At 41.9% G+C, this 57,671-nt stretch carries 67 protein-coding genes and 1 riboswitch (2 of these 68 only partly in view); of the genes, 61 read left to right on the forward strand and 6 right to left on the reverse strand.

The genetic code is table 11. From position 1 onward, the window contains the following. The 7 genes from pgsA to nrdG all read left to right on the forward strand — a co-directional run. A protein-coding gene (pgsA, locus tag MGG13_RS05320) for a CDP-diacylglycerol--glycerol-3-phosphate 3-phosphatidyltransferase (RefSeq protein WP_239035629.1) crosses the window boundary here: on the forward strand, positions 1–303 show its 3' portion. Its footprint begins 267 nt before the window's first position; the window shows 303 of its 570 coding nt (coding positions 268–570); its start codon lies off the left edge, out of view; it ends in the stop codon at positions 301–303. Positions 304–519: 216 nt separating this feature from the next. Continuing rightward, complete coding sequence (gene recA, locus MGG13_RS05325) at positions 520–1,605, forward strand: recombinase RecA (RefSeq protein WP_133432094.1); 1,086 nt, start codon at positions 520–522, stop codon at positions 1,603–1,605. Positions 1,606–1,777: 172 nt separating this feature from the next. After that, positions 1,778–3,331 (forward strand): ribonuclease Y, encoded by a 1,554-nt coding sequence (rny, locus tag MGG13_RS05330; protein WP_239035630.1) that lies wholly within the window; start codon positions 1,778–1,780, stop codon positions 3,329–3,331. A 145-nt stretch (positions 3,332–3,476) separates the two neighbouring features. After that, on the forward strand, positions 3,477–3,701 hold the full coding sequence (locus MGG13_RS05335) for a hypothetical protein (RefSeq protein WP_133432096.1): 225 nt from the start codon (positions 3,477–3,479) through the stop codon (positions 3,699–3,701). A 42-nt stretch (positions 3,702–3,743) separates the two neighbouring features. Beyond that, entirely contained in the window at positions 3,744–4,163 is a 420-nt protein-coding gene (locus tag MGG13_RS05340) for a hypothetical protein (protein WP_133432452.1), read from the forward strand. 81 nt (positions 4,164–4,244) lie between these two features. Continuing rightward, positions 4,245–6,113: an anaerobic ribonucleoside-triphosphate reductase gene (gene nrdD, locus MGG13_RS05345; RefSeq protein ID WP_420827910.1), complete on the forward strand. Its 1,869-nt coding sequence runs from the start codon at positions 4,245–4,247 to the stop codon at positions 6,111–6,113. Further along, complete coding sequence (gene nrdG, locus MGG13_RS05350; protein ID WP_133432450.1) at positions 6,110–6,592, forward strand: anaerobic ribonucleoside-triphosphate reductase activating protein; 483 nt, start codon at positions 6,110–6,112, stop codon at positions 6,590–6,592. Before nrdD ends, nrdG begins: the two co-directional genes overlap by 4 nt. Before the next feature lie 63 nt (positions 6,593–6,655). On the opposite strand, the gene MGG13_RS05355 is transcribed toward nrdG, so the two are convergent. After that, a complete protein-coding gene (locus MGG13_RS05355) occupies positions 6,656–7,225 on the reverse strand; it encodes a hypothetical protein (protein ID WP_239035632.1) in 570 nt (189 codons plus the stop codon). Between the two features lie 213 nt (positions 7,226–7,438). On the opposite strand from MGG13_RS05355, the gene MGG13_RS05360 reads away from it, so the two are divergent. The 7 genes from MGG13_RS05360 to MGG13_RS05390 all read left to right on the forward strand — a co-directional run bounded on the left by MGG13_RS05360 (position 7,439) and on the right by MGG13_RS05390 (position 13,795). After that, positions 7,439–8,236, forward strand: coding sequence for a TIGR00282 family metallophosphoesterase (locus MGG13_RS05360; protein ID WP_133432448.1), 798 nt, complete (start codon positions 7,439–7,441; stop codon positions 8,234–8,236). A gap of 93 nt (positions 8,237–8,329) precedes the next feature. After that, positions 8,330–10,072: a 2-oxoacid:acceptor oxidoreductase subunit alpha gene (locus MGG13_RS05365; RefSeq protein WP_239035633.1), complete on the forward strand. Its 1,743-nt coding sequence runs from the start codon at positions 8,330–8,332 to the stop codon at positions 10,070–10,072. After that, complete coding sequence (locus tag MGG13_RS05370; protein ID WP_239035634.1) at positions 10,072–10,935, forward strand: 2-oxoacid:ferredoxin oxidoreductase subunit beta; 864 nt, start codon at positions 10,072–10,074, stop codon at positions 10,933–10,935. Before MGG13_RS05365 ends, MGG13_RS05370 begins: the two co-directional genes overlap by 1 nt. Positions 10,936–10,939: 4 nt before the next feature. Then, positions 10,940–11,039: riboswitch (TPP riboswitch) on the forward strand. Positions 11,040–11,075: 36 nt separating this feature from the next. Then, on the forward strand, positions 11,076–12,077 hold the full coding sequence (locus MGG13_RS05375; protein ID WP_239035635.1) for an ABC transporter substrate-binding protein: 1,002 nt from the start codon (positions 11,076–11,078) through the stop codon (positions 12,075–12,077). Continuing rightward, complete coding sequence (locus MGG13_RS05380) at positions 12,077–12,364, forward strand: thiamine-binding protein (protein ID WP_239035636.1); 288 nt, start codon at positions 12,077–12,079, stop codon at positions 12,362–12,364. The genes MGG13_RS05375 and MGG13_RS05380 overlap by 1 nt, the downstream gene beginning before the upstream one ends. Then, on the forward strand, positions 12,361–13,101 hold the full coding sequence (locus MGG13_RS05385) for an ABC transporter permease (RefSeq protein WP_239035637.1): 741 nt from the start codon (positions 12,361–12,363) through the stop codon (positions 13,099–13,101). The genes MGG13_RS05380 and MGG13_RS05385 overlap by 4 nt, the downstream gene beginning before the upstream one ends. Continuing rightward, positions 13,094–13,795 (forward strand): ABC transporter ATP-binding protein, encoded by a 702-nt coding sequence (locus MGG13_RS05390; protein WP_239035638.1) that lies wholly within the window; start codon positions 13,094–13,096, stop codon positions 13,793–13,795. The genes MGG13_RS05385 and MGG13_RS05390 overlap by 8 nt, the downstream gene beginning before the upstream one ends. A gap of 128 nt (positions 13,796–13,923) precedes the next feature. Here the strand turns inward: MGG13_RS05390 and MGG13_RS05395 are convergent, their stop codons facing one another. Both MGG13_RS05395 and MGG13_RS05400 read right to left on the reverse strand, forming a co-directional pair. Then, positions 13,924–14,808 (reverse strand): nuclease-related domain-containing protein, encoded by an 885-nt coding sequence (locus MGG13_RS05395; protein WP_239035639.1) that lies wholly within the window; start codon positions 14,806–14,808, stop codon positions 13,924–13,926. A gap of 67 nt (positions 14,809–14,875) precedes the next feature. Next, entirely contained in the window at positions 14,876–15,529 is a 654-nt protein-coding gene (locus tag MGG13_RS05400; RefSeq protein ID WP_239035640.1) for a VTT domain-containing protein, read from the reverse strand. Between the two features lie 133 nt (positions 15,530–15,662). Between MGG13_RS05400 and MGG13_RS05405 the strand changes: the two genes are divergently transcribed. The 17 genes from MGG13_RS05405 (at position 15,663) to glnA (ending at position 37,170) form a co-directional block, all read left to right on the forward strand. Next, positions 15,663–17,378, forward strand: coding sequence for an ABC transporter ATP-binding protein (locus MGG13_RS05405; protein ID WP_239035641.1), 1,716 nt, complete (start codon positions 15,663–15,665; stop codon positions 17,376–17,378). Beyond that, a complete protein-coding gene (locus tag MGG13_RS05410; RefSeq protein WP_239035642.1) occupies positions 17,371–19,197 on the forward strand; it encodes an ABC transporter ATP-binding protein in 1,827 nt (608 codons plus the stop codon). The genes MGG13_RS05405 and MGG13_RS05410 overlap by 8 nt, the downstream gene beginning before the upstream one ends. Before the next feature lie 72 nt (positions 19,198–19,269). Continuing rightward, entirely contained in the window at positions 19,270–20,802 is a 1,533-nt protein-coding gene (gene miaB / locus MGG13_RS05415; RefSeq protein WP_133432437.1) for a tRNA (N6-isopentenyl adenosine(37)-C2)-methylthiotransferase MiaB, read from the forward strand. After that, positions 20,802–21,227 carry a YlbF/YmcA family competence regulator gene (locus MGG13_RS05420; RefSeq protein ID WP_133432436.1) on the forward strand — a complete coding sequence of 142 codons (426 nt, stop codon included), beginning with the start codon at positions 20,802–20,804 and terminating at the stop codon, positions 21,225–21,227. Before miaB ends, MGG13_RS05420 begins: the two co-directional genes overlap by 1 nt. Before the next feature lie 56 nt (positions 21,228–21,283). After that, on the forward strand, positions 21,284–21,772 hold the full coding sequence (thiW, locus tag MGG13_RS05425; RefSeq protein WP_239035643.1) for an energy coupling factor transporter S component ThiW: 489 nt from the start codon (positions 21,284–21,286) through the stop codon (positions 21,770–21,772). A gap of 12 nt (positions 21,773–21,784) precedes the next feature. Then, entirely contained in the window at positions 21,785–24,274 is a 2,490-nt protein-coding gene (gene mutS, locus MGG13_RS05430; protein WP_133432434.1) for a DNA mismatch repair protein MutS, read from the forward strand. Between the two features lie 8 nt (positions 24,275–24,282). Continuing rightward, the gene (mutL, locus tag MGG13_RS05435) at positions 24,283–26,157 is read left to right on the forward strand and encodes a DNA mismatch repair endonuclease MutL (protein ID WP_239035644.1); all 1,875 of its coding nucleotides are present in this window, start codon (positions 24,283–24,285) and stop codon (positions 26,155–26,157) included. Next, entirely contained in the window at positions 26,158–26,697 is a 540-nt protein-coding gene (locus MGG13_RS05440) for a glycerol-3-phosphate responsive antiterminator (RefSeq protein WP_239034212.1), read from the forward strand. It abuts the gene before it with no gap. A gap of 127 nt (positions 26,698–26,824) precedes the next feature. After that, on the forward strand, positions 26,825–27,643 hold the full coding sequence (locus tag MGG13_RS05445) for an MIP/aquaporin family protein (RefSeq protein ID WP_239034213.1): 819 nt from the start codon (positions 26,825–26,827) through the stop codon (positions 27,641–27,643). A gap of 12 nt (positions 27,644–27,655) precedes the next feature. Further along, entirely contained in the window at positions 27,656–29,164 is a 1,509-nt protein-coding gene (gene glpK, locus MGG13_RS05450) for a glycerol kinase GlpK (RefSeq protein WP_239034214.1), read from the forward strand. 118 nt (positions 29,165–29,282) lie between these two features. Next, complete coding sequence (locus MGG13_RS05455; RefSeq protein ID WP_239034215.1) at positions 29,283–30,953, forward strand: glycerol-3-phosphate dehydrogenase/oxidase; 1,671 nt, start codon at positions 29,283–29,285, stop codon at positions 30,951–30,953. A gap of 78 nt (positions 30,954–31,031) precedes the next feature. Then, positions 31,032–31,931, forward strand: coding sequence for an alpha/beta fold hydrolase (locus tag MGG13_RS05460; protein ID WP_239034216.1), 900 nt, complete (start codon positions 31,032–31,034; stop codon positions 31,929–31,931). Next, complete coding sequence (gene miaA, locus MGG13_RS05465; RefSeq protein WP_239034217.1) at positions 31,924–32,850, forward strand: tRNA (adenosine(37)-N6)-dimethylallyltransferase MiaA; 927 nt, start codon at positions 31,924–31,926, stop codon at positions 32,848–32,850. Before MGG13_RS05460 ends, miaA begins: the two co-directional genes overlap by 8 nt. A gap of 11 nt (positions 32,851–32,861) precedes the next feature. Continuing rightward, positions 32,862–34,136, forward strand: coding sequence for a GTPase HflX (gene hflX, locus MGG13_RS05470; RefSeq protein ID WP_239035678.1), 1,275 nt, complete (start codon positions 32,862–32,864; stop codon positions 34,134–34,136). Further along, entirely contained in the window at positions 34,129–35,364 is a 1,236-nt protein-coding gene (locus MGG13_RS05475) for a methionine gamma-lyase family protein (protein WP_239034218.1), read from the forward strand. The genes hflX and MGG13_RS05475 overlap by 8 nt, the downstream gene beginning before the upstream one ends. Positions 35,365–35,509: 145 nt before the next feature. Next, on the forward strand, positions 35,510–35,815 hold the full coding sequence (locus MGG13_RS05480; protein WP_133432453.1) for a MerR family transcriptional regulator: 306 nt from the start codon (positions 35,510–35,512) through the stop codon (positions 35,813–35,815). A 17-nt stretch (positions 35,816–35,832) separates the two neighbouring features. Beyond that, on the forward strand, positions 35,833–37,170 hold the full coding sequence (gene glnA, locus MGG13_RS05485; RefSeq protein WP_133432425.1) for a type I glutamate--ammonia ligase: 1,338 nt from the start codon (positions 35,833–35,835) through the stop codon (positions 37,168–37,170). 104 nt (positions 37,171–37,274) lie between these two features. Here glnA and MGG13_RS05490 read toward each other — a convergent pair whose 3' ends face one another. The 3 genes from MGG13_RS05490 to MGG13_RS05500 form a co-directional block, all read right to left on the reverse strand. Further along, on the reverse strand, positions 37,275–38,399 hold the full coding sequence (locus tag MGG13_RS05490; protein ID WP_239034219.1) for a tyrosine-type recombinase/integrase: 1,125 nt from the start codon (positions 38,397–38,399) through the stop codon (positions 37,275–37,277). 62 nt (positions 38,400–38,461) lie between these two features. Further along, the gene (locus MGG13_RS05495) at positions 38,462–38,923 is read right to left on the reverse strand and encodes an Ltp family lipoprotein (protein WP_239034220.1); all 462 of its coding nucleotides are present in this window, start codon (positions 38,921–38,923) and stop codon (positions 38,462–38,464) included. A gap of 58 nt (positions 38,924–38,981) precedes the next feature. After that, on the reverse strand, positions 38,982–39,602 hold the full coding sequence (locus MGG13_RS05500; protein ID WP_239034221.1) for a LexA family protein: 621 nt from the start codon (positions 39,600–39,602) through the stop codon (positions 38,982–38,984). A 163-nt stretch (positions 39,603–39,765) separates the two neighbouring features. Between MGG13_RS05500 and MGG13_RS05505 the strand changes: the two genes are divergently transcribed. From MGG13_RS05505 to MGG13_RS05650, 30 genes are all read left to right on the forward strand, one after another. Beyond that, positions 39,766–40,011 (forward strand): helix-turn-helix transcriptional regulator, encoded by a 246-nt coding sequence (locus MGG13_RS05505; RefSeq protein WP_239034222.1) that lies wholly within the window; start codon positions 39,766–39,768, stop codon positions 40,009–40,011. Between the two features lies 1 nt (position 40,012). Next, a complete protein-coding gene (locus MGG13_RS05510) occupies positions 40,013–40,879 on the forward strand; it encodes a DUF3102 domain-containing protein (protein WP_239034223.1) in 867 nt (288 codons plus the stop codon). 11 nt (positions 40,880–40,890) lie between these two features. After that, complete coding sequence (locus MGG13_RS05515; protein ID WP_239034224.1) at positions 40,891–41,424, forward strand: hypothetical protein; 534 nt, start codon at positions 40,891–40,893, stop codon at positions 41,422–41,424. A gap of 12 nt (positions 41,425–41,436) precedes the next feature. Further along, the gene (locus tag MGG13_RS05520) at positions 41,437–41,706 is read left to right on the forward strand and encodes a hypothetical protein (protein WP_239034225.1); all 270 of its coding nucleotides are present in this window, start codon (positions 41,437–41,439) and stop codon (positions 41,704–41,706) included. Between the two features lie 160 nt (positions 41,707–41,866). Continuing rightward, a complete protein-coding gene (locus MGG13_RS05525) occupies positions 41,867–42,406 on the forward strand; it encodes a pentapeptide repeat-containing protein (protein WP_239034226.1) in 540 nt (179 codons plus the stop codon). Next, on the forward strand, positions 42,399–42,617 hold the full coding sequence (locus MGG13_RS05530) for a hypothetical protein (RefSeq protein WP_239034227.1): 219 nt from the start codon (positions 42,399–42,401) through the stop codon (positions 42,615–42,617). The genes MGG13_RS05525 and MGG13_RS05530 overlap by 8 nt, the downstream gene beginning before the upstream one ends. A gap of 114 nt (positions 42,618–42,731) precedes the next feature. Then, a complete protein-coding gene (locus MGG13_RS05535; protein WP_239034228.1) occupies positions 42,732–43,007 on the forward strand; it encodes a hypothetical protein in 276 nt (91 codons plus the stop codon). Continuing rightward, positions 43,004–43,300, forward strand: coding sequence for a VRR-NUC domain-containing protein (locus MGG13_RS05540; RefSeq protein ID WP_239034229.1), 297 nt, complete (start codon positions 43,004–43,006; stop codon positions 43,298–43,300). The genes MGG13_RS05535 and MGG13_RS05540 overlap by 4 nt, the downstream gene beginning before the upstream one ends. Continuing rightward, on the forward strand, positions 43,242–44,528 hold the full coding sequence (locus MGG13_RS05545; RefSeq protein WP_239034230.1) for a helicase-related protein: 1,287 nt from the start codon (positions 43,242–43,244) through the stop codon (positions 44,526–44,528). The genes MGG13_RS05540 and MGG13_RS05545 overlap by 59 nt, the downstream gene beginning before the upstream one ends. Then, on the forward strand, positions 44,525–44,797 hold the full coding sequence (locus MGG13_RS05550; RefSeq protein WP_239034231.1) for a hypothetical protein: 273 nt from the start codon (positions 44,525–44,527) through the stop codon (positions 44,795–44,797). The genes MGG13_RS05545 and MGG13_RS05550 overlap by 4 nt, the downstream gene beginning before the upstream one ends. Beyond that, complete coding sequence (locus MGG13_RS05555) at positions 44,798–45,745, forward strand: AAA family ATPase (protein WP_239034232.1); 948 nt, start codon at positions 44,798–44,800, stop codon at positions 45,743–45,745. It abuts the gene before it with no gap. An 82-nt stretch (positions 45,746–45,827) separates the two neighbouring features. Then, positions 45,828–46,331 (forward strand): DUF669 domain-containing protein, encoded by a 504-nt coding sequence (locus MGG13_RS05560; RefSeq protein WP_239034233.1) that lies wholly within the window; start codon positions 45,828–45,830, stop codon positions 46,329–46,331. A 74-nt stretch (positions 46,332–46,405) separates the two neighbouring features. Next, positions 46,406–47,272, forward strand: a complete 867-nt coding sequence (locus tag MGG13_RS05565; RefSeq protein WP_239034234.1) for a primase alpha helix C-terminal domain-containing protein — start codon at positions 46,406–46,408, stop codon at positions 47,270–47,272. A gap of 49 nt (positions 47,273–47,321) precedes the next feature. After that, positions 47,322–48,695, forward strand: coding sequence for a DNA primase family protein (locus MGG13_RS05570; protein ID WP_239034235.1), 1,374 nt, complete (start codon positions 47,322–47,324; stop codon positions 48,693–48,695). A 500-nt stretch (positions 48,696–49,195) separates the two neighbouring features. Next, entirely contained in the window at positions 49,196–49,366 is a 171-nt protein-coding gene (locus MGG13_RS05575) for a hypothetical protein (RefSeq protein WP_239034236.1), read from the forward strand. Next, on the forward strand, positions 49,366–50,178 hold the full coding sequence (locus tag MGG13_RS05580; protein ID WP_239034237.1) for a DNA-methyltransferase: 813 nt from the start codon (positions 49,366–49,368) through the stop codon (positions 50,176–50,178). The genes MGG13_RS05575 and MGG13_RS05580 overlap by 1 nt, the downstream gene beginning before the upstream one ends. 163 nt (positions 50,179–50,341) lie before the next feature. Further along, a complete protein-coding gene (locus MGG13_RS05585; protein ID WP_239034238.1) occupies positions 50,342–50,707 on the forward strand; it encodes a YopX family protein in 366 nt (121 codons plus the stop codon). Continuing rightward, entirely contained in the window at positions 50,704–51,033 is a 330-nt protein-coding gene (locus MGG13_RS05590; protein WP_239034239.1) for a hypothetical protein, read from the forward strand. Before MGG13_RS05585 ends, MGG13_RS05590 begins: the two co-directional genes overlap by 4 nt. Further along, entirely contained in the window at positions 51,034–51,312 is a 279-nt protein-coding gene (locus MGG13_RS05595; RefSeq protein WP_239034240.1) for a hypothetical protein, read from the forward strand. It abuts the gene before it with no gap. Further along, complete coding sequence (locus tag MGG13_RS05600; RefSeq protein ID WP_239034241.1) at positions 51,313–51,681, forward strand: hypothetical protein; 369 nt, start codon at positions 51,313–51,315, stop codon at positions 51,679–51,681. It begins immediately after the preceding gene. Then, positions 51,682–51,942, forward strand: a complete 261-nt coding sequence (locus MGG13_RS05605) for a hypothetical protein (protein ID WP_239034242.1) — start codon at positions 51,682–51,684, stop codon at positions 51,940–51,942. Continuing rightward, the gene (locus tag MGG13_RS05610; protein WP_239034243.1) at positions 51,943–52,209 is read left to right on the forward strand and encodes a hypothetical protein; all 267 of its coding nucleotides are present in this window, start codon (positions 51,943–51,945) and stop codon (positions 52,207–52,209) included. Then, positions 52,206–52,379 (forward strand): hypothetical protein, encoded by a 174-nt coding sequence (locus MGG13_RS05615; RefSeq protein ID WP_239034244.1) that lies wholly within the window; start codon positions 52,206–52,208, stop codon positions 52,377–52,379. The genes MGG13_RS05610 and MGG13_RS05615 overlap by 4 nt, the downstream gene beginning before the upstream one ends. 205 nt (positions 52,380–52,584) lie before the next feature. Continuing rightward, complete coding sequence (gene dut, locus MGG13_RS05620; RefSeq protein WP_239034245.1) at positions 52,585–53,040, forward strand: dUTP diphosphatase; 456 nt, start codon at positions 52,585–52,587, stop codon at positions 53,038–53,040. A gap of 159 nt (positions 53,041–53,199) precedes the next feature. Next, complete coding sequence (locus tag MGG13_RS05625) at positions 53,200–53,763, forward strand: sigma factor-like helix-turn-helix DNA-binding protein (RefSeq protein WP_239034246.1); 564 nt, start codon at positions 53,200–53,202, stop codon at positions 53,761–53,763. A gap of 109 nt (positions 53,764–53,872) precedes the next feature. Beyond that, positions 53,873–54,106: a terminase small subunit gene (locus tag MGG13_RS05630; RefSeq protein ID WP_239034247.1), complete on the forward strand. Its 234-nt coding sequence runs from the start codon at positions 53,873–53,875 to the stop codon at positions 54,104–54,106. 114 nt (positions 54,107–54,220) lie between these two features. Continuing rightward, entirely contained in the window at positions 54,221–54,382 is a 162-nt protein-coding gene (locus tag MGG13_RS05635; protein WP_239034248.1) for a hypothetical protein, read from the forward strand. Beyond that, positions 54,372–55,583 carry a PBSX family phage terminase large subunit gene (locus tag MGG13_RS05640; protein WP_239034249.1) on the forward strand — a complete coding sequence of 404 codons (1,212 nt, stop codon included), beginning with the start codon at positions 54,372–54,374 and terminating at the stop codon, positions 55,581–55,583. Before MGG13_RS05635 ends, MGG13_RS05640 begins: the two co-directional genes overlap by 11 nt. A gap of 12 nt (positions 55,584–55,595) precedes the next feature. Further along, the gene (locus MGG13_RS05645; RefSeq protein ID WP_239034250.1) at positions 55,596–56,966 is read left to right on the forward strand and encodes a phage portal protein; all 1,371 of its coding nucleotides are present in this window, start codon (positions 55,596–55,598) and stop codon (positions 56,964–56,966) included. Next, a protein-coding gene (locus MGG13_RS05650; protein ID WP_239034251.1) for a phage minor head protein crosses the window boundary here: on the forward strand, positions 56,947–57,671 show its 5' portion. 211 nt of this gene lie beyond the right edge of the window; only the first 725 of its 936 coding nucleotides appear in the window; its start codon is at positions 56,947–56,949; its stop codon lies off the right edge, out of view. Before MGG13_RS05645 ends, MGG13_RS05650 begins: the two co-directional genes overlap by 20 nt.

Raw genomic sequence — 57,671 nt, forward strand, 5'->3', positions numbered from 1 at the left:
CTTATTGCACTTGTGGAGCTGGACGTTATTCCGTCATGGATGGCCATCATTATAGTGGCACGTGAATTCGCAGTAACAGGTCTACGTCTTCTTCAAATAGAACAAGGATTTGTGTCAGCAGCGGGTCAGCTCGGTAAGATTAAAACAGCTGTGACCATGATCGCAATGATATTACTTCTTCTTGCTGAACCATTCGGTATGAACCTGGGCTACTGGCTGATGTATGCAGCCGTATTCTTCACTATTTTATCAGGAATAGAATACTTCTATCACGGTAGAGATGTTTTCCGTGGTTCTAAATAACAGGTTTTAATCACCTGTTATTTTTTTATGAAAAACTGCAAACAGATAGGTCTGTTTTCATCAAAAACTGTCTTCTTTTCATCAAAAGCTGCGCATAAAAATACGAACAGATGTTTGCTTTTTGCTTGCTATTTACTCGGGAAATCAGTATAGTTAGAGATGTAAAACAAATAAAAAACTAACGAATAAACGGCAACGTTTAAGGAGGATATACATTTGAGCGAACGTCAAAAAGCACTCGATACAGTCATTAAAAATATGGAAAAATCATTCGGTAAAGGCGCAGTCATGAAGCTGGGTGAAAGTACATCTCGCAATGTTTCCACTATTTCAAGTGGTTCTATTACACTGGACAACGCACTTGGAGTAGGCGGTTATCCTAAAGGGCGTATCATTGAGATTTATGGACCTGAAAGTTCAGGTAAAACAACAGTCGCACTGCACGCGATTGCTGAAGTGCAGGCTCAGGGCGGAACAGCTGCATTCATCGATGCAGAGCATGCTTTAGATCCAGTGTATGCAAAGAATTTAGGTGTAGATACTGAGAATCTTTATTTATCTCAGCCGGACCACGGCGAACAAGGTCTGGAAATTGCTGAAGCGTTTGTGCGAAGCGGTGCGATTGATATTATCGTGATTGACTCCGTGGCTGCACTGACACCTAAAGCGGAGATTGAAGGGGAGATGGGTGACTCTCATATGGGTCTGCAGGCTCGTCTGATGTCACAGGCGCTTCGTAAACTTTCTGGTGCGATCGCGAAATCAAACACGATTGCTATTTTCATTAACCAGGTTCGTGAAAAAATCGGTGTGATGTTCGGTAATCCTGAGACAACACCTGGTGGCCGTGCCCTTAAATTCTACAGCTCAGTCCGTTTAGAAGTACGTCGTGCTGAACAACTGAAACAAGGTATGGATGTTGTCGGTAACCGTACGAAGATTAAAGTTGTAAAAAATAAAGTAGCACCACCATTTAAAGTAGCTGAAGTAGATATCATGTACGGTCAAGGGATTTCACGCGAAGGTGAGATTGTCGACCTTGGTACAGAGTTTGAAGTGATTGATAAATCAGGTGCATGGTACTCTTATAATGGCGAGCGTTTAGGTCAAGGTAAAGAAAATGTGAAGAACTTCATGAGAGAAAATCCTGAAGTGATGGCAGAAATTGACCGTAAGATTCGTCAGGAGATGGGCATTATTGCGCCCGATGAAGTGACTGACTCACCTGAAAAGGGTGCTAGTGAATCAGCAGCACCTCAGAAAGAAGAAGCAGATTCTTTATTTGATGACGAATTAGTTTAATTCTTAAGAGCTGAAGTCTTCGGGCTTCAGTTTTTTCTATTCCATAATCTAGATGACGCCTTGACTTTAATATAACAGAAAACGTACAATTGAAATGTATATGATTTTAATTATATATTCTTTATTTTTTAATACTTTAACTAGATAATAAGCAAAAAGGAGGTGTTTATGTATGGTTATCCTCTTATACATTTTGCTTGGCATCCTTGTAGGTGTTGCTGCAGGTTATTATCTAGCAAAAACGAATTTGACGAACCAGCAGATTCAGGCAAGACAGACTGGTGAGCATATTGTGAAAGAAGCTAGAAAAGAAGCCGAAAGTCTAAAAAAAGAAAAGCTGCTTGAAGCTAAAGAAGAACATCAGCTGCGCAGTGATCGTCTGGAAGACGAATATCGCCATAGACGATCAGATCTTTCAAGACAAGAAGCAAGATTACTTCAAAAAGAAGAAAACTTAGATCGAAAAAGTGAACTCTTAGATAAAAAAGATGAACTTTTAGAACAAAAAGAATCTAAAATTGAAGCTAAACAACAGCAAGTTGATGCGCTGGAGCAAAGTGTTCAAGATATTATCGCCAGACATGAACAGGAATTAATACGCATCTCCGGACTGACTCAAGAAGAAGCGAAACAGGAAATTATCGATCAGGTTGAAGACGAACTTTCTCATGATATAGCAGTGCTGATCAAAGAGAAAGAACAGGAAGTCAAAGATACAGTCGATAAGAAAGCCAAAATGTTACTTGCGACAACTGTTCAGCGCTTAGCCGCTGACCACACATCAGAATCAACGGTATCTGTCATCAACTTACCGAATGATGAGATGAAAGGTCGTATTATTGGTCGGGAAGGACGAAATATCCGAACACTTGAAACATTAACGGGTATTGATTTAATTATTGACGATACACCAGAAGCAGTTATACTGTCGGGCTTTGATCCGATCAGACGTGAAGTAGCAAAAATTGCGCTTCAGAACTTGGTTTCTGATGGTCGTATTCATCCAGGTCGTATCGAAGAAATGGTTGAAAAAGCGAAAAAATCAGTGGATGAAAGTATTCGCGAAGCAGGTGAAGCAGCGACATTTGAGCTGGGTATTCATAACCTGCATCCGGACTTAGTGAAAATACTCGGTCGTATGAAGTTCAGAACAAGCTACGGTCAGAATGTACTGAAGCACTCTGTAGAAGTTGCACACTTAGCAGGGATGATGGCTGCAGAACTAGGTGAAGATGTCACACTCGCTAAACGAGCAGGACTTCTTCACGATATCGGTAAAGCAATTGACCATGAAGTAGAAGGCAGTCACGTTGAAATCGGGGTGGACCTTGCGAAGAAATACAAGGAACATCCAGTTGTCATCAATGCGATTCATTCGCATCATGGTGACATTGAGCCTAACTCGGTTATTTCTGTCTTAGTTGCTGCGGCTGATGCATTAAGTGCAGCGCGACCAGGTGCTAGACGTGAGACTTTAGAGAACTATGTCAGACGTTTAGAACGACTTGAACAGATTTCTGAGAGTTATGACGGCGTTGAAAAATCATTCGCGATTCAGGCCGGACGAGAAATTAGAATTATCGTCTCTCCTGAAGAAGTAGACGACTTAAAAGCACATCGTCTCGCGCGTGACATCAAGAATCAGATTGAAGAAGAACTGCAGTATCCAGGTCATATTAAAGTGACCGTCGTACGTGAAATGCGTGCAGTGGAATACGCGAAATAACATGAACTTCAGTGGGTATAGACTCGCTGAAGTTTTTTTGTTACTTTATCAAATTTTCATTTAAATGATGCATATTTATCAGTTTATATTTATATGAATGATTTCTTTTGTTATGATAAAGACAAATAGCAAAGGGGCGATGGTTATGTTAGGCAATTATTCAGTGATGAGCACTTCATATTTTACACATGGGAATGAATGGTTCCGTGTTGAGTTTCTTAAGAGTGAAATTCGCGGCGGATTATCTTCAGTTAAGTACATCGCAGTGACGACTAAAGATAATGAAACAAAGTTCTATGAGTTCAATGAACCTATTGCAGAGTATAAGTTTGTTAAGAATGTCATTGAAAAACATTATATAAACAAATAGACACAGAGCCTGAGCTCTGTGTTTTTTTGAGGAGGAAAATAGATGGATAACATTAAGACAAATCTTTTTAAAATGCTCGATAAACGAGTTCAGAAAGTGACGACTTATACTGGCTATAATAAGGCAGCGCTTCAATTATTCCAGACGATAACAGCCTATATCGAGCAACTTAATCAGGAAATCAGTGCAAACGTCAAAAACAGTGAAGCGGTCAAAATTAAAGTGGAAGGTGGTTTAATTGAATGGCTCGGCATCTACTACCAGCTTTCTATGAATGAGTCAGGTACTGTTAATATCATTTCGATTGATCCTGTTACCAACGATACGCAGCGTATTGATATCATTATAGAATTAGACGGGGCATTATTTTCCAGCAAATTTAATACTAGAATAAGCGAAAATGAAGCGATTATACTGAAATTGCTCACTTCTCATGAACGATTTAATAATCTCGAGCTCTAATGTAATATAAATCACATTAATCACATCATTTTGAACGTTTCAGTACAGTCTGTCCATACTCCTTTTAAATACTATATATAGATGTATAATATTGTTGTTAACACTATATATTGTGAAAGAAGTGATTGGATGTCGCTGGAAACTCAAATGGAAAGATTACAGAATAAAGAGAAGTCCATTATTAACGAGAATGCTAACAAAGATTCAAATGTGTTCAACACGCTTAGAGATTTAACTGCAGGTACTGTTGCTAAATATTATGGATTGAAATGGCTGCCTGCACATATCAGAGAGTCTCATATCAAAGGTGAAGTTCATTTTCATGATCTGGATTATCATCCCTATATGCCCATGACAAACTGCTGTTTAATCAATATTGAAGATATGCTGAACAACGGGTTTAAAATAGGTAATGCAGAAGTAGAACCCCCTAAATCAATACAGACAGCTGCTGCCCAGATTGCTCAGATTATAGCGAACGTCGCCAGTAGCCAGTACGGGGGGTGTTCGGTAGATCGTCTTGATGAAATACTCAGTAAATATGCTGTCTTAAATGCTGACAGACACCATCAGGATGCAGTCACCTATCATATCAGTGAGATTGATTCATACGTAATGAACATGACCCGACGTGATGTATATAGCGCTATGCAATCACTTGAGTATGAAATTAATACACTCTATTCTTCGAACGGTCAGACACCTTTTGTGACTTTTGGATTTGGCCTTGGCACCGATGATTATAGTAGATTGATACAGCAGGCGATACTGGATATCAGAATAAAGGGCTTAGGAAAAGAGGCAGCGACAGCTATTTTTCCGAAACTGGTTTTCTCTTTAAAAAAAGGGGTTAACCTGATGCATGACGATCCTAACTATGATATTAAAAAGCTTGCTATTGAGTGTTCGACAAAAAGAATGTATCCGGATGTGCTTAATTACAAGGCTTTAACAGATATGATTGGTGACTTTAAAGTGCCGATGGGCTGTAGAAGTTTTCTAAACAGTTTTGAACAGAACGGTGAGTACATCAATAGCGGACGGTTTAATTTAGGTGTCACCACTTTAAACTTGCCCAGAATCGCCATCGATAGCGGAGGAAGTCTGGAAGTCTTTATGACCATACTGGAAGAGAGAATGCAAATAGTGAAAGACGCGTGTCTATATAGAATCAAAAGAGTGAAAGAAGCACGTCCAGAGAATGCGCCTATTCTGTATCAATATGGTGCACTTAGCAGACTTGATAATGGTGAAGAGATAGACCAGTTATTCTATAACAGAAGATGTACAGTGAGTGTGGGTTATATCGGCCTTTACGAGGTAGGCGTGCTGCTCTTTGACAACGACTGGGAGAGTGATGATGAAGCGGTCAGTAGCCTGGTCTCTGTTCTTAAATTCATGTATGAACAGACTGAGACGTGGAGCCATATGTATGATGTACAGTTCAGTGTTTATGGCACGCCTAGCGAGTCGCTGACTGATCGTTTCTGTCAGTTAGATAGAGAACAGTTTGGTGACATAAAAGATGTCACAGATAAAGGATACTATACTAATTCTTTTCACTATGATGTACGCAAAAAAATCTCTCCATTCCAGAAGATTCGCCTCGAGCAGTCATTTGCTAGATACTCGATAGGTGGCTTTATCCATTATTGCGAGTACCCTTCGCTGCACCATAATCCTCAGGCGCTTGAAGCTGTGTGGGATTATGCATATGATAAAATTGGATACCTTGGCACAAATCTGCCGATTGACCATTGTTATGACTGCGACTTTGAAGGTGAGTTTAAGCCGACAGCTGAAGGGTTTGTATGTCCTGAATGTGGTAACCATGACCCTTCACGAGCAGATGTTGTTAAACGAACATGTGGCTATCTCGGCAATCCGCTTAAGCGGCCGATGGTTAAAGGTCGTCACCAGGAGATTGCGAGTCGAGTGAAGCATTTATGAAATATGACGGAGAGAACAGAGTCGCTAGAATTATACCGGATTGTGTAACAGACGGTGAAGGCGTTAGAGTGAGCGTGTATTTAGCTGGCTGTCACTTCAGATGTCCTGGCTGTTTTAATGCTTCTTTATGGCGTTTTGATGCGGGAGAAGAATTGACCGATGAACTGCTTAACAGAATCATTTACTTATTGAGGCCGGACTATATTAAAGGTCTGTCTATACTGGGCGGGGAGCCACTTCAAAATCAGCTGGTATTGAAGCGTTTAATCCATGCTGTACGTTTACATTTTGGCAGTACAAAGGATATCTGGATATGGACAGGCTATATGAAAGAATATATCGAATATGATGATCAGTTAAAATGGATTCTAAGTGCGGCAGATGTGTTAGTGGACGGGCCGTTTGTTAAAAGGCTTAAAGCTGACTTAGCTTTTCGTGGTTCACTCAATCAAAGGATACATTATTTATCTAAAAATTAATATAACTATATTATGTAAACTTATAAGTTTAAAATTAAAGGTCACTACTGTAGTGACCTTATTTTATTCTAAGCCTTGTTGGACGTTTATTGAACTTTGATAGGCTTGCATAGTTGTGCCGCCATCCATATGACCAGGTGGAATTACACCACTAGCCACAGCTGCGTTGTAGGCTTGTCTTTTCTCGACCTCAGTATAATTACCGAACATAATCTGCTGAAGCTGATCTGCAGTAGTCACACTGCTAACTGGATTTTCTGTACTCAGTGACTCTGAAGAAGCTTCTTCAGTTGATAATGTTTCTGTAGTTGGCTCCTCTGTAGTAGGAGTAGAAGTGACAGGTATTTCTGTTGTTGGTAATGCTGTAGTTGGCAGTTCTGTAGTTACCTCTTCAGTTGAAACAGCAGGTGCTTCTGTCGTTGGTGGTTCAGTTGAAACTTCTGATGTCTGATTTTCCTGTGACTTACGCTTTTCAGCTTTTATTTGTCCGCGTTTTTTACTTTCTTCGATTGCTTTTTTAGCTTCACTTGAAATCTGATTTGTTTTAGTTTCTGCAGGTTCTTCTTTAGCGCCACAAGCAGTCAGGACAACTGCTGATGTACACAAAATAATCGATATTTTCTTAAGTGACATGCTTCAACCTCTTTTTCTTGGATTTAGATTTAGTTTATCATATCCAAATTGTTTTTTTACATGCTTTTATTCTTTTCAAAAATGATTGAGAATGACGGCTACTACATAAAGATCATAATGAACGGTCATACATATTTATAGTATCCATAATTGAAGTACCATTGCCAGCTTTTTGGTACAATAACATATGATGAACAGTTAAAGGAGCATAAGATGAGAATTTTATTTATTGGAGATATAGTGGGGTCAATAGGCCGTGATATGTTAAGTGAGCATCTCCCGCACTTAAAGAAGAAGTATCAACCTAACTTTACAATTGTAAATGGTGAAAATGCTGCACATGGCCGAGGCATCACCGAAAAGATTTATAAATCATTTATGACTCAAGGGGTGGACTTCGTCACACTTGGTAATCACACATATGGTCAGCGAGATGTCTATGATTTTCTCGATCAGGACATCAAGATGATTCGGCCAGCGAATTACCCGGCAGAAGCACCAGGTGTCGGAATGAAAATTGTTCGCTTCAATCAGGATAAGCTCGCTATCATTAATCTGCAGGGCAGAGCGTTTCTACCTGCTATCGATGATCCTTTTAAAAAAGCGGATGAATTAATTGAGATGGCGCGTAAAGAAACAAATCATATATTCGTTGATTTTCATGCCGAGACAACTTCTGAAAAAGGCGCAATGGGCTATTATTTAGATGGTCGTGTCAGTGCCGTTGTCGGAACGCATACACATATTCAGACATCGGATAACCGTATTCTGCCGCAAGGTACCGGCTTTATCACAGATGTGGGGATGACAGGGGATTATGACGGCATTCTTGGCATCAATAAAGATGAAGTGATTCACCGTTTTATAACAGGTTTACCCGTCAAGCATGTCCTGCATGAAACAGGTCGTGGTGTCCTGTCAGGTGTTTACATTGAACTTGATAAAGCAGGTAAAACAAAGAAAATCGAACGTATCTTAATCAATCCTGATCAGCCGTTTATCGGCCATTAGTATGAATTTAGTTCAAATACCCGCACAAGTCATGTGACTGTGCGGTTTTTCTGTTATATTGAGTGATGAGATAAATTGTAGGAGGATGAAAACTTGAAATCACAAATTTCATGGAAAGTCGGTGGACAGCAGGGGGAAGGAATTGAATCAACGGGTGAGATTTTTTCAACTGCTTTAAATAGACAAGGCTATTATTTATATGGCTATCGTCATTTCTCAAGTCGTATCAAAGGGGGACACACTAATAATAAAATCCGTGTCTCAACTACACCTGTTTACGCGATCAGTGACGATTTAGATATTCTCGTGGCATTTGACCAGGAGACGATCGATCTTAACTATCAGGAACTGACATCAGAAGGTGTTATTTTAGCGGACGGCAAATTCAGTCCTGAGAAACCGGAAGATTTTGAAGGACTGCTGATTGAAATCAACTTCACGGAAATCGCGAAGGAACTGGGTACTGCTCTCATGAAAAACATGGTTGCAGTCGGTGCGACTGTTCAACTTTTAGGTCTCTCACTTGAACCATTTGAAGAACTAGTAGAATCGATGTTCAAGAAAAAAGGCGATAAAATCGTTGCACTGAATAAAGAGGCATTGAAAAGTGGTGTCGCTGAAATATTGAAATACGGTGAAGAGATTGATGACCGTTTTAATCTTGAAGACAGTGATGGCGTCGGTCATCTCTTCATGATTGGTAATGAAGCCATTTCACTAGGTGCCTTAGCAGGCGGCGCTCGTTTTATGGCTGCTTATCCGATTACACCTGCATCAGAGATCATGGAGTATATGATTGATAAGCTGCCTAAATTTAACGGTACGGTCATCCAGACAGAAGATGAGATAGCGGCTGCTGTAATGGCGATTGGTGTCAATTATGCCGGTGTCAGAGCGTTCACAGCGTCAGCGGGTCCTGGTCTGTCACTCATGATGGAAGCGATCGGTCTTTCAGGTATGACAGAACAGCCGCTCGTCATCGTCAACACAATGCGCGGTGGCCCATCAACAGGTCTGCCGACAAAGCAGGAACAATCCGATTTAATGCAGATGATCTATGGTACACATGGTGATATTCCGAAGATTGTTATCGCGCCGACTACTGTTGAAGATGCCTTTTATTTATCAATGGAAGCCTTTAACCTTGCTGAGGAATATCAATGTCCGGTTATTCTCTTAAGTGACCTGCAGTTATCACTCGGTAAGCAGACGGTCCCTGAGCTGGATTACAACCGCATCGATATCCGCCGCGGCAATATTGTCAGTGACGTACCGGATGCAGAGACGAAAGATTACTTCAAGCGCTATGAAGTGACAGAAACAGGTGTCTCTCCACGTACATTGCCTGGAACGAAAAACGGCATCCATCACGTAACAGGTGTTGAGCACGCTGAAGATGGAAAGCCATCTGAATCACCTGTTAACCGTATTAAACAGATGGAAAAACGTATGCGTAAAATTGAAGCGCTGAAAATTGAACAGCCTGTTGTAGAAAGCGGGGGTCACGACGACGCTGATATCCTTGTTATTGGTTTTATTTCTACTCATGGTGCGATTGAAGAAGCAATGATGCGTACAGATCTTAAAGTCAACCACATGCAGATCAGACAGCTGCACCCGTTCCCGACAGAAGAAGTACAGTCTGCGCTTGATAAAGCGAAAAAAGTCATCGTAGCAGAAAACAACTATCAAGGTCAGCTTGCTCAGATCATCAGAATGAATACACAGCATCAGAATAAAATAACTAGTTTCGTCAAATATGACGGAACACCATTCCTGCCGCATGATATTGAAGATAAGATCAATACAGTGGTGAATGAAGGAGTCGACAAATAATGGCAACATTCAAAGATTTCAGAAATACAGTAAAACCTAACTGGTGTCCGGGCTGCGGAGATTTCTCTGTGCAGGCCGCTATCCAAAAAGCAGCAGCAGGAGTCGGCCTTGAGCCGGAGAACCTCGCTGTTATTACCGGTATCGGCTGCTCAGGCCGTTTATCAGGATATATCAATTCATACGGCTTCCACAGCATCCATGGACGTGCATTACCGCTTGCTCAAGGTGTGAAGATGGCCAACCAGGAACTGACAGTCATCGCTTCTGGTGGTGACGGAGATGGTTTCGCGATTGGTATGGGTCATACGATTCATGCGTTGCGCCGTAACATTGACTTAACTTACATTGTCATGGATAACCAGATTTATGGACTGACAAAAGGACAGACTTCACCGAGTTCAGCGCACGGTTTTGTGACGAAGACGACACCTAAAGGCTCTATTGAAAAGAATGTATCGCCTCTTGAACTGGCAATCACAAGTGGTGCAACATTTATCGCACAAAGTTTCTCATCAGATATTAAAGAACTGACGGCGATTATTGAAGCGGGTATTCAGCATAAAGGATTCTCTTTTATCAATGTTTTCTCACCATGTGTCACTTATAACAAAATTAATACGTACGACTGGTTCAAGGAAAACCTGACTAAAATCGCTGACATTGAAGGTTACGACCCTACTAATAAATCTCAGGCGTTATCAACCGTAATGGAGCATGACGGCCTCGTGACAGGTATTGTCTATCAGGATACAGAGACACCAAGCTACGCAGAACAGATCGACGGCTATAGCCCGAATTTATCTCAGACAGAGATGAAAATTACACAGCTCGAATTCAATGATCTTATGTTACAATTTAAATAAATCATAAAAACACTAGGGGAGCTTCGTGCTGAGACTGGATTTTATCCTAAACCCTTTTAACCTGGTCAGATAATGCTGACGGAGGGAAGTGTCTCAAACACAACCTCAGCAGGTTGTGTTTTTTTAATGGAGGAAAACTGATGAAGAAATTATTAGTAGGCGCAAGCTGTCTGATTTTATTAGCAGGCTGCAGTGATCAAGGCGAGAAGAAAGAAGAAAAGAAAGATTCAAAAGAACTGAAAAAAGTAACACTGATGCTTGACTGGACACCTAACACGAATCACACGGGTATTTACGTGGCTAAAGACAAAGGCTATTTTAAAGAACATGGTCTTGACGTAACGATTAAAACACCTGGAGACGTGACAGCAGACCAGCTCGTTGCTGCCAACAAAGTTCAGTTTGGTATCAGCGCGCAGGAACAAGTTACTCAGGAACGTACGGAAGGCGTGCCGGTCAAATCAATCGGAGCGATTATTCAGCACAATACGAGCGGGTTTATGAGTCTTGCCTCTAAAAATATTAAATCACCTAAAGACTATGCCGGTAAGACTTATGGCGGCTGGGGTGCGCCGATTGAGAAACCGATTATTGATGCCGTTATGAAAAAAGACGGAGCAGATGTTAAAGACGTCAAAGTCGTCAATATGGGTAATACCGATTTCTTCACAGCCTCTAAGAAAAATATCGATTTTGCCTGGGTTTACTATGCCTGGACCGGTATTGAAGCAGAGACACGCGGCGAAAAAGTCAACATGCAGTATTTAACAGATTACGACAAAAACCTCGATTACTATACGCCGGTCATCATTGCAAATGAAAAATATATCCAGTCTGATAAGGAAACAGTCGATGCCTTTATGGCGTCTGTTCAGGAAGGCTACGAGTTTGCGATTAAAGACCCAAAAGCAAGCGCTGATATTTTACTTAAAGAAGCACCTGAATTAAAAGAGAGTAAAGAACTGGTTTATAAGAGTCAGGAATACTTGAAAGATAAGTATCAGGACGATGCAAAAGAGTGGGGCGTACAGGATAAGAAAGTCTGGGAGAACTTTGCACAGTTTATGAAAGAGAATAAAATCATTAAAAAAGATTTCAATGCTGAAGAAGCATTTACCAATGAATTTGTGGAGGGGAACTAATGGCTAATACATTGATGAGCATCCAGATTATACCGAAGACACCGAACGGTGAAGATGTGATTCCTTATGTCGATAAGGCCATTGAAGTCATTCAGGCGAGTGGTCTGCCTTATGTCGTGAATCCGCTTGATACAACAATAGAAGGGAATATGCCGGAACTCCTGCAGCTCATTGAAGAGATGAACAACAAGATGATGGCTGAAGGTATTGTCAGTGTCATCTCTCAAGTCAAGTTTTATCATGCTGAAGTTGCATCGATGGCTGAACTCGTCAAAAAATACAGATGAAATACTATTTAAAGTTTACTCTTTTTATTGTGGTGCTGCTGGCACTATGGGAAGTGCTCGTACGACTACTCAATGTAGACAGTTATACACTACCAGCACCGAGCGCTATTGCATCAGCATTTGTTACAGCTTTTCCGGATTATAAAGATGATCTTATACCGACTGTACTTCTTGTGCTGGAGGGTTTAGGGATGTCGATTGTGTTTGGCGTCATGATGGCTGTCATTCTGCATCTTGTGCCTGCGCTTGAGCCGTTCATCTATCCGCTGCTTGTGGTCAGTCAGAATGTACCGGTCATTGTTATAGCACCGCTTCTCGTCATCTGGTTTGGTTTTGGCCTTCTGCCAAAACTTATCGTCATTACACTCGTCTGTTTCTTTCCAGTGACGGTCAGTCTTCTTGAAGGATTCAAATCGGTCGATAAAGATCTGAAGAAGTATATGCTGATTTCAGGTGCGAGCCGTATGCAGATTTTCAGAAAACTGGAATGGCCTGGTAGTATGCCATTTTTGTTTAATGGCCTCAAGATTGCGGGTACCTATTCCGTTATGGGGGCCATTATTTCAGAGTGGCTGGGCAGTGATAAAGGCCTCGGCAAATATATGATTATCGCGCAGCGTGCCTTTCAGGTTGACCGGGTCTTTGTTGCGATAGGCTGGATTGTTATATTTGCGCTTATCATATTCGGCGTGATCAGGTTCTTAGAGAAGCTGACAGTGAGGTGGAAACATGACTAAGCTTATTCTGAAGGATATCAGTCATATGTTTGGCACTAACCAAGTCTTATCTCAAGTGAATCTGGAAGTTCAGGAAGGTGAGTTTGTCACCATTTTAGGGCCTTCCGGCAGTGGTAAATCGACGATATTCAATATTATTGGCGGACTATTAGTGCCGGATACAGGGGAAGTAATTTTAGAAGGTCGAAGTGTTGTGGGTCGTACTGGTCATGTTGCCTACATGCCTCAGACACCGTCTCTTATGCCTTGGCGGACAGTAGCCGATAATATCGCACTTGGCAGTGAAATCAAAGGAGATACAGCTGGACGACTGGATGAACTATTAGAACGAAGCGGCTTTGACGAAATCCGAGAACATTATCCGGATAGTTTAAGCGGTGGTATGAAGCAGCGTGTTTCGTTTCTGCGCGCACTCAATACACCAGGCGAATTGATGCTACTGGATGAACCTTTTTCTGCGCTGGATGAAATCACACGTTACGACATGCAGGCATGGCTGAAAGAAATACTGGCAGTAGAAAAACGGACCGTGCTCATGATTACACATAGTATAGAAGAAGCAATCAAACTTTCTGACCGGATTGTGGTGCTGGAGGGTAAGCCTGCAAGTATCCATCATGTCATTGATGTACGTCATATGAGAGAACAGGAAATAGTGTCGCTGAAAACACAGTTGCTAGAAATGCTGAGATGAAAATGACGAATGCTGTTCAACTTTAATGAAAAGTTGAGCAGCATTTTGATTTGTTGCTCGAGTTGTTTTAAAAGTTGAGCAGTAAAATGATTTGCTGCTCATGTTAGATCTGAAGTTGAACAGTAACCTCAAACTTTAGGCACGTAGCTGGGTTTTTTCGAAGCTCCAAGTCTTATAAAATACTTTGCCAGCACTCTTTGCACCGAAGATCGGTGAATTTCTGGGAAAAATAGCTGAATATCGCGCATATCAATTGGGGCATTCTTTAGTACATAGAGTTCCTCTAGATTGAAATGGATAAGATCAGCGTTTTTACCAGTCGTATTACAAAGAACACATTTAAATTTAATTATCTCTGTCTTAACTGCATTAATCTTCATACAACTTGGACATTTAAGGCCTTTTCTAATGTGTTCGATCGGCACGCGTTTAAATATTTCTTCTTTTTCAATATGTTGTCTGATTAAATAATCCGCTAGCAATCGATTATTTGCCGAATTACTATTCCCTACTTTCAGTTCATCAAGTTTATGGAATATCTGCGGACGCATCAGCCAGTGTGGGTACTTCGGCGGCGCTTCCATATAGAATGTTTCATTGACAAAACAGATATAGCTCTCAACACTGTAGATAGAATCAAACTGATTGATCACATGACTTAAGTATTCGTGTGCGCGTTGTAGCTGCGGTTCAGGATTTTTGATGATGCGCCGGTAACTGTTCTGCAAATTTTCATTAACATAGTGATATTGCCCTTTGTAATTTTTAACGTCAAAATGATAGACAGTCAGTTCATGGATCACAATAAAGTCATATTGTACTTCACCTTTATATTTAGGACTCAAGTGAATGTCCCATAGAACACAGGCATTCGGCAGATTATATAGCCACTCTGCAAACAAAGTTTCACCATCATAACCGATGATGCTGTTCGATATTTCAAATGAAAACCGATTTTCAAGCGCTTCTGAATAGATTATTTCCTGTGGTCTCGGTCTTGTTTTATAGGCCATTCGCCACCTCCAAGTACAATGTAGCACATCCATATTAAATAATTGTAAAAAAAATAAAAGTCATTCATTAAGAATGACTTCTATTTTCTCGCCAGGCCTTAAATGCACTGATAACTGCTGGTAAGACTGAGATGACAATAATGAGTATTAAGACGATCTCAAAATTATCTTTGACGATAGGTATGTTACCGAAGAAATAGCCAAGTCCGAGACAGACACCTACCCAGAGAAAGGCACCTACGACATTATAGATAATGAAATAGCTATAATGCATACGGCTGGCACCTGCTACGAAAGGAATGAAAGTACGGATAAACGGCATAAAGCGGGCCATCACTATTGTTTTACCGCCATATTTATTGAAGAAACTTGTTGCTTTCAGTAAATGTTCTTCTTTGATAAAGCGGCCGAAACGAGGATGTTTCGTAACGCCAAGGCCAGCCCATTTACCGATATGATAGTTCAGCGTATCTCCTAATACAGCAGCTACAAAGCAGACAAGAAATAATAACCAGATATTAAGTGCGCCTTGCGGTGCTAGTGCCGCTGCTGCAAACAGCATGGAGTCGCCTGGCAGGAACGGCATGATGACGAGTCCTGTTTCAATAAAAATAATTAAAAACAAAATACCATAAGTCAGCGTGCCATACTGGCTGACGATGCTGATTAGATGTTTATCAATGTGCAGAATAAAATCCATGAGCTGAGAAAAAAAGTTCATTATTTGCTCCTATCTAATTTAGTAACTCTTTTATTATAATAGGCTGCATACTTTCAGGCAAACTATTGATTATTTTTAGTGCCGATATGGCATAATTAAACTAATTCGGAATACGAAAGAAAGGGGTTTTTCAATGCAAACAGTCATCAAGTTCACCCGTCCTTATCTCGGTCTTATGTTATTTGCGCTTATTTTGATGCTGTCAGAGCTATTTGTCGATATGTATGCACCTATCCTCATGAAGAATATTATTGATAACGGCATTCTGCAGAACGATATCGGCTATATCCAGACTTATTTGCTCATCATGCTCGGCATTAGTCTGATTGCTTTCTTTGCGGGTGTGCTGAACTCATTTATCTCTTCACACGTCTGTCATATGTTTTCATATGATCTGCGTAATGCGATTTTCAGAAAGATCCAAGGCTTCTCGCTGAAAACACTCAGCCAGTTTAAGACATCGAGTCTGATCACTAGGCTGACGAGTGATATTATCGCGAATGAAATGGTGCTCTTTATGAGTCTACGTATTATGCTGAAAGCGCCTTTATCTGTGATCGGCAGTATCATTATGAGTTTTGTGGTAGCACCAGAAATCGCTATCTATCTCGTGATTGGTACGCCGCTCCTGGCTATTTTTCTGTTTTTCACAGCCCGAAGTGGCATGAAAATTTTCCTGCGTATCCAGAAGCGGACCGATCATCTCAATCGCTTCGTTCAGCAGAACCTGGAAGGGGTACGTCTGATTAAGTCTACATTGAATGGACCATATGAAACAGAGAAGTTTGATGACGTTGCGACCCCAATCAGACAAGATACAGTCTATGCGCTTAGACTGATGGAAAGTATCATGCCCGTTCTCCTCATTATCATGAATTTATCCATGCTTCTTGTCATCTGGTTCGGCAGTGATCTGATTCAGTCAAATGCACTTGAAGTCGGCTCTTTAGTCGCAATCATCAACTATGCGCTGCGGATGCAAGGTGGCTTCTCTATGTTCGCGTTTATTATCATCGCATTTTCTCGTGCGAAAGCAAGCGCTGACCGCATCAGCGAAGTCCTGAACACACCAGTAGATGAGAAACTAGTGACCGATGAAATTGCGACAGTTAAGCTGAACAACACCGTTGAGTTTAAAAATGTTTCTTTTAAATATCCGTCGGCACAGGATTATGTTTTACAGGATATCTCTTTTAAAGTGAACAGCGGCGATAAGTTCGTCATTATGGGACAGACAGGTGCAGGTAAATCTGCATTGCTCTCACTGATTCCAAGGATGTATGAAGTTTCTGCTGGAGAAGTTCTGGTCAATGAACAGGATGTGCGTCACTGGGACATGAAAACGCTGCGTGAATTTATCGGTTATGTGCCGCAGAAGACGACGCTCTTTACCGGTTCTATTATCGACAATGTGCGCTGGGGTGATAGTGAGGCAAGTGCCGAGGAAGTCTATAGAGCAGCTGAAATCGCTCAGATCCATGATTCAATCATGAACTTTGATGATGATTACAGCACAAGAGTGGGACAGCAAGGTGTCAACCTGTCAGGAGGCCAGAAACAGCGACTGGCCATCGCCCGTGCGCTGATTAAAAAGCCCGGAATCCTCATTCTGGATGATAGTACGTCAGCTCTCGATATCCATACGGAAGGCCGTTTGTTCGATTCACTTAAGGAACTGGATATGACGCGTATCATCGTCACTCAGAAAATCCATACCGCTAAAACAGCTGATCAGATTCTGCTTCTTGAACATGGCCGGATAGTGGCTAAAGGGACACACGCGGAATTAATGAATACTAGCAGCCTCTATCAGGATATCGCACGCAGTCAGGAGGAATCTCATGATTAAAGATGTATTTTCTCATCAACCTGTCTTAAAGAAAGAAGATATCGGTCGTAAAAAAGATAAGAAACGAGCAGATAACTGGCAGCACACAGTCAGTCGTATCTGGCAATTGATGGCACACCGCAGATGGATGGTCTTATTGGTCATCATACTCGTCATCATTACATCTTTGCTCAGTTTAGTCGGTCCTTACTTGATCGGTCATATTATTGACCATAATATTATGACGAAAAGTTTCGATTTATTGCCACGGAAGATTATATGGCTCCTCATTATCTTTGCTGCATTGTCCATTCTAACTTACCTCGCGGCTTTCATCATGGTCAATATCGCCCAGGAAACGGTTTACAAGTTACGCATGCAGCTCTTCAGTCATATGCAGCAGCTGCCGATTCGTTTCTTTGATGAACGTCAGCATGGTGATATCATGAGCAGAATGACAAACGACATTGAAAATATATCGAAAGTTTTAAACTCTTCGTTCATCCAGTTCACATCAAGTATTGTGACGCTTGTAGGAACAGTTATAGTCATGCTGACTCTGAGTCCCGTGCTGACACTTCTGACGATGACTATCATACCTGTTATGTTTCTGGCGACCCGCTGGATTACGAACCGTACGGGTCCACTTTACAAGATGCGCCAGCAGGCATTAGGGGATATGAACGCCTATATTGAAGAGATTGTTTCAGGTCAGTCAGTGGTTAAAGTTTTCTCACAGGAAAAAGAAGTAACACAAGGCTTTGAACAAAAAAACCGAGCGGTACGTGAACGGGGCTTCTGGTCAATTAGCTACTCCGGTACAATACCGAAAGTTATGAATACATTAAATAACGTATCATTTGCCATCGTAGTCGGAATTGGCGGCATACTGGCGCTGAACGGACAGGCGGTAACCGTCGGCACGATTGTTATTTTTGCTGAATATGCCCGTCAGTTTACAAGACCTTTATCAGACCTTGCCAACCAGTTCAACGAAGTGTTATCAGCACTGGCTGGAGCGGAGCGCGTTTTCGCTATTATTGATGAGGAAGAAGAACCAGATACTGTAGAAGGTGCCATTCAAATTCAAGGCCATATTCAGTTTCATGACGTAACCTTTAAATATAATGACAGTCAGCAGAAGAATGTCATCAATCATGTATCTTTTGACCTTGCTGCAGGAGAATCACTTGCACTTGTCGGCGCGACTGGTGCAGGCAAGACGACGATTATTCAGCTGCTCAATCGATTCTATGATATTAAGGGTGGTGACATTCTGATTGACGGTGTTTCTGTATCCCGCATGCCTCGCCGTACGTTACGGCGTCAGATTGCCTACGTACTGCAGGATCCGATTCTTTTTGATGGTACAATCCGTGATAATATCAAATACGGTAATCACATGGCGACAGATGAAGAAGTGATTCAGGCAGCTAAAGATGCGAATGCACATGACTTTATCATGCGCCTGGAAGAAGGATATGACACAGTGATATCAGGTGAGGAATCAAGGCTTTCACAAGGCGAAAGACAGCTCCTGTCAATCGCGCGTGCTCTTGTGCAGGATCCTAAGATTTTACTGCTTGATGAAGCGACGAGCTCGATTGACACCGTAACTGAAATGAAACTGCAGGAAGCAATCGATCGATTGATGGCAGGTCGTACAAGTATCGTCATTGCCCACCGACTGAATACGGTCAAGAAAACGGATAAAGTCATCGTACTGGCACAAGGTGAAATTATTGAACAGGGTTACCAGCAGGAGCTCCTTCAGACGAATGGTCTTTACAGTCGGATGGTTCATTCATCAAATGGTGATTTTGACGAGCTCCTGGACTAATAAAAACCTTTGAAAATGTCTGGTATAAGTAATATACTAAAAAGATGATAAATGACTAGAGAGGGTTTTTAAATGAACGAAGAAAGTCGAATCCTAAGTTCTCAGGCGAAGACAGAGAAAAAGCCTGAGAAGGATTACAGTAAATATTTTGAGCATGTTTATCAGCCGCCAAGCCTGAAAGACGCAAAAAAACGGGGTAAAGAAGCGGTCAATTATCACAGTGACTTTACGATAGAAGAAAAATATCAGAGTCTTGGTAAAGGGCGTAAATATTATATTAGAACTTATGGTTGTCAGATGAACGAGCATGACACAGAAGTGATGGCAGGTATTTTTGAAGCACTCGATTACACAGCAACAAATGATGTCAACGATGCAGATGTTATTTTACTGAATACGTGTGCCATCCGTGAAAATGCCGAGAATAAAGTCTTCGGTGAAATCGGAAACTTGAAGCATCTGAAGCTTGAGAAACCGGATGTCCTGATCGGTGTCTGCGGCTGTATGAGTCAGGAAGAATCTGTTGTTAACAAGATTCTGAAGTCTTATCAGAATGTCGATATGATTTTTGGCACACATAACATTCACCGTTTACCGGCTATTTTAGAAGAAGCCTATATGGCTAAGGCGATGGTTGTGGAAGTATGGTCTAAAGAAGGCGACGTTATAGAGAACTTACCGAAATCTCGTCTAGGCGAAACAAAGGCATGGGTCAATATTATGTATGGCTGCGATAAATTCTGTACGTACTGCATCGTACCGTTTACACGTGGTAAAGAACGAAGCCGTATGCCGGAGGAAATTATCAGTGAAGTAAGAGATCTCGCAAGACGCGGCTACAAGGAAATCACGTTACTGGGTCAGAACGTCAATGCATACGGCAAAGACCTAGACATCAGTTATGGTCTCGGCGATTTAATGGCTGATATACAGAAAATTGATATTCCTCGTGTCCGCTTCATGACGAGCCATCCATGGGACTTTGATAATCGACTGATTGAAGTGCTTGCTGAAGGTGGCAATATTGTGCCCCATATTCATCTCCCGGTGCAGTCTGGTAACAATGAAGTCCTGAAAATTATGGGTCGTAAATATACACGTGAAAGCTATCTGGAACTGGTTGAAAAAATCCGTGCCCAGATGCCTGACGTCGCACTGACGACAGATATTATTGTCGGTTATCCAAATGAGACAGAAGAACAGTTTTTAGATACAATGGACCTGTACGAAAAAGTGGGCTTTGAACATGCTTATACGTATATCTATTCACCGCGTGAAGGAACACCGGCAGCAAAGATGAAAGATAACGTACCGATGCGCGAGAAGAAAGACCGCCTACAACGATTAAACAAACTTGTTGAAAAATATTCTGAAGAAACGCTGCAGAATTATTTAGGTCAGGAAGTGATTGTTCTTTGTGAAGGACCGTCTAAAAAGGATGAAGAGGTTCTTGCTGGTTACACAGATAAGAATAAACTCATTAACTTCCGTGCGCCGAAAGAAGCAATCGGCCAGCTTGTTAAAGTAAAAGTAACAGAAACAATGCGCTATTCAATGAATGGTGAATTAATCGCCATTTTAGACCAGGTAGGAGTGACTCATTAATGTATACAAATGACCAGATTTTAGAACATGCTAAACAACTTGGCCGTATGATGGCTGAAACAGATGCAGTAGAATTCTTTAAACGTGCAGAAGCACAGATTCATGAGAATCAGACCGTTCGCGAGAAAATGGCTTCATTGAAATCACTGCAGAAACAAGCGGTGAATTTTGAACAGTATGGCAAAGAGAAAGCGCTGCAGATGACAGAAGAAAAAATCGCTAAAGTAGAAGCAGAACTGGATGATATGCCTTTAGTCGATCAATTTAAAGAAGCACAGGGCGAAGTCAATTCACTGCTTCAGATGGTCTCTCATGCAATCAGTCAGACAGTGACAGATGAAATCATTGTTTCTACTGGTGGAGATGTATTAAAAGGTGAGACTGGCGCTCAAATAGCCAATGGTGCACCGGGCTGCGGTAACTAATAGACAAAAGTCGGTTCTTGAATGAATCGACTTTTTTTAACGAAAGGATGACTCAAATGAAAGATAATCAGACAAGAAAACTGACATTAACAGCTATTATGACAGCCATCAATGTAGTACTGAGCCAGATTATTTATGTTCCAATTGGTCCTATTAAAGCATTTCCAGTGCAGCACTTCATCAATGTCTTAAGTGCTGTCCTTGTAGGACCCTGGTATGGACTCGCACAGGCTTTTCTGACTTCTGTCATCAGACTGATGTTTGGGACAGCGACACCATTTGCATTCCCCGGCAGTATGATCGGTGTCCTGCTAGCAGGATTCTTATATCAGCGTTACCGTAAAATCGGTATAGCTGCGATCGGTGAAGTTATCGGTACGGGTATTATCGGCAGCCTGGCAACCATTCCGTTGATTTATATGCTGAATCTGGACATCAGCAAATTCTATGTCATCGCGCCTCTTTTCCTGGCAAGTACACTCGTCGGCAGTATCATCGCTTATATACTTTTACTCGCACTCAACAGACGAAATTTATTGAAATAAAGGATTGATTGTATGAAACCGACCCCTATGATGGCTCAATATCTTGAAATTAAATCACAGCATGACGATTGCATTCTGTTCTTCAGACTCGGCGACTTTTACGAGATGTTCTACGATGATGCAGTCACAGCTGCACGGGAACTGGAAATAACACTGACACGTCGAGACAAGAAGAATCCCATTCCGATGTGCGGTGTTCCTTATCATTCTGCAAAAGGCTATATCGAGAAACTGATTGATAAAGGCTATAAAGTCGCAATCTGCGAACAGATGGAGAATCCTCGAGAAGTCAAAGGAATGGTTAAACGTGAAGTTGTCCAGATTATCACCCCGGGCACGGTGATGGATGGTTCACTTGACGAATCATCTAACAACTATCTGATGGCAATACTGAAAGACCGTGATTATCACATTGCTTATGCGGATATCTCTACAGGTGAACTGAAGGTGACCACATGTACTGAGGAGATATTACTGAATGAACTGGCGAGTATCAAACCGAGTGAAATCATTCTCCGTGAACCTCTGACAGAAGAGCTGCTGATGAAAGTGAATCAGATTACGACGGTTGTTTCTGTACACGCGGCTGAGGGGACTGTGCCGGAGCAGGCAGCAGGACTGACACCGCTTGCACAGGAGGTCACAGCACTTCTCTTTGATTATGTCACGGAAACTCAGAAACGAGATCTCACTCATATCGAGCAAGCCGCTATTTATCAGGCGATTGATTATATGCGCCTTGATCTCTATGCAAAACGCAACCTGGAACTCACAGAAAGTATCCGTCTGAAGACCAAGAAAGGCACATTGTTATCCATTTTTAATGAAACAAAGACACCCATGGGTCATCGTTTGCAGAAAGAATGGATAGAGCGGCCACTGATCAATGAAACTGCTATCACTCATCGTCATGAGCAGGTTGAACTCTTGAATGACCGATTTATAGAGCGGGATGCACTGCGTGAGCATCTTGCAGAAGTCTATGATATTGAGCGGTTAGTCGGACGCGTGAGCTTCGGTAATGCGAATGCCAAGGACTTAATTCAGTTGAAATACTCAGTCGAACAATTGCCGAAAATCAATCAGGTCCTCCAGTTAATAGGCCTTGAACAGATTGATGACCGGCAAGTAGAAGGTCTCAATCAGATGCTGGATGCACTGGAAGAAGAAGCGCCGATTTCCATTAAAGATGGCGGCATCTTTAAAACAGGCTATCATGAGGAATTAGATGAATATCGTGATGCTTCTAAGAATGGCAAACAGTGGCTCAGTCAGATGCAGCAGGCAGAACGAGAACGTACAGGTGTCCGTTCTTTAAAGGTCGCATTTAACAAAGTATTCGGTTACTATATTGAAATTTCAAAAGCGAACTTACATCAGTTTAATGCAGACGAATTCGGCTATATGCGTAAGCAGACGCTGACGAATGCTGAACGTTTTATCACAGAAGATTTGAAAGAAAAAGAAGCACTGATTCTAGGTGCAGAAGAGAAAATGATTGATTTAGAATATCAGCTATTCATCGAACTACGTGAGCAAGTAAAGGCGTATACAGTGGAACTGAAACGTATTGCGAGACGTATTGCAGAACTTGATTGTCTACAGAACTTCAGCCAGGTTGCCATGAAAAATGATTACGTGAGACCGACATTCAATAAGCGAAAACTTCAGCTGACTGATTCGAGACACCCAGTTGTTGAAAAAGTGATGTCGAAAGAAGAGTATGTACCGAATGACTGTCACCTGGATGATGATCAGTATATTGATCTGATCACCGGGCCGAACATGTCAGGTAAAAGTACGTATATGCGTCAAGTTGCGTTGATCAGTATAATGGCGCAGATGGGCTCTTTTGTTCCTTGTGCAGCTGCAGAGATGCCGATTTTCGACCAGATCTTCACACGCATCGGGGCAGCAGATGATTTAGTATCTGGACAAAGTACTTTTATGGTTGAAATGCTGGAAGCACGGAATGCCCTGAAGAATGCAACAGCCGACAGTCTGATTATTTTTGATGAGATTGGGCGCGGGACTTCTACATATGACGGTTTAAGTCTGGCACAGGCGATGATTGAGTATGTTCATGATCATATCAAAGCAAAAACACTTTTTTCAACGCATTATCATGAACTCGTTCAACTGGAAGACACATTGCCGGCACTTGAGAATATTCACGTTGCAGCAAAAGAATATAACGGCGAGCTCATCTTTTTGCATAAGATTATGCCGGGTGCTGTTGAAAACAGTTACGGTATTCATGTTGCGCGTCTTGCTGATCTGCCGGCAGAAGTCATCAGCCGTGCGAGTGCGATACTCGACCAGTTTGAGAAAACTGAGTCAAATGTTCAACCGGTCAAGACTGAACAAGTAAGGGAGCCGCAGATGTCATTTGATCTTTTTGGCAGCAGTGTAGAAGAAGAACTCAAGCAGCTTGATATTGCACGTATGACGCCGATAGAAGCACTCCTTAAATTACAGGCATTACAGGATCAACTGAAGTAGGTGAAAGTATGGGTAAAATACAGGAACTGGATAGACAGTTAGCGAATAAAATTGCAGCAGGTGAAGTGGTTGAGCGTCCTGCATCGGTCGTCAAGGAACTGGTAGAAAATGCGATTGATGCAGGTGCGACTGAGATTACAGTGAAAGTGAAAGAAGCAGGTCTCGTTTCGATTGGTGTCACGGATAACGGCAGTGGTATATTAGAAGAAGACATTCCGCTAGCATTTGGTCGGCACGCCACGAGCAAAATTCACAACAATCATGACCTCTTTCATATTCGAACACTTGGTTTTCGCGGGGAAGCTCTGGCGAGTATTACATCTGTCAGTCGCGTCACACTGAAGACCTGTGCCGATAATGCAGTCGGTCACCTGGTAAAAATAGAAAATAGCGACATGATAGAAAAAACACTTACACGTGCAAAAAAAGGGACAGAAGTCCTTGTAGAAGACTTGTTTTATAATACACCTGCTCGTCTGAAGTACGTGAAAAGTCTGCATACAGAGCTCGGCAAAATTACGGATATCATGAACCGGTTTGCGATGAGCCATACGCATATTCGTTTTAAACTGGAGTCGGATGATAAAGTGCTTCTTCAGACAACGGGCAGCGGGCGTTTGAACGAGGTCATGGCTCAAGTTTATGGGATGACGATTGCGCGCGATTTAATTGCAATTAATGGACAGACGGGCGACTATGAAGTGACAGGTGAAATCGCACGACCTGAACATACCCGGGCGAACCGCCACTACATGTCTCTATTTATCAACGGCCGTTATATTAAGAACTTTGTACTGACGAAAGCGATTCTGGAAGGTTATCATACGCTCCTGCCGATAGGACGATATCCGGTCGTCGCGATTGATATCAAAATGGACCCGGGGTTAGTAGATGTCAATGTGCATCCGACCAAGCAGGAAGTCCGTCTTTCAAAGGAACCGGAGCTGATGGAACTGATTACGCGCCTCATCAAAGAAGCACTGCTTGGTCAGAGTCTGATTCCAGAGATCACAGTGCCGAAGAAAAATAAAGTGCTGGAGAAGTTTGAACAGCAGCGATTTATTTATGAACAGACAAGACCTGTTCAGTCAGAGGATAAACCCGTTGTCCAGGAAGAGAAGCCTCATTTTCCTGAAAATATAGCAAGTCCTGATGTCTCTCAAGATGAAGCTCAGACAAGACCTTTTACAGTCCATGAGGAAATGGCGGTAAAAGATGAGAAGCCTGTTAAAAGAGAGGCTGCAGATAATGAGACACCGGCAGTGAGCGAACCGCCTGCAGAACCAGTGAATGTACCTGTACGCAAGTTACCGATGATGGAAGTGGTAGGTCAGGTGCATGGTACTTATATCATTGCCCAGAATGAAGAAGGCATGTTTATGATTGACCAGCATGCCGCTCAGGAACGTATCAAGTATGAGTATTTCAGAGAACGTATCGGCCTTGTCGAACAGCAGGTACAGCCGCTTCTTGTGCCGATAACGCTCAGTTTTACACGTGACGAGGCACTCCGTATCGAGAAGCATCGGGATGAACTGGCTGAAGTCGGACTGGAGCTGGAATCTTTTGGTGGCAGTGATTATTTAGTTCAGGCTGTACCTACGTGGTTTCCAAGTAACGCTGAAGAGACGATCAAGGATATAATTGAATATTGTCTGACACATCATTCAATCAACCTGAATAAATTCAGGGAAGACACCGCTATTATGATGAGCTGTAAGAAATCAATCAAAGCAAACCACTATCTGCGTCAAGAAGATATGGCGCGTCTTCTGGAGGAACTGGCTTATACAAGCGAGCCCTACACTTGTCCGCACGGGCGTCCTATCACCATCAAATATTCAACTTATGAACTAGAAAAAATGTTTAAGCGAGTGATGTAAATGATATTACCGGCAGTAAGAGATTTTAAAGATATAGAAAAACTCAGTCAGTCCACTTACAAGCAATGTGTCATCCTGGATACTCATATCGGACACCTTGGCAACATACTAGGTATGCTGAAAGACAAGGAAGTCTTTATACATTTAGACTTGATCAAAGGATTATCCGGGGAGGAAGCGGCTGTCGAGTATATCGTTCAGAAATATAAACCTTACGGTATTATCTCGACAAAAACAAAAATTATAAAAAAAGCGAGGCAACTTGGCGTAAAAACAATTATACGGGTATTTATTATTGATTCAAGCGCATTAAAACGTTCTATCGCGATTATTGATCAGTGCGATGCTGATTATGTCGAAGTGCTGCCTGGTATTGCGTCGAAAGTCATACAGGAAGTCAGACAGAAAACGGGTAAACCGATTATCGCTGGCGGCTTGATTGATCAGGAAGAGGAAGTGAAGCAGGCACTTGCTGACGGCGCATTTGCTGTGACGACGAGTCGGCGCGAATTGTGGCAGAAATTTGAATCAAAGAATTGACAGCGGTTTCACATTTCTGTAACATATAGAACAAGTTAATAAAAGACATGAGACTTGAGACCCTTATTTTAAGAACAGGGTCTCTTTTTGTCTTTTTTTATTGACTATAACGAAGGGAGTGGAAACAATGAGTGAATTTTTAGCTGAACTGGTTGGTACAGCGATACTCATTCTGTTCGGTGCAGGGGTCTGTGCGAACGTTAATTTAAAAGGGTCTTATGCTAAAGATGGCGGCTGGATTGTCATCGCACTTGGCTGGGGGCTGGCAGTCGTGATGGGGGTCTATGCAGTAGGTAGTATTACAGGTGCGCATTTAAATCCAGCTGTGACAATTGGTCTAGCTGTCGATGGTGCTTTTGACTGGGATAAAGTGCCGATGTATATTCTCGCGCAGATGCTCGGTGCGATGCTTGGTGCTCTTCTTGTCTGGCTGCATTTCATGCCACACTTTAAGGCAGAGGAAGATCCAGGAACGAAGCTTGGCGTCTTCAGTACAGGTCCTGCCTATCCAAACTACGTCGCAAACTTAATATCAGAGATTATCGGAACGATGATTCTGATGATGGGTCTTCTCTTTATAGGCGCGAATAAGTTTACGGACGGCTTAAACCCTTTAATAGTTGGTGCGTTAATCGTGGCGATTGGTCTCAGTCTCGGTGGTACAACAGGCTATGCCATTAATCCTGCTCGTGACCTTGGACCTCGTCTTGCTCATGCCATTTTACCGATTCCGGGCAAAGGACCGTCTAACTGGGCTTATGCTATCGTACCCGTCATTGGGCCGATTGCAGGTGGGATGCTGGGTGCGACACTCTATCATCTTCTATTTAAAGGTGAGATTGAAATGATTGGCTGGATTTCAATTCTTGTGACGATACTGACTATTGTACTTGGCTTCATCATGAACAAGACTATTTTACGCGGCCAGGAATCTAAATTATTTTAAGGAGTGTATGAGATGGAACAATATATTTTATCAATTGACCAAGGTACAACAAGTACACGCTCAATGATTTTCAATAAAGCAGGCGAAGTAGTAGGGGTTGCTCAGCGTGAGTTTAAACAGTACTTCCCAAAATCAGGGTGGGTTGAACATAATGCCAATGAGATCTGGCAGACTGTACTTTCCACTATGTCAGATGTATTAGTAGACACGGATATTAAAGCGAGTCAAATCGCGGCGATCGGAATTACGAACCAGCGTGAGACAGCTGTCGTCTGGGATAAAAACACAGAGCGCCCTATTCATAATGCGATAGTCTGGCAGTCACGTCAGACACAGGACATCTGTGATGATTTGAAATCGCGTGACCTTGAACAGGAATTCCGGGATAAAACAGGTCTGTTACTTGATCCTTATTTCTCTGGTACAAAAGTAAAATGGATTCTGGATAATGTTGACGGTGCTCGTGAAAAAGCGGACAAAGGCGATCTGCTTTTCGGTACAATCGATACATGGCTCGTCTGGAAGCTTTCTGGTGGCAAGGCACATGTCACAGATTATTCCAATGCAAGTCGTACACTGATGTACAATATTTATGATCTTAAATGGGATGATCAGCTGCTTGACTATCTGACTGTCCCTAAAGAAATGCTGCCAGAAGTTAAAGAATCCAGCGAGGTTTATGGCGAAACGGTCGGCCATCATTTCTTCGGTCAGCAAGTGCCGATCGCAGGAATCGCAGGCGATCAGCAGGCAGCACTCTTCGGTCAGGCTTGTTTTGAAGCCGGAGAAGCTAAGAATACTTACGGCACAGGCTGCTTCATGTTAATGAATACAGGTGAAAAAGCGGTTAAATCTGAAAGTGGTCTGTTAACAACTCTGGCTTACGGATTAGACGGTAAAGTTAATTATGCGCTTGAAGGTTCTATCTTCGTTGCCGGAAGTGCTATTCAGTGGTTACGTGACGGTATGCGTATGGTCAGAAATGCACCTGAATCAGAAATCTATGCGAATCGCGTCACTTCAACAGAAGGCGTATATGTCGTTCCGGCATTCGTCGGTCTCGGAACTCCGTACTGGGATTCAGAAGCACGTGGAGCTGTCTTTGGTCTGACTCGAGGCACTGAGAAAGAACATTTTATTCGTGCGACGCTTGAGTCACTTGCTTACCAGAGTCGCGATGTCCTGGATGCGATGGAAAAAGATTCAGGCATTCAGCTCAAAGCACTCCGTGTAGACGGTGGCGCTGTTAAAAATAACTTCCTGATGCAGTTCCAGTCAGACCTCTTGCATGTACCGGTCCAACGACCAGAAGTCAATGAAACAACAGCACTCGGTGCAGCTTATCTGGCAGGTCTTGCAGTAGATTTCTGGACTTCTAAAGAAGAGATTCGTGACCGCTGGAAACTAGAAAAAGAATTCTGTCCTGAAATGGAAGAAACAGAACGCGAAGAACTCTATGAAGGCTGGCAGACAGCTGTAAAAGCGACACAAGTCTTCAAACGTAAAAAACAGGCAAAATAAGGGTTTAACTGTCTAAAGAGTGGTATACTGAATACAAGTTAATAATTACAAGAGATACGAGACTTTGAATACAGGAATGTAGGCGAAGTCTCTATTTTTTTAAACAGGAGGAAACAAAATGACTTTTTCTAATCTTTATCGTAAACAGATCGTCCATAATCTAAAACATAATGAATATGATTTAGTAGTGATTGGTGGTGGGATTACCGGTGCTGGAATTGCGCTTGATGCGACGCAGCGTGGTATGAAAGTCGCACTCGTTGAGATGCAGGACTTTGCGGCTGGAACAAGTTCGCGTTCGACTAAGCTGGTCCATGGTGGACTGCGTTACCTGAAACAGCTGCAGATTGGTGTCGTAGCTGAAACAGGACAGGAACGTGCGATTGTCTATGAAAATGGTCCTCATGTAACAACACCTGAATTTATGCTTTTACCGATGCATAAAGGCGGTACATTTGGACCAGCCACAACTTCAATTGCTTTAAAAGTTTATGATTTCCTGGCAGATGTCAAAAAAGAAGAAACAAGAAAAATGCTGAGTCGTGAGCAGACGATTGAACGTGAACCGCTTGTCAAAAGAGATGGACTTAAAGGTGGCGGATATTACGTAGAATATCGTACAGATGATGCCCGTATGACGATTGAAGTGATGAAACGTGCTGTTGAAATGGGCGCTGAAGTTATCAACTATACGAAATCGACAGGTTTTGTTTATGACAAGAATAAAAAAGTCATCGGTATCAATGCTGAAGACTTACTGACAAATGAACAGTTCGAAATTCTTGGTAAGAAAGTCGTCAATGCATCAGGACCTTGGGTAGATGCCGTACGCGAAGAAGATTACAGTAAAAATAACAAACAGCTGCGCTTGACTAAAGGGGTTCACTTAGTGTTTGACCAGAGCGTATTTCCGTTAAGACAGGCCGTTTACTTTGATACTGAGAAAGATAAACGGATGATTTTTGCGATTCCGCGTGACGGCAAGACGTATGTCGGAACGACTGATACGTTCTACAATCGTGATAAAGCACATCCAAAAGTCACACAGGAAGATAGAGATTACGTCGTAGATGCTATCAACTACATGTTCCCGACGGTTAAAGTGACAGATAGAGATATTGAATCAACTTGGGCTGGTATTCGTCCGCTTATTCTGGAAGAAGGTAAAGACCCTTCTGAAATTTCTCGGAAAGACGAAATATGGGAAGGTAAGTCAGGACTCTTAACGATTGCAGGTGGTAAGTTAACGGGTTACCGCCACATGGCTGAAGAGATTGTTGACCGCGTTGCGCTTCGATTAAAAGAAGAGTTTGGTCTGACATTTGCTGAATGCCGTACAAAAAATACGACCATATCTGGGGGTAGTGTAGGCGGTTCTAAAGGATTCGACCTTTACAAAAAAGAACTGCTGCAGTCGATGCCGGAAGTAGGGTTAAGTCGCGAAGAAGTCGCTGGTCTCATTGACCGTTACGGCTCGAATACACCGCTCATTCTGAATATCGCTCAAGCACAGCGCAGCGATACAAAAGGACTGCCACTGAAAGTTTATAGCCAGCTCGTCTATAGCATTCAAAATGAAATGGTGCAAAAACCTTCAGACTTCTTTGTGCGACGTACAGGGGCACTTTATTTTGATATTCATTATGTGAATCAATATAAAGAGGCAGTGATTGAAGCGATGACAGAACTGCTTCACTATAATGAACAGCAAGTGAAAGACTATACTGCGGAATTAGAGCAATTAATTGAAGAAGCGACACATCCATCTGTTCAAGTATCAAAAGAATAATGAGAAGAGGCTGCGGCCTCTTTTTTTATGCGATTAATCATCAAATTAATAGTATAATAGTGCCAAGGAGTGAGATCGATGGAGAAGTTTACAGTTACATTAGCAGATAATCATCAGACAGAAGTCATGACTTTCACACCCAAGCATCCAGTTGGCACACTGCAATTTTTGCATGGTATGGCGGAGCATATGGACCGTTATCAGGATTTAGGTCAGTATTTTAAGGCACTCGATTATAAAGTCATTATGCATAATCATGCTGGTCACGGCGGGCTTGTACAAGATGATGCAAGAGGACATTTTGACAGCATGCAGCAGTTAGTGCGGCACAGCGAAGAAATCCTTGAGACATTTAGAGTACCAGACAGACCGGCCATTCTGATGGGTCACTCTATGGGTTCAGTAGTAGCAAGACGTTACGTCACGATGTATCCTGACCATTTCTCGGCGCTGATTTTAAGCGGTACAAGTTTCTTTGATGCCAAGATGGAGGCAGCTCTCAATATACTGAGAGGTATGATTGCAGTCAAAGGTGAAAATCATAAAGGTGATTTAGCGAACAAAGTGACGCTGCAGCAGTTTAACAGGAAGTTCAGACCACTGACGACTCAGGCAGACTGGCTAAGTGCAGATCCAGAAAAAGTGCAGCAGTTTGTTGATGATCCACTTACTGGTTTCAATATGTCTTTGAATGCTTATAAAGAAATATTAAAATCCATGAAACAGACGCAGCAAAAACGTCTGCTGAAGAAAATGAATAAAAGAATGCCGATTCTCCTAGTGTCAGGAAAAGAAGATGCTTTTTCTAACTTCGGTAAAGGCATTGATCAATTAGGTCATCTCTATAAAGGTGCGGGTATCAAACATGTGACTGTACAGCTCTATAGCCATTCGCGTCACGAAGTACTGTTTGAATCCAATCAGACGGAGGTCATGGACCGTATAGCGCTATGGCTTGAGCAGGTGCACCATGACTAAGATACCGTTAGTCATTATCGTCGGACCGACTGCTGTCGGCAAAACAGCGCTCAGTATTGAAGTGGCTAAACGCATCAGCGGAGAGATTATCAGTGGCGATGCCATCCAGGTCTACCGGGGCATGGATGTCGGTTCAGCAAAAATCACACCAGAAGAAACAGAAGGTGTGCCTCATCATTTAATTGATATTTTAAGTCCCGATGAAAGTTATTCTGCTGCCGCCTTTAAAAATATGGCTGAAGATCTGATCAGAGATATCCACGCGCGTGGTCATATCCCGATGATTGTCGGTGGTACGGGGCTTTATATTCAGTCAGTAATCTACGAGTACGGTTTTTCAGATGAGAATCCAGCTGAAACGAAAAAATACGAGGAACAGTTTGAACAACTGTCTCCAGAGGAGCGCTATACTTTACTGGAACAAACCGATCCTCTTGCCGCTGCTGACATACATCCGAACAATCAGCAGCGCGTTCTTCGTGCGCTGGTCTATTATCATGTACACGGTCAGTCCATCACCCAGCAATCAAAAAGTGCTGAGCTGTCAGAGCGATATGATGTGACATTAGTCGGTCTAAATATGGAACGGAGTCATTTATATGACCGTATCAATCAGCGTGTGGACATGATGGTGGATGCAGGGCTGATAGAAGAAGTGGAACGGTTAAAGGAAGCAGGCTATGAAGATGCACGCAGTATGACAGCAATTGGCTACAAAGAAATTATCAGCTATTTAAATGGTCATTTAACGCTGGACGAGGCTCTGTCTCAACTTAAGCAAAATTCCCGTCGTTTTGCCAAACGTCAGCTGACCTGGTTTAGAAACCAGCTGAGCTTGACGTGGTATGATACAGAACACCAGACAACAAAAGAGATTGTGAATGATGTTGTCAGAAGAATGACAGAAAAAGAGGTGTGAATTTGACAAAAATGAATGAAACGAAAAAACAGCGTGAACGTGCCATCATACTTGCTGTTCAGCTAAAGTCACAGGATGATTTTGAGTTCAGTGAATCATTGAGCGAAATAACGTCTTTATGTGAAACAGCTGGTCTTGATGTAGAAGCACACTATACACAAAACAGAGAGCGCTCAGATAGTGCCACTTATTTAGGTAAAGGACGTATAGAAGAAATTGTCGAGCTCAGTGAACGTGAGGATATTGATTTTGATGTTGTGATTGTCAATGATGAACTGACAACAAGCCAGTCTAAACACCTGGCAGAAATATTTGATGTGAAAGTGATTGACCGGACGCAGCTGATTCTGGACATCTTTGCTCAACGTGCGCGTTCACGAGAAGGTCAGCTGCAGGTGGAGCTTGCTCAGAATGAGTATCTGCTGCCACGTCTGTCAGGACACGGTGTGAGCCTGTCGCGTCTAGGTGGGGGGATCGGTACGAGAGGGCCGGGGGAAACAAAACTCGAGACCAATCGCCGTCACATCAGGTCCAGAATCCATGATATCAAAATCCAGTTAGAAGAAATAAAAAAACACCGGGCAAGATACCGTGAGAACCGCCGAAAAAATGAAGTCTTTCAAGTGGCTTTAGTCGGCTATACGAATGCAGGTAAATCTTCATGGTTCAATCAACTGACAGACAGTAAGACGTTTGAAGAAAATCTGCTGTTCGCCACGCTTGATCCGAAGTCTAAGATGCTGTCTATCAATGACGGCTTTCAAGTCCTATTATCAGATACAGTTGGATTTATTCAGCACTTACCGACTCATCTAGTAGAAGCTTTCAGTTCCACACTGGAAGAAGCGAAGTATGCTGATGTCCTGATACATGTAGTAGACCGCAGTCATCCAAACTATAAAGGTCATATAGAGACTGTGCATACACTCCTTAAATCACTTGAGATGAGTGATATTCCTGTCCTGACCTTACTGAATAAACGAGATCTGGTCAGTGATGCCCATTTAGAGGATACCTTTGATACCCGCTATGTGTCGTCACGCAGTGAGAGTGACGTTGCGATCGTCAAAGAAGCACTGAGCGACTTCATCCGCACCCAGTTGAATCCTTATGAAACCAGCCTGCCAGCTGACAGCGGTAAAATCATCAGTCAGCTGAAACAAGAGACGCTGATTGAGAAGGTGGAGTTTGATGAGGAAACAGAACGATACGCAGTAAAAGGTTATGCACGAGATAACAGTAGTATTGTCGGCAGAATAACAGAAAAGAGAGAAAGCAATGAATGAATTAATCAATGAAATAGAAAAGAAAATAAGACCGATCCATGAAGCGATAGAAGCACGCGCACTGAGTAATCAGGAAAAAGTCCTGACAGCGTTTCAGGAACAGCAGATAGCTGAAAGTGATCTGATTGGTACTTTCGGCTATGGCTATGATGATACCGGACGTGACCAGCTTGAAGCCCTTTATGCCAAAGTCTTCAAGACAGAAGATGCAATCGTCCGTCCGCAGGTGATTTCAGGTACGCATGCGATTACGCTCGCTTTGTCCAGTCATTTAAAGCATGGAGACGAACTTCTTTACATTACAGGTGAACCTTATGATACGCTGCTTGAAGTGATCGGTGTGAACGGCAGTGGTATCGGCTCATTAATAGAGAATGGCGTTCGTTACCGTGCGATTGAACTGAAAAACGGGACGATTGATATCACGACGGTACTGGACGCTATTACAGAACAGACGAAAGTCATCGCTATCCAGCGTTCAAAAGGATACGCATCGCGACCTTCTTTGACCATCAGTCAGCTTGAAACAGCTATCCAGGCGATTAAAGAAAAACATCCGGATAAAATCATTTTCGTTGATAACTGTTACGGTGAATTTGTGGAAGAACGTGAACCGACAGAAGTGGGGGCAGACCTGATTGCAGGTTCTCTGATCAAGAACCCGGGCGGCGGTATCTGTAAGATTGGGGGCTATATAGCAGGTCGGCGTGAGCTGATCGAACGCATCGGTTACCGACTGACAGCTCCAGGTATCGGCAAAGAAGCGGGTGCATCTCTTTATAGTTTACATGAGATGTATCAGGGCTTTTTCCTGGCACCGCACGTCGTCAGCCAGAGCTTAAAAGGTGCCGTGTTTACAGCGGCGTTGTTAGAAGAACTGGGCATGACGACGAGTCCAAGGTTTGATGACCAGCGCACAGATTTAATTCAGTCTGTAACATTTAATGATCCTGAGAAAATGATTACATTCTGTCAGGCGATTCAGAGTGCGAGCCCTATCAATTCTAAATTTGCACCGATGCCTGCTTATATGCCAGGTTACGAAGACGATGTGATTATGGCAGCGGGCACCTTTATACAAGGTGCATCTATCGAACTAACAGCAGATGGTCCTTTACGTGCTCCATATGAAGCATATGTCCAAGGTGGTCTGACATATGAACATGTCAAACTGGCTATTATCAGCGCAGTGAAAACCATGCAGAACAAAGGAATTTTGTCGATCTGATGACAATCTTTAGAATCCATGTCAGGAAATCTGACATGGATTTGTTTTTTGAAAAAAAGTATGTTAGATTATAACCAAGCAAGGAGGAGATACTGTGTCAGATAGGTTAAGAAGACAATTACCCGTATTTCCTATCAGCGTTGTGATGAAACTGACAGAGCTTACTGCTCGCCAGATTCGTTACTATGAGACGCATGACCTTGTGACACCACAGCGGACAGAAGGTAACCAGCGACTATTCTCAATGAATGATTTAGATAAACTGCTGGAGATCAAATTGCTGCTCGAAAAAGGATTTAACATTAAAGGCATCAAGCAGATTATGCTTGAGAAGAACGAGAATCTGTCGAAGGACGAACAGAAATTAAGAGAAAATCTTTATGATGACATCTTTAAACCAACCGGCAGAATTCCACTGAACCGCGGGGATTTATCTAGATTTTATCAATAAAAATATTGGAGGCTATTATGGCTAAGTTTACGAGAGAAGATATCATCCGTTTTGCAAATGAAGAGAATGTACGTTTCTTACGTCTGCAGTTTACAGACATTCTGGGAACAATCAAGAACGTTGAGATTCCAGTCAGCCAGCTTGAAAAAGCACTTGATAACGAAATGATGTTCGATGGTTCATCTATCGAAGGTTTCGTACGTATTGAAGAATCAGACATGAAACTTTATCCAGACCTTGATACATGGGTGATCTTCCCATGGACATCAGACAAAGGGAAAGTCGCACGTTTAATCTGTGACATCCATAAACCAGACGGTACACCATTCTCAGGAGATCCGCGTGCGAACTTAAAACGCGTCTTAAAAGAAATGGAAGAAATGGGCTTCACAGACTTCAACTTAGGGCCAGAACCAGAGTTCTTCTTATTCAAATTAGATGAAAAAGGCGAACCGACTACAGAACTGAATGACAACGGCGGATACTTCGACTTAGCACCAACAGACCTTGGTGAAAACTGCCGTCGTGATATCGTACTTGAATTAGAAGACATGGGCTTTGACATCGAAGCATCTCACCACGAAGTAGCACCAGGTCAGCACGAAATCGACTTCAAATATGCAGATGCAGTCACAGCATGTGATAACATCCAGACATTCAAATTAGTAGTCAAAACAATCGCTCGTAAACATAACCTTCATGCAACATTCATGCCTAAACCAGTATTCGGTTTAAGCGGGTCAGGTATGCACTTCAACGTGTCACTCTTCAAAGGACCGAAAGAAAATGCATTCTATGATCCAAACGGCGACATGGAATTATCAGATGACGCACGTCACTTCATCGCAGGTGTGATGAAGCACGCAAGAGGATTCACAGCAGTGTGTAACCCACTTGTTAACTCATACAAACGTTTAGTACCAGGCTACGAAGCACCTGTATATATCGCATGGAGTGGACAAAACCGTTCACCACTTGTACGTATTCCAGCATCACGCGGCATCTCTACACGTGTAGAAGTACGTTCAGTAGACCCAGCAGCGAACCCATACATGGCGCTTGCGACAATCCTGCAGGCTGGATTAGATGGTATCAAGAACAAACTTGAAGCACCAGCACCAATTGACCAGAACATCTATGAAATGAACCGCGAAGAGCGTGAAGCGGTTGGTATTGAAGACTTACCATCAACACTGTATACAGCAATCAAAGCGATGAAAGAAGACAGCGCAATGAAAGAAGCGCTTGGCGATCACATCTACCGCCAGTTCATCAACTCAAAATCTATTGAGTGGGATATGTATCGTATGCAAGTATCTGAGTGGGAAAAAGAGCAGTATCTGAAGCAGTATTAAGAATGTTAACCCTTGAAGCTATAAGCTTTGAGGGTTTTTTATTTTGCACCCATTTTATTTTAGATATAAAAAAATAAGAGTTTGGGTGCGAAATGGGTGCAGACTCAATAAATATTTTTAAGATATTCTTCTAACTTATCGAAGGCTTCACGTTTGGTCTTATCTGTAAAGTGGGTGTAAATATTGCGAGTAGTGGCTTCATCTTTATGGCCAAGGCGTTCCTGGATATCTCTCATAGATACCCCGGACTCATGCATGATAGTGGCGTGAGTGTGTCTCAATTTATGAGCAGATAAACGATTTCCTTTGCCTAACACTTTTTCAGAACAATGCATCATTGTGTTATAGATGGTTGATCGTGGAATAGGCGTGCCAAACTCATTCACAAAGATAAATTTATACTTATTGTGATAGACGTCTGCATTCACTATTTTATTTGCGTTATGAATCTGCAATAGTTTGAAGAGTTCATTTGACTGATTTTTAGTGATATAGATGCTGCGTTCATTGCCCGTCTTCGTCGGACCTAACTCATCTTTCTTCTGATCATATGATTTAGTGACATGTATCAGCTGATTTGCGCGGTCAATATCTTCAAAGGTCAAAGCACATGCTTCACCGATTCGCATCCCGGTTTCAAGTATCAGTTTAAGCAGAAAATACTGCATCACATCACGCTTGCGTACAAGGTCCAGGAACGGCTTAATTTTGTCTGTCGGCATATACTGTAATTTTTCTTTCTTCTTAATCTTACGTATGTCATATTCAATAAATTCAGCTGGATTAAAGATAATCAATCCATCGCGTCTTGCTTTCTCACAGGCACGATGCACGAGGCCGTTCACTTTTTTGATAGTGGATAAAGAAAATTCGTTCGTAATCAAATCGTTTATCATTTCTTGGTGAAGAGTAGGTGTCACGTCTTTTAGAAATTTATCTGTATAAAATTTATCCAGATGACTTTTAGCATACATATCTGCATCAAGTGTATTCGATGCGACCTTACCCTTACGATAAATTTCAATGTACTGATCAATATAAGCCATGAATAAAATATTATTATCTCGTTTTACAGTCTGCTTAATATCTGCCTCAGCCTTTTTAGCTGCAGCACTTGCTTCTGGCTTCGTTCTGAATCCTGATTTAGAGTAGATGCGACGTTTACCCTGATCGTCCTTATAGGTGATTCTAAACCGCCACTTGTCCCCGCGCTTTTCAAATTGAGCCATAATTATCATCCTTCCCTAAAAAATGGTGTAAAAAAAGAAGGGTATGCAAATACCCTTGCTTATTATTTTAAATTGTCTACTGCGTATTGAGCCTCTTCTTCTGTAAAGGCGTCGAATGGTGATGTTAATTGAGTTTTAATTGCATCAACTGACATGTTTTGTGTTTCAGAATACTGTTTAGCTTTTTCTAAAGCATTCTTTTTGTAATCAGCTTTCAGGTTGTCTACTGCCCACTTAGCGTCGTTCGCATTGAATTTATCAGCTTGAGATGTAAGTTGGTTGTAGATTCCTTTTTTACTCATAAACATTATATCTGAATAAGTTTTAGCTTTATTCAGTGCTTTTTCAGCTTCGCCATTAGGCGCTTTCACTTCTTTTGTTGATTCTTTAGCAGTGTCAGCAGTAGTCTTTGATGCTTCCTCTACTTTCTTTCCTGCATCTTTAGCAGCATCTTCAGCTTGGCCACACGCAGCAAGCAATAATGATGACGCGATCAGTGTACCTGTTAACATTTTGTAGTTCATTTCTTCTCATTCCTCTTTTCAAGTTTTTATTTTATATAAAAGGCGAGTGCCTTGAATATCAGTATTGTTTAAACATACCAATCACGCGACCGATGAATGTTACGCTGTCATCTTTAGTGTAAATCTGTGGTAAGTGAGTTTCATTCGTGCTCATAGGCATTAAGATGATTTTGTCATCATCAAAACGCACTTTCTTAACAGTCGCATCATAACCATTGATTTGGACAACTGCAATATTTCCGTTCTCAACAGCTGCATTTCTATCCACAAGTACTTCCGAGCCTTCTGGGAACTCTTTGTTCATCGAATCGCCCGTTACCTCTAAATAGAACAACTCTTTACCTAACTTATTAATATGTGAAGGAACGAAAGAATAACGTAAAATCTGTTGTTCAGAATAGAGTGGTTTACCTGCTGCGATTTTGCCGAGGACAGGGACTTGATCAGTTTCGTTTGTGTCTAAAGGAATCCCATTGGAACTTAAATCTTTTTCCATCATGTCGTCAATGTTCACATTAAATAACTTAGAAATTTCATTGAGAGTTTTAAGTTTAGGCGTATATTTTCCTTTTTCCCACTCACTTACAGTTGAAGCACTTTTTCTACCAAGGTGAATTGCTAAATCTAATTGCTCCATGCTGTTCTTTTCTCTCAAGTATTTTAAGTTTTTACCAAACATTTAACTCGCTCCTTTTGTTTTCCTTTCCTATATAGTATCACAAATTCCGAAATATAGAAATACTTTTCTCGAAATAAATTTCGGAAAAAATGAATTAAAACAGTTGACTTCGGAAAAACCGATGTGTTAAGATGAAATCAACTTAAACGAAAGGGGTGATGAAATGGATGAAAACATCATTCTAACGCTTGAACAATGGCGTGGTTTGAGGGGTTTAACCAAAGAAGAATTAGCACGGAAATCAGGCGTGACTTCACGTTCTATACTTGACTATGAAAAAGACGTTAGGAACATGGAAAATGCTAACTATAAAACGATTAAAAAGTTAGCAGATGCACTTGAGATTAAAGTAGCTAATATTTTTTTGGATAGCACTTCGGAAAAACCGAAAATAATATTAGGAGGATAGTATGAACGAATTACTACTAAGTAATGATTTACCACAGATTGAATTCGAGATTAACCATTATCAGAAGCAAGCTGGCGAATCAATATTTGAAATCGGAAGACGACTAAAACATGTGAAAGAAAATGACTTAGTCCATGGTGAGTTTGGTAAGTGGTTAGCAAAAGTGAACATGAATGACTCGCAAGCAAGAAAGTTTATAAAAATATCTGATGAATTTTCAAATCGTTCGACATCGAACAGCTTAGGTGTAGAAGCACTTTATCAAATAGCAACACTCCCCGAACCTGAACGCACTAAAGAACATATCACTACAAAAGGTGAAATTAAAACACCTGATGAAATGACTGTTAGAGAGCTTCGTGAACTTAAGAAACAATTGAAGGAAAGAGATGAACAAACTCAACAACTTCAAACACGACTAGAACAGTCTCAGCGATCAGAACAAATTGCACTCAATCGGCTAGAAGAAGTAGAGGATAGAGAACCGCAAGTGATTGAGAAAGTGAAAGAAGTCGTGCCAGCACATTTGAAAGCTCAACTTTCTGATAAAGAGACTGAACTCATTTCTAATCGCCAACGTATTGTCGAACTTGAAAAAGAGTTGGGGAAACTCAAAATCAAAAAAGAAAATGTTGATGAAGATGAAATACTTGGCTCACGAAGGTTTCAAGCTGAGAGTCATGTGCTGGATTTAAAGGAGAATATTGATTCATTTTTATCTGAAAATGCAGTCAATGCCTTTAAAGAAGGAGCAATAGCAACTTCAAGTCAACGGACCAAAGACTTATTACAGCAAGGTGTTGAGGAACTAGAAAACTTCTGCCGAGCGATGAGAACATCACTTAAAAATCAAATCACAATCAATTAGGAGGATTTAAAATGTTTGGATTAATGAAGAGAGAAACAATGCAAGAAATCGGAATGACAGAACAACAAGTAAGTAGATTTATGGAATATATTCAACCAGCTTTAATTGAAGGTGTCAAAGTAGCGATGGAAGATAATAGAAAAGCAACGCATCAGATTATCAGAACTCAAAAAGATACTAACGAGCGTATATCTGCTATTGACGCAAAAATCGAAGGTGAGTATGTCAGTCCGCAAGATATTACAGCGATTGATTTTGCAATCGAAAACAGAGCAAGCGAATTTTTAGACAAACAAGGATTACAACTCACAATCGAAAACATCCTAGACCTGCCAAACATGGATATCCGCGAACAAGTAGTTAGACGTAAAAAAATTGAACGCCAGCGTAAAAATGACTTAGGTAGACTTAAATCTAAAATTCTTGTGGAAGTCAGAAAATACTTAGGCATGAAAGGTAACGCGCCAAAAAACCACATCAAACGCAAAGACGTAGATAGAGCAATCCAGTTCATCAAAGATTTACGTTACAGCGAAATTGCGTAAAGGAGGATAACAATGAACATCACAATCGATGATTCTTTCATCGAAGAAAAAGTAAAGGACCAAGTCGATGAGGTTCTCAATAACTTCAAATTACAATTCGCAACTGTGGATATTGTGCAGCTGTCAGAGATTACTTCTTTATCAAGATCAACACTGCTAGCCAAGTTTACTTGCGAGCCGGAAATTGTAGAGGTTACGCGTCGCGTTGGAACGAGAGTGTTGTATCTCTATCCTGAAGTGCTTGACGCGTACAAAACAGTACTAGAAAGGGTGAGTTTATGATTAAAAAAGCTTTCAAGAAGACACTCCCTTATGCGATAGCAATCATCGTTGCAGTACTCACATTCGCATTGTATGACAGACCTATCCACGATTACACGTTTGCTGCAATTTTCATGATAGCTGGGAGTATAGGAATATTAATTAGAGGAGGACTTGAATCATGAAATCTTATACAGAAGCAGAATTAACTGAAATCCTGAAACTACATCGCATGTGGTTATCAGATGAAGAAAACGGAAAACGCGCTGACCTGAGACGCGCTGACCTGAGAGGCGCTAACCTAAGATACGCTAACCTAAGATACGCTGACCTGAGACGCGCTGACCTGAGAGGCGCTAACCTAAGATACGCTAACCTAAGATACGCTAACCTGAAATACGCTAACCTGGGTGACGCTAACCTGGGTGACGCTAACCTGAGTGACGCTAACCTGAGTGACGCTAACCTGAGTCAATCAAATTTATTACATGTTTACGGCGTTGAAACATTTTCAGTTGACAATATCGGTACTTACAGAGGACGCGCAACATTCATTCCTAAATTTAATAAGGTATTTGCAGGATGCTGGACGGGAACACTCGAAGCGTTTAAAGAAAAAGGTCTCGAAATGAATGAAGGCGACAAAAAGCAGACTAAACTCATTGAACATGCTTATGAATATTTCAAAGTGTGTGCTGAAGGGGTTGAGGTTGATGAATAACATCCCCGACAACCTAGAAATGGCTGAGCGATGGTTACACGAAACTGAAATGAATCAAGAAAAGAAGGAATCATTTATGACAATGAAAGGCATACCGTTCTTCTCGATGCAGGAATACGAGTTACTGGAAGAGTCAAGAGGCGTACCTGATCGCGTGGAATGGGAGCAGGACAGTGACGCAGGCGTAGCATATTACTGGGAGGAAGTATGACAGCATCATTGCAGTTTTATGCAAATAAAAAAACACACACCAAAAGGCGCGTGCCGTACGTTAATTAGACACTAACAGTATAGCACTTATCCCGACGGTAGGATAGGAGAAATTATGGATAAAGCACTTGAAACATCAAAACAAGTATTCACATACAAAAGTTTAGGATTCACGAAGTATGTTGAACGTTACAGCAATCACGTCGCTTTGAAGATTGTATCAAACAAAGATTCTGAAGTTGTCTTCGAAAAAAACTACATGGACAAGTACCAAGCAGCCTTTTATACAGACGTTGACATCTTTGAAGCCTTGGACCATTACTGCAAGTTACACCTCGAAGAAATCGACCAAGTTTATTACATGCTCAAAGATTGGACGATTTCGCCATGAGCCACACAGAAAAGAAAATCGAACGTCAGATTATTGCATATCTCGAATCATTAGATGCCTGGGTTTTTAAGGTTCACGGCGGCAGTCAGTTTCAACGCGCAGGTGTACCGGACATCATCGCATGTGTCAACGGACGATTTGTCGCAGTAGAAGTCAAGCGTCCTAAAGGTGGTATTGTGTCACCACTGCAGCACGAAAATATTGACTGGATCAACAGAACAGGAGGTGTCGCACTTGTCGCAACAAGCATCGATGAGGTTGAATTTGACCTTAAACGCTATGGTGTCATCTAAGTTAATACTCAAACCTACTCAAGCAGAAGTCACGAAAGAAGCTGGTAAGAACGTACTCTACGCACTCGGAACATCAAGTGGTAAGACGCTAATATCTATTCATCATTACATCAAGCATAACGAAGGCGAGCCATTACTTATTGTGGCACCACCTGTGAAAATCTTAGAGGGTGGCTGGAATAGAGAAATCGCATTTGTTGAACAAACTTATAACATCAAAATTGACTACACTACTTTAAGTTATGGCAAGTTACGTCAGAAGGATGTATGGCGAGACTACAAAGGTTACTACGTCATCTTTGATGAATGTCAGGCCATCAAAAATCCGACATCTAACCAGGGTAAGATGGCCCGCAAGCTGATAGATGTGAGCACGGGGTGGTGTATGTTGTCCGCCACGCCAATGAGTAATGGCTGGGGCGACAGTATCAACTACTTCATCATCAACGGCTTCATAAAAAATAAAACACAATTCGAACGAGAGTTTGCCGTCAAAGAAATAAAAAGACGTGCTGATGGTGGACAATATCCAGTTATCAAAGACTACATCCAACAGGACAAGGTAAAGAAGTGGTTTAACTCATTCACGGTGGAACGGCCAACAGACTACTTTCACGATCTGCCGGAAATTCAGTTTGAAGAAGTCCTGCTGCCCTCAAGTCCGACTTATAAGAAAATTAAGAAAGACAGGGTGTTAAAACTGGATGATGAAACAATCCTTTTCGACACACAACCTAAATTACAGGCTGGTCTCAGATACTGGACCAACCCAAAAGCAAAATTAGAATGGCTTGAAATGCTGCTGGATGGTACGGACGAAAATGTATTGATTTTCTACCACTTTAACCGTGAGCGTGACGACATCAGAAATCTCGCTGAGAAGTTAGGCAAGCAAGTGTTTGAAGTGAGTGGTCAAGAGAAGTCGATGCCATCACATGATACATGGGATGACTTACGGGACAGCGTGACTATCGTACAGTATCAAGCTGGAGGGTCAGGCATCGAACTGCAGTACAACTCACTGTGTGTTATCTACACACCAACTTACAGTTACCAGGACTATATACAGGCCCTCGGACGAGCGCAGCGTGTCGGCATGAAGAAACGACTGACCGTGTACCAACTGAAAACAAAAGGGACGGTTGAAATGGAAGTCTACAAGGCACTTGAAGAGAAGAAAGACTTTACGGATCAGCTGTTCAATAACTATATGGAGGGTGAAACATGAAAGGTGAATTTACACACAAAACAGAGCCTGCCATCAATTACTACTACTCGCTGAAAAATGTCCAGCCTGCACTTTATGTGGCAGCTCATAACGATTTCAAGACGACATACAGTACATCAAGAGGTGACGCCAAGTTATTTAAAGGCTGGGGTCCTGGAGATAATCAACCATTACTTGAAACGCACGATATCTGGCAACATACAGAGACAACTGAATATACACATAAACTGCTTGATGTGTCGGAACTATCAAAAACGGAGGGAAAATAAATGGCACTTAAAAAGGCGAAACGCCAGAAGATAAAAATACCTGTTCTGCTCACTGGACCATCTGGTAGTGGCAAAACACTATCAGCACTCATGATGGCAAAAGGTATCGTTGAAAAAATGTATCCGGATATGAGCGAAGTCGATCAGTGGGAAAAAATCGCCATCATCGACTCGGAACATGAACGGTCACTACTATACGCAGATAACACGATTGCAGATACGAAGATTGGCGAATTTCTTCACTACGATTTAAAAGCACCTTTCAGCGTAGAACGTTATGAACAAGCATTTAAAGAATGTAAAGAGGCTGGCGTAGAAGTCATCATCACTGACAGTATCAGTCATGCCTGGAGTGGTTTAGGCGGCATACTTGATGCACAGCAAGAAGCCGGCGGACGTTTTCAAGACTGGCGAAAAGTAAAACCACTAGAAGAAAACTTCCTCAAAATGCTAGTTGAAAGTGGTGTCCATACAATCTCAACAGCTCGGACCAAACAAGACTACGCAATGCAACCGAACGAACTCGGAAAAGTGGAAGTGGTCAAATTAGGTCTTAAAGTCGAGCAGAAAGATAGTCTGGAATATGAATTTGCAGTAGTGCTAAGACTTGATATGAACAATGTGGCCACAGCTTCAAAAGACAACAGTAACCTGTTCAAAGAACCGTTTCGCATCACAAAAGAGACTGGCCATGAACTTTATGACTGGGCAGAAGCCGGCATCGACAAGGCCGAGCAAGAGGAGAAAGAACGGCAGTCGCTACTCGATGATCTAAGAGAACTTATCCACGGAGATGAAGCAAGACAGTCGTACCTCAAAGAGCTGGAAACTAAAGCCGATAAATCTTACGAAGAGTTTCCTAAGAATTTACTAGAGAAAGCTATCAAGCTAGTTAAAGAATACACTGCACCTGTTACACCGCAAGAAACAGACGCATTCAACAACTAAAATCATGTCACTCAGTACACGGACCTATAAAAAACTAACTAGCACTTTAAGTGCAAATAACTAATAAGGATGGTAACTAACTATGTTTAAATTTGATGCTAATAATACAGGATTTGACACAATCGAGCCGGGCGAATACGAAGTGTACATGAACAACTATACACTCGGAACAGCTAAATCATCAGGTAACGAAATGATTACAGTCAATTACACAATCCGACCAGATGTTGATCAGCCATGTAAGAATCAAGAAATCAGATATGACAACTTTGTTGTAACAGAAGCAGCAGCATGGAGATTTAATTCTTACGCAAAAGCGATCGGCACACCAGATGGTCATGACTTCGGAGACGCTAAAGGGTGGGTTAAAGCGATGCTCGGTAAACCTATCCGTGTTAAAACATCGCTCAACGATAAAGACTACGCACAAGTAGATGCAATCAAGCCAAGTCAATTCCCTAATTTCACAACACCGCCAGTTATCAAGAAAGGCGGGCAAGGACAACAAGGACAACAGACAAGCAGTAACCCTTTTAACAACGCAACAGGACCTATCGAAATCAGTGATGACGACATGCCGTTCTAAATTTATCAAGCCTAGTCTAACCACTAGGCTTTCTCTTTAAATCTTGCATCACAAGGAAGTGAAGTGACACATGAATGATAGAACTCGATCACGATGGCAGCATCGCCATCACGATATTTGAAAATGAGTACAAGACCACACCAATTCAGAACGTCGAAACATCCATCAGTAGACTTTACACCATATTATCTAATCCTAAAATCGGACCTAAAAAGTCTAATAGCTGCTTCGTAGGCGGTCAGGTTTATCCAACGCGGAATAATAAGAACACATTAAATAGAACGATCCTGACGTTCGACTTTGATGATATACCGGGTGATATCCAACTTTTTGACCACATCACCGAACGTTTCATGTTTGGATTTGCTATCTATAGTACCCATAACCATAGCGCTGAATGTAATCGCTATAGATTGGTCATCCCACTCGATAAGTCATACGAACTGACACCAAATGAATACCGGGCAGTGATTCAAAAGATAGCTTTTGATGTGCTGGAGACACCTTTCATTGATCCGGCTTCAGAAGTGTTGTCACAAGTCATGTTTCTGCCGACATGCGACGACCCTGCAACTTATGAGTTTTACTACATCGATGAAGAGTTACTCAGTTTGGGTAACATCTTAGAACAGATTGAGACCATCGCAGAAGCTGCAGACACACAGAAGTATGACAGCGACTACTGGCGAGAAGTACTGAAAGGTAAGTCAGAGGGTGGACGCAATCAATCAGCGGCACAACTTTCCGGTCACTTGCTTAGACGCTATATCGATCCGTATGTTGCCTATGACATTGTATGTATGTGGAATGAACGGAACGACCCCCCACTCCCGCAGAAAGAACTAGACACCACATTTAACAGCATATTAAGAACAGAGATGCAGAGACGGGCAGGTGACAAAATCATCATGTCACAAGAACCGAAATTACATCAGAAATAGCAACTGAGCAACAAAATACCCCTTACAACTTAACGAAAGGAGGGCTAATTTGGCACTTGATACACAACTCATGGACCAACTCGCAGAGAACAACGAAAAAGATGAATCCCAACACATCACAGACCTGAGAATTGCACGGAACTACAAGCAGTTTTACCAGGAGAATAAGAATGGCAGTAAATCTTTTCTTCATGAAAAGTTCGCGAAAGCATTAGTTCAGCATTACCACATCATCACACTAGATGAACAGCTGCATATTTACAACGATGGCGTCTACAAACCATCTGAAATGGATATTAGACGAGCTTGCATCACTGAACTACCCGCACTCAAACAGGCACAGATCAGAGAAGTGCTTGAATATGCACGACTCATCGCACCCGAAAAAGAACATGCCTCGCCGTACCTGGTGCCACTTTTAAATGGTGTGTATGACTTACAGTCCAAAGAACTGCTCGACTTTACACCGGAGATTATTGCAACTTCAAAAATCAACGCAAAGTACGACCCTGACGCCAGTGCGTCGACAAGTGCTGAAATTGTCAACCATGCACTGCTTACAATTGCGAACGAGGACTTAGAAGTACTGCAGCTGTTTTTAGAAATGGTCGGTTACGTACTCTTCAAGAAAAATTTCCTGGATAAGGCTTTTCTCTTAGTCGGTAACGGTGGTAACGGTAAATCCACCTTCATGAACATGTTAAGTTCGTTTGTCGGCGAAGAGAACGTTTCGGCAGTCAGTCTGTCCGGTTTATCTGAGCGTTTTAACGTTGCCGAACTGCACCACAAGTTACTCAACGCAGGGGACGACATTCCGCTACAAACCATTAAGGATGCATCGAACTTCAAAAAACTCGCTACAGGTGAACGCATCACTGCTGAACGAAAAGGACAGGATCCGTTTACATTCAGAAATTACAGCAAACTCATATTTTCGGCTAACGATGTCCCGCGATGGTTCGAGAACAACAACGGTATCTTTGACCGGATTGTCATTGTGCCTTTAAACGCACAGTTACGTAACAGCAAGAAGAGAGATCCGTTCTTAGAGTCGAAAATTACAACAGAGGAGGCAAGGTCACACCTGCTCAACTTAGGATTACGCGAGTTATCTAAGTTATTAAAAGAAAGACGCTTCACGATTCCTGTAGTATCAACACAGCGTATGGAGGAATTTAAGACGGATAACAATCCGATACTATCATTCCTGGCAGAGTACGAAGTTCATGATCAACCTATCAGTGAAGTTTATACCAAGTATCAGAAGTGGTGTGAAATCGAAGGGTTTAAGTTTCCTTTACCTCGCAGCACATTTACAAAATCTGTACTCGCAGTCGGTTATGAAAAATCAAAACGTCGACTAGATAACTATCATAACCCACAGTGGTGCTTCACTAAATTCATGACAAAAGATGAACTTTAGCTTTCAGCTAAGATAATAAATTTTAGTTTGTTCCAAAGTGTTCCAAAGTGTTCCAAAAATAAAATGAGTTTTGGCAACAAAAAAACCTGATTTATCAAAGGCTTGAGGCATACCGTTCCATATGTTCCATATTTTTTATATCTATAAATAAATAGATATAAATATATAAATATATAAAAGACAGTGAGTTTGGAACGGCACAATTGGAACAGAAGTGCTCAAAACGTTGATACGACTGGGTTTGAGGTGTTCCAAAGTGAAAATATTTTTGGAACAAAAATTGGAACACTGGAACAGCTAGAAAGGAGTTTCTGATGGCAACTAAACCTATTTATATGATTTGCAGAGGTTACGAAGTAATTGCAGAAGGTACATCGACAGAGGTTGCCCGGATGATAGGGAAGTCACCTAGTTATATCAGATACCTGGCATCAGATTTGCATCACAAACGAATAAACAGCGAAAATGCACTCTTTGCATATAGAATCGAGGAGGATGAAATGGCACGCAGCAGAACACCGTTAGTTAAACCCTTAGCACCCAGTACACGCGACTGGTCGAAACAAAACAAGCATGTGGAAAAGATAGAACGACCGCAGCAAGTATGGCCAGAGCCGAACAAGAAAGCGACAGACGCGTATCTGGAAATGATGTTTGGAGGGTGGAGGTGATGGAACTATACAGAGACCATTTTCAAAACTACAAACGTTACAACGTCCCTAAAGCACAATTAATCATTGCAGACATACCATATAACATTGGCGTGAATGCATATGGCAGTAATCCTAACTGGTATAACGGCGGAGATATTAAAAACGGCGAAAGCAAACTCGCAAAGTCGCAGTTTTTTGACACAGACAACGATTTCAGAGTACCGGAGTTTATGCACTTTGCAAGTACCATGTTAAAAAAAGAACCTAAAGGAAAGCAGCAAGCAGGCTGTATGATTGTGTTCTGTGCATTTGACCAACAATTTATGTTAATCGAACAGGCTAAGAAGTATGGATTTAATAACTATATTAATTTGGTGTTCAGAAAGAATTACAGTCCGCAGGTACTTAAAGCGAATATGAAGATTGTAGGCAACTGTGAATATGCTGTGTTGTTCTATCGCGAAAAGTTACCAAAGTTCAATAATAACGGTCGCATGATTATGAACTGCATGGACTATGAACGGGATAATGTGACACCTAAAATACACCCAACTCAGAAAAGCATTCATGTGATTCAGAAACTTATCGACATCTTTACAGACCCCGGCGACGTTGTGATTGATCCGACAGCTGGAAGTGGCGTCACATTGCTCGCTGCTGAGAATTTAGGGCGTAAGGGTTACGGGTTCGAGATTAAAAAAGAATTCGTGGACAAGTTCCATGACACACTGACACAGAATTACCAAAACACTATCTTTAGTTATACGCAGCAAGAACTGATAAATAATCGTCCGCCTTATGTTCCTATAATCGAGGAAGTGCAACCATGACCAACCTATACGAAGACACTATCTACGGCGGCTTTTACACCATCACAGGCCACCGCAGGCACTACATCGTCCTCGCAGGCACAGACGAGCGGGGACAGGTGGTGCAGGCTGTGGTACCGAAGGACGTATTTTATCAGACATTTAAGAGAGTGGGGGAGAAAGTATGAAAATGAAATTTAGAGTTTTTGATAATCGAAATCAGAAGATTTTAGATAGACCAGTAATTGAAATTTATCACGATGGAATTGATATATTAACCAAACATCGCGAAGTAGTTGACGATTATGTCCTCATGCAATCCACAGGACTCACTGATAAGAACGGTGTAGAGATTTACGATGGAGATATCGTTATAGAGAGATTTTTGAATCAATATGGCGAGCATGAAATAAAGCGAGTTGTTAAATGGCAGGAAAAGAAACTTGGATGGAACTTATTCAATCCGATTGCTACATCTACTGGCATGAATTATGAAGTCATCGGCAACGTACACGAGCATCCGCACTTACTGGAGGGGGAGAACTCATGAGACAAGCAGACCACACAGCAGACATCAACAACATCTTGCCTTTAGTTAAGCGGACACTCCGCCAGCAGAATGAGAAGGGTTTAGCTAAGTATGGTACAGCACTCAAGGATAATGATCTAACCGTCCTTGAGCTGCTCTATCACTCACTGGAGGAGCAGATAGATAACCTGCAGTACACGATCATTGCGATACAGCAGGAGGAGCGTAAGCAGCAGGTACAGCAGTCTGTGGATGAATATCTCACTGACTTGCTGGCAACAGGCGACGATGCAGAGCATGCGATTGCGTTTAAGATATTACAGCGAATGAAAGGACTGGTGGAGTAGATGATTAAGTTATCTAAATTAATTAAACGCATTGAACTCCCTGGAATTATCAGACGGTATAAGAGTATGGATTCGGTCAATCGTGTTGGACATGGTCATATAGACGGTAAACCCGTTTTTGTACTGATGGTTGGTTACAAGCGGGATGACTACGATAAACTAGTTGACCCTAGAAAAGATGCGAAAGAAACTATCATCTATGAATTTGATGATGTTCATAAAATCGACAACTGGATTGAAGTCTTGAACGGAATTAAAGACGAAATGGAGGGCGAGTAGATGATACAAGAAGGTGCAGAAGTAAGATTTGGAGGCGATAAAATCGGCAGAGTTGTCGCTGTAGGCAGTGACGCTATAACAGTAGAATACGGCTATGATGGTATAGATCATATTGAACATGGAGATTATAGCGTTATACACGATTCTTATGCGATGTATCTCAATGAAGAACACCGTGCTGATGAAGCTGAGAAACGCGCTGACGCTGCGGAGGCGAATTGGGAGAAGTTGAAAGAGTATGTTGACTTTAAGATTACTGAATCTGATAAAGACTATCAGGCGACTCATGATGCAATCGCTGATGGAGCTTGCGATGCTTATGAAGATGTATATCGCATGATTAAAAATCTCGAACGAGGTGAAGAGTAGATGGAAAATCCGAAAGACATATATTACTTGGCGAAATGGAACAGAGTTGAAAATCATATTTATAGAGTGCTTCTAATCGACTGGTTAAACGAGTTAGTAGATTTAGAGTATGGAAATATTGAAGTGCCTTTTAACGAAGTTGAAATATACACTGTTACAAGAAAAGAATGGCAGAAAAGAAAGTATTGTGTTGCACCTGACGATTATCCGCAGTTTGAAATGGTGATGCAGCGCAAAGAAGAAGAACGAGGTAAAGAGTAGATGATCGATAAATGCAACAATAAAACAATGACAGTTTACTTAGATGAAAACGATATTGAAGCATTACTCAATAACGGACATATAGTTATAACTCAAGGCGAAACTGAAATAAAAATATCTAAGTCACTAGTAGCAAGAGCGATATTACCAGCGCTACATAGACCGATTAAAGCGGTCAATACTGATACTAATGTAGTGATGAATAAACGGTATTTCAATGCAATTCAGAATAGTACTATGAGTCATTTTCGCGGAGGTGCTAGATGACCTACAAATTCAGCGTGTGGCAGGTAATGGTGGAGATCAACGGACATCACATTGAGCCAGTAAGTGAGCTACTCACAACAAAAGAAGTGGCACGTGTCGAACTCAAAAACCTAAGAGAGCAATTCGCAGGACATGACCTATTTATTAAAGAACATAAAGTGGAGGGGTAATATGAAAACTCGCAGACACAGAGCAATCATGTGGGCGTACACAGGTCATAAACATAAACATCGTGTTACTTACAATATGTTTGAAGTTGAAGCAAGATTTAATTCTGTCAAGGCGTTCAGATTAGGTATGTCCAAAGCATTTAAAACATTAAGTAAGGAAGCTAACAGAATCTTTGAAGCTATAAAACAATGGAGGGACAAATAAATGCAATCGATCAACATCAAACTACTATCAGAGAACGCTACAGCGCCCACGAGAGCGCACGAACACGATGCGGGGTTGGATTTATATGCCAGTGAAGATACGGACTGTTATATCTTCGCTAAAACTAAAATCCCAACAGGTATAGCCGTAGAGATACCACTAGGATATGAGGGACAGATTAGACCACGATCTGGCATGACACTTAAAACACCTATCAACGTGTTTCTAGGAACAATCGATAGTGGATATACTGGGGAACTTGGTGTAATCGCACAGATGGTTGAAGAACATTATCTTGATGAAACAAGCGGGAACACAGGATACACGATTAAAAAAGGTGATAAGATTGCACAACTGGTCATCAGTCCCATCGTCACACCAGCAGTAAACATCGTGGAGGAATTCGAAAGTGAAACAGCAAGAGGAGACAGAGGTTTTGGAAGTACAGGCTATTAACCACACGGGCGGCAGTGACCGCCCTGATATGTACGAACGCGTCAAGGAGCTGCTCGGCAGATGAGCAAAGTAAAGGAGAGGGAGGATAAATAAAAAAGAGCCTTCTCAGGCCCGTAACATAATTATCCACAAACTAATTATAACATGAGGAGGCTCTACATGAAGGATTTACTCATACAATATTTACAGTCGGCTGATGACATGAAGAGACGTATAGATGCTTACAAGACAGAGCATGCTGATGTGATTGAGGCGTATAAGAAACAGGGTAAGGGAAGCCTGGGCGACAGGCAGCAGGCAGCGTGTCCTGTTATGCAGGAACTCACGACGCTGAACGGTATGTACAACGAACTGCTGTTTGTGATTGAGTGGCTTCGGTCGGGACACAATCCGAATGTGAACAATGCGATTGAGAGGCGGCAGGTGTACCTGGTTGATCAGCAGGTGCTGGAAGTGGCGATAGAGGATAATCAATACGTCAAAGTATCTGATGATGAGTACACGGACTATATATCCAACGCAGACAGTCCTATCAGCCACGCACTGCGACGATTATCGCCAAGAGAACTGGAAGTATTCATCATGATGAAATGCGAGGGAATGAGCGCTGGAGACGTTGCACAGCTACTTCATGTGAGAGTGACATCTGTTGAGTCGTACCTGGAACGAGCGAAGAAGAAAATTGATGATGAAATTTATAGTAATCTGTTTCTAGCAATGTAAATTGTTGCGGTGGATTTTATACATCTATGTACACGTAGAAAAGACATTCTTAATTGAGTGTCTTTTTATTGTGTACAAATTTAAAGTGTGATTAACATAGAGGGCGTGATTGAATGAGAGAAAAATGAACTTAACTGATAAGCAAGAGAAATTCGTTCTCGGATTGATTGAGGGAAAGAGCCAACGTAAAGCCTATATCGATGCCGGGTATTCAACGAACGGCAAGAGCGAAAAATATCTAGATGATAAAGCCTACCAGTTATCAAAAAAGGTAGGGATTATGGCTAGGTATGAAGAACTTAAAGCAGAAGTCGCAGAACAGTCGAAATGGACACGCCTCTAGGCTTTCGAGGAGTATGAATGGCTTAAGAACATCGCCAAGAACGAAATAGAGAAGAATGGCATACGTAAGCCGACAGCTGATGCATTTATCAGCAGCCTAGAAGGTATGAACAAGATGGCATTTACAAATGATGAACTTGCTAACAAGAAGATTGAAAAAGAGATTGAACTGTTAAGCAAGAAGATTGATCAGATGAATAGCAGTGGTGAATCAACAACCGAGAACAATCTCGCTGATGCACTGATTAAGATGGCAGGTGGTACGCATGACATTTGATAATATCCTCACACCTAAACAGCAGGAAGTGTTTAACTGTTTCATTCATGAGCAGCCTGTCATTACCGTGGCAAGTGGTGCAAAGCGTGCAGGTAAGACTTATGTGCTGATACTGACATTCCTGACACATATCGCACGGTATAAGGATAAAGGTTTAAACTTCATCATTGGAGGCGCAACACAGGCAGCAATTAGACGTAACGTTCTAGATGATATGGAGCTGATACTCGGCAAAGAATTGAAGCTGGATAAGTCAAACGCCGTCCGGATATTTGGTAATAAGGTCTATGTATTTGATGGTGCGAACGCTGATGCCTGGAAGAAAGTTCGGGGTTTCACCGCAGCTGGAGCGTTTCTGAATGAGGCGACTGCACTTCATGACAAGTTTATCAAGGAAGTCATCTCGCGTTGCAGTGTGTCACATGCGAAGGTCATTATGGACACTAACCCAGAGAATCCGATGCACACCGTCAAAGTGGACTATATTGATAAATCCGGACAACGATTAAGTAATGGCAAGCTGAATATTAAAGCATTTCAGTTCACGTTATTTGATAACACATTTCTCAATTCTGAATACGTTGAGTCGATAGTGGCCAGTACACCATCAGGCATGTTCACTGATCGTGACATTTACGGTAAGTGGGTAGCTGCTGAAGGTGTCGTGTATGAGGACTTTGATAAAGAGGTTCACATTATTTCTAAAGACGAACTCGAGACCATACGGATAGTCGAATACTTTGCTGGTGTTGACTGGGGCTTCAAGCACTATGGATCTATTCCGGTTATTGCAAGAAGTGATGAGGATAAGTTTTACCTGATAGAAGAAAACGCACATCAAGGCAGATTCATCGAGGACTGGATAGAAATAGCTAAAAACGTTATGAAACGTTATGGCCGTATCAATTTTTATTGTGATACCGCACGTCCGGAATACATTGAGGACTTTAGACGTGCAGGCATCAGAGCCATAGAAGCTGACAAGTCAATATTAAGTGGTGTTGAAGAAGTGGCCAAGTTGATAAAGCTGAGGCGCTTCTTTTTTGCTGAAGGCTGCATGCGATTTGAAGAAGAGATTTATAACTATGTGTGGGACGGTAACACAGGAAAGCCGTTGAAAGTATTTGATGACGTGTTGGACGGTATCAGATATGCAGTCTACACACATCTGCAAGGCAGCAGCATGGCAATATTAAAGTAAAGGAGGCTGAACATGAGCGATGTAAGACTATATTACGAAGAAGTGTTTGAAACAATGAAGCAGGAACAGGAAACAATCAGCGACATGATTAAGCGACTGATTGCAGAGCATCAGCCGGTTGTAACAGCGCAGACGATTGGCGAGAAGTATTATGATGATCAGCCGGACATTCTACTACGCAAACCACCAGAAGACGCACAAGGCAAAACGGATGATAAGAAACCACATAATCTATTAGTGGCTAACTTCCACCCGAATCAGGTAGACCAAAAGGTAGGATACTTACTAGCCGAGCCGATTAACTTTAAGGCAGAGGATGCTATCCTCGACAAAATTGGCGAGCGATTCGATGACAGCTTTGACGACCTTATCATCGATGTACTCACTGCAGCATCTAATAAAGGCATTGAGTGGATGCACGTCTACTACGATACAGACGGAAACTTAAAGTTTAAGCAGATTCCGGCGGAGCAAGTTGTGCCTGTCTATGACGAGTACGGACAGTTGACGATGCTGATTAGGCATTATGTATTAAATCAAGTCAGCAGAGCAGAGATATGGACAGCAGAGCATGTCTATTACTATATGCTAAGTGACGGCGAGTACGTGGCTGACTTCCACTGGGGCGAGGCTGTCAAGACACATTATAATGGCGACAGCTGGGGACGTATTCCGTTCGTGCCATTCCGCAACAATAGTAAAGAGAAGGGCGACCTGTGGAAGTATAAGTCATTGATTGATGCGTTTAACAATCGGTTGTCGGACATCCAGAATACGTTCGACGAATCAACAGATTTAATCTTTGCCCTTAAAGGTTATAACGGCCAAGATTTAGGCGAATTTGTCCGTAATCTGAGACATTACAAGGCAATCAATCTATTTAAAGATGGAGAGATCGATACCATCACTGTCAAGATCCCGATTGAAGAGACAGAACGCTATCTTAAGATGCTGCGTGAGATGATTATTGACTTCGGTCGAGGCGTTGATTTTCAGAGTGACAAGTTCGGAAACAGTCCATCGGGCGTGGCACTTAAGATACTTTACAGTGGCTTAGATATCAAGGCAAAGCAGCTGGAGCGTAAGACGAGGGTAGCCATCAAGGAGCTGCTATGGTTTGTATTTGACGATGCAGGTATTCAAGCAGACCCGAAAGATGTCGAAATGACATTCAAGTATAACCGCCTCAAGAACGACATGGAAGATGCACAGATTGTGGTCATGTCTAAAGGCATTATCAGTGACGACACGCTCATCGGTAATCATCCGTTTGTAGATGACCCGCAAGGCGAACGTGAGCGCTTAAACGAGCAGGAGATTGCGTTTAACAATAGCTTGCCTGCGATTGAGGTAGGTGCTTCTGATGAATCAAGAACAGATTAGACAGAACATCGAGAAACTCATAGCAGAAGCTGAATCGAACATTGATAAAGTGTGGTCAGAACGTCTCGAGCAAATCATCAGTGAGTTGAATTTACTCTATGAGAAAGCGACAGATGAGAACGGTCATGTCGGATGGACAGAGTTTAACAAGTACAATCGGTTAAATAAGGAACTCGATCTAATTGCTAAACAGATGACGGGCGATTACTCACTTATCGCAAGTATTATCACGAAGATGCAGCAAAACATCTACTTACAGTCATTTATGCAGCATATGTTTTTGTTTGAGTACACTACACAAAAAATCATGATGCAGGCTTACCCGAACTTAGAACAAATCAACAAAGCACTAGAGCAGCCGATTGAGTTTATCAAGTTGATTCCCACGCTCGCCAAACAGCGTATGCAGGTGTTAAATCGCATCCGTGTAGACATCGCGCAGTCAATCATGGCAGGCGAGGGCTTCAGTAAGATGGCAAAACGTTTAAGAGACAACTTAGGCATGACAAGTAAGCAGTCAAAGCGTGTCGCACGTACAGAGGGCGGTAGAGCGATGAGTCAGGCATCACTGGATAGTGCATCACAAGTTAAAGCTAACGGTATAAACATCAAAAAGCAATGGACTTCCACGCTCGATAGCCGTACACGATCATCACATCGTAAGCTCGACGGTAATGCAGTGGACATCGACCATGAGTTTAAGAT

The organism is Macrococcus brunensis (genome assembly GCF_022343725.1).
Lineage (GTDB): Bacteria > Bacillota > Bacilli > Staphylococcales > Staphylococcaceae > Macrococcus > Macrococcus brunensis.

Coding starts and splice junctions, on each gene's coding strand:
- rny (WP_239035630.1), top strand. CDS start 1,778: ATGGTTATCCTCTTATACATTTTGCTTGGCATCCTTGTAGGTGTTGCT.
- MGG13_RS05335 (WP_133432096.1), top strand. CDS start 3,477: ATGTTAGGCAATTATTCAGTGATGAGCACTTCATATTTTACACATGGG.
- MGG13_RS05340 (WP_133432452.1), top strand. CDS start 3,744: ATGGATAACATTAAGACAAATCTTTTTAAAATGCTCGATAAACGAGTT.
- nrdD (WP_420827910.1), top strand. CDS start 4,245: ATGTATAATATTGTTGTTAACACTATATATTGTGAAAGAAGTGATTGG.
- nrdG (WP_133432450.1), top strand. CDS start 6,110: ATGAAATATGACGGAGAGAACAGAGTCGCTAGAATTATACCGGATTGT.
- MGG13_RS05355 (WP_239035632.1), bottom strand. CDS start 7,225: ATGTCACTTAAGAAAATATCGATTATTTTGTGTACATCAGCAGTTGTC.
- MGG13_RS05360 (WP_133432448.1), top strand. CDS start 7,439: ATGAGAATTTTATTTATTGGAGATATAGTGGGGTCAATAGGCCGTGAT.
- MGG13_RS05370 (WP_239035634.1), top strand. CDS start 10,072: ATGGCAACATTCAAAGATTTCAGAAATACAGTAAAACCTAACTGGTGT.
- MGG13_RS05375 (WP_239035635.1), top strand. CDS start 11,076: ATGAAGAAATTATTAGTAGGCGCAAGCTGTCTGATTTTATTAGCAGGC.
- MGG13_RS05380 (WP_239035636.1), top strand. CDS start 12,077: ATGGCTAATACATTGATGAGCATCCAGATTATACCGAAGACACCGAAC.
- MGG13_RS05385 (WP_239035637.1), top strand. CDS start 12,361: ATGAAATACTATTTAAAGTTTACTCTTTTTATTGTGGTGCTGCTGGCA.
- MGG13_RS05390 (WP_239035638.1), top strand. CDS start 13,094: ATGACTAAGCTTATTCTGAAGGATATCAGTCATATGTTTGGCACTAAC.
- MGG13_RS05395 (WP_239035639.1), bottom strand. CDS start 14,808: ATGGCCTATAAAACAAGACCGAGACCACAGGAAATAATCTATTCAGAA.
- MGG13_RS05400 (WP_239035640.1), bottom strand. CDS start 15,529: ATGAACTTTTTTTCTCAGCTCATGGATTTTATTCTGCACATTGATAAA.
- MGG13_RS05405 (WP_239035641.1), top strand. CDS start 15,663: ATGCAAACAGTCATCAAGTTCACCCGTCCTTATCTCGGTCTTATGTTA.
- MGG13_RS05410 (WP_239035642.1), top strand. CDS start 17,371: ATGATTAAAGATGTATTTTCTCATCAACCTGTCTTAAAGAAAGAAGAT.
- miaB (WP_133432437.1), top strand. CDS start 19,270: ATGAACGAAGAAAGTCGAATCCTAAGTTCTCAGGCGAAGACAGAGAAA.
- MGG13_RS05420 (WP_133432436.1), top strand. CDS start 20,802: ATGTATACAAATGACCAGATTTTAGAACATGCTAAACAACTTGGCCGT.
- thiW (WP_239035643.1), top strand. CDS start 21,284: ATGAAAGATAATCAGACAAGAAAACTGACATTAACAGCTATTATGACA.
- mutS (WP_133432434.1), top strand. CDS start 21,785: ATGAAACCGACCCCTATGATGGCTCAATATCTTGAAATTAAATCACAG.
- mutL (WP_239035644.1), top strand. CDS start 24,283: ATGGGTAAAATACAGGAACTGGATAGACAGTTAGCGAATAAAATTGCA.
- MGG13_RS05440 (WP_239034212.1), top strand. CDS start 26,158: ATGATATTACCGGCAGTAAGAGATTTTAAAGATATAGAAAAACTCAGT.
- MGG13_RS05445 (WP_239034213.1), top strand. CDS start 26,825: ATGAGTGAATTTTTAGCTGAACTGGTTGGTACAGCGATACTCATTCTG.
- glpK (WP_239034214.1), top strand. CDS start 27,656: ATGGAACAATATATTTTATCAATTGACCAAGGTACAACAAGTACACGC.
- MGG13_RS05455 (WP_239034215.1), top strand. CDS start 29,283: ATGACTTTTTCTAATCTTTATCGTAAACAGATCGTCCATAATCTAAAA.
- MGG13_RS05460 (WP_239034216.1), top strand. CDS start 31,032: ATGGAGAAGTTTACAGTTACATTAGCAGATAATCATCAGACAGAAGTC.
- miaA (WP_239034217.1), top strand. CDS start 31,924: ATGACTAAGATACCGTTAGTCATTATCGTCGGACCGACTGCTGTCGGC.
- hflX (WP_239035678.1), top strand. CDS start 32,862: ATGAATGAAACGAAAAAACAGCGTGAACGTGCCATCATACTTGCTGTT.
- MGG13_RS05475 (WP_239034218.1), top strand. CDS start 34,129: ATGAATGAATTAATCAATGAAATAGAAAAGAAAATAAGACCGATCCAT.
- MGG13_RS05480 (WP_133432453.1), top strand. CDS start 35,510: ATGAAACTGACAGAGCTTACTGCTCGCCAGATTCGTTACTATGAGACG.
- glnA (WP_133432425.1), top strand. CDS start 35,833: ATGGCTAAGTTTACGAGAGAAGATATCATCCGTTTTGCAAATGAAGAG.
- MGG13_RS05490 (WP_239034219.1), bottom strand. CDS start 38,399: ATGGCTCAATTTGAAAAGCGCGGGGACAAGTGGCGGTTTAGAATCACC.
- MGG13_RS05495 (WP_239034220.1), bottom strand. CDS start 38,923: ATGAACTACAAAATGTTAACAGGTACACTGATCGCGTCATCATTATTG.
- MGG13_RS05500 (WP_239034221.1), bottom strand. CDS start 39,602: ATGTTTGGTAAAAACTTAAAATACTTGAGAGAAAAGAACAGCATGGAG.
- MGG13_RS05505 (WP_239034222.1), top strand. CDS start 39,766: ATGGATGAAAACATCATTCTAACGCTTGAACAATGGCGTGGTTTGAGG.
- MGG13_RS05510 (WP_239034223.1), top strand. CDS start 40,013: ATGAACGAATTACTACTAAGTAATGATTTACCACAGATTGAATTCGAG.
- MGG13_RS05515 (WP_239034224.1), top strand. CDS start 40,891: ATGTTTGGATTAATGAAGAGAGAAACAATGCAAGAAATCGGAATGACA.
- MGG13_RS05520 (WP_239034225.1), top strand. CDS start 41,437: ATGAACATCACAATCGATGATTCTTTCATCGAAGAAAAAGTAAAGGAC.
- MGG13_RS05525 (WP_239034226.1), top strand. CDS start 41,867: ATGAAATCTTATACAGAAGCAGAATTAACTGAAATCCTGAAACTACAT.
- MGG13_RS05530 (WP_239034227.1), top strand. CDS start 42,399: ATGAATAACATCCCCGACAACCTAGAAATGGCTGAGCGATGGTTACAC.
- MGG13_RS05535 (WP_239034228.1), top strand. CDS start 42,732: ATGGATAAAGCACTTGAAACATCAAAACAAGTATTCACATACAAAAGT.
- MGG13_RS05540 (WP_239034229.1), top strand. CDS start 43,004: ATGAGCCACACAGAAAAGAAAATCGAACGTCAGATTATTGCATATCTC.
- MGG13_RS05550 (WP_239034231.1), top strand. CDS start 44,525: ATGAAAGGTGAATTTACACACAAAACAGAGCCTGCCATCAATTACTAC.
- MGG13_RS05555 (WP_239034232.1), top strand. CDS start 44,798: ATGGCACTTAAAAAGGCGAAACGCCAGAAGATAAAAATACCTGTTCTG.
- MGG13_RS05560 (WP_239034233.1), top strand. CDS start 45,828: ATGTTTAAATTTGATGCTAATAATACAGGATTTGACACAATCGAGCCG.
- MGG13_RS05565 (WP_239034234.1), top strand. CDS start 46,406: ATGATAGAACTCGATCACGATGGCAGCATCGCCATCACGATATTTGAA.
- MGG13_RS05575 (WP_239034236.1), top strand. CDS start 49,196: ATGGCACGCAGCAGAACACCGTTAGTTAAACCCTTAGCACCCAGTACA.
- MGG13_RS05580 (WP_239034237.1), top strand. CDS start 49,366: ATGGAACTATACAGAGACCATTTTCAAAACTACAAACGTTACAACGTC.
- MGG13_RS05585 (WP_239034238.1), top strand. CDS start 50,342: ATGAAAATGAAATTTAGAGTTTTTGATAATCGAAATCAGAAGATTTTA.
- MGG13_RS05590 (WP_239034239.1), top strand. CDS start 50,704: ATGAGACAAGCAGACCACACAGCAGACATCAACAACATCTTGCCTTTA.
- MGG13_RS05595 (WP_239034240.1), top strand. CDS start 51,034: ATGATTAAGTTATCTAAATTAATTAAACGCATTGAACTCCCTGGAATT.
- MGG13_RS05600 (WP_239034241.1), top strand. CDS start 51,313: ATGATACAAGAAGGTGCAGAAGTAAGATTTGGAGGCGATAAAATCGGC.
- MGG13_RS05605 (WP_239034242.1), top strand. CDS start 51,682: ATGGAAAATCCGAAAGACATATATTACTTGGCGAAATGGAACAGAGTT.
- MGG13_RS05610 (WP_239034243.1), top strand. CDS start 51,943: ATGATCGATAAATGCAACAATAAAACAATGACAGTTTACTTAGATGAA.
- MGG13_RS05615 (WP_239034244.1), top strand. CDS start 52,206: ATGACCTACAAATTCAGCGTGTGGCAGGTAATGGTGGAGATCAACGGA.
- dut (WP_239034245.1), top strand. CDS start 52,585: ATGCAATCGATCAACATCAAACTACTATCAGAGAACGCTACAGCGCCC.
- MGG13_RS05625 (WP_239034246.1), top strand. CDS start 53,200: ATGAAGGATTTACTCATACAATATTTACAGTCGGCTGATGACATGAAG.
- MGG13_RS05635 (WP_239034248.1), top strand. CDS start 54,221: ATGGCATTTACAAATGATGAACTTGCTAACAAGAAGATTGAAAAAGAG.
- MGG13_RS05640 (WP_239034249.1), top strand. CDS start 54,372: ATGACATTTGATAATATCCTCACACCTAAACAGCAGGAAGTGTTTAAC.
- MGG13_RS05645 (WP_239034250.1), top strand. CDS start 55,596: ATGAGCGATGTAAGACTATATTACGAAGAAGTGTTTGAAACAATGAAG.